The organism is Nocardia sp. GTS18, from assembly GCF_013839555.1.
GTDB classification, from domain to species: Bacteria; Actinomycetota; Actinomycetes; order Mycobacteriales; family Mycobacteriaceae; genus Nocardia; species Nocardia rosealba.
Map to the genome: position 1 here is coordinate 395744 of NZ_JACBIU010000001.1, position 55765 is coordinate 451508.

Below are 55765 nucleotides of genomic sequence, written 5' to 3' on the forward strand. Positions count from 1 at the left end.
CGGCGTGAACGGCGGCACCTGGTACTCGGTCGACGCGCCTTTCGGCGGCTACAAGCAATCCGGCATCGGACGCGAGATGGGCGTCGCCGGTTTCGAGGAATACCTCGAAACCAAACTCGTGGCCTACCCGGCCTGAAGGAGAACAGACATGACACGTTTCACCGACCGGACCGCGATCGTCACCGGCGCGGCACAGGGAATCGGCGCGGCCTACGCCAAGGCGCTCGCCGCCGAGGGCGCCCGCGTGGTGGTGGCCGACATCAATGCCGAGGCGGGTGAATCGGTCACCAAGGAGATCACCGCGGCAGGCGGTGTCGCCGCGTTCCGCGAGGTCGACGTCGCCGACCCGGATTCCGCGGCCGCGCTCGCCGCGTTCACCGTCGAGAAGTTCGGCGGCATCGACCATCTGGTGAACAACGCGGCCATCTACGGGACCATGAAGCTGAACCTGCTGCTCACGGTGCCGTGGGACTACTACAAGCACTTCATGAGCGTGAACTTCGACGGCGCGCTGAACGTGACCCGCGCGGTCTGGCCGACGATGCGCGCCAGTGGTGGGTCCATCGTGAACCAGTCCTCCACTGCAGCATGGACCTATTCGAGCTTCTACGGACTGGCCAAGGTCGGCGTGAACGGCCTCACCCAGCAGCTGGCCCACGAGCTCGGCAGTTCCGGCATCCGGATCAACGCCATCGCCCCCGGCCCCATCGACACCGAGGCGACCAAGACGATCACGCCGTCGGTCATCGTCGACGACATGGTGAAGCGGTTGCCGCTCAAGCGGATGGGCACACCGCAGGATCTCGTCGGCGCCTGCCTGTATCTGCTCTCCGACGACGCCGCCTGGGTGACCGGGCAGATCTTCAATGTCGACGGCGGTCAGGTGATCCGCTCATGACCACCGAGAACGCGCCACGCCTCGGCTACATCGGGCTGGGCAACATGGGTGCGCCCATGGCGCGCAGGCTCGTCGACTGGCCGGGCGGGTTGGTGGTGTGCGACGCGCGGGCCGATGCCACCGAGAAGTTCGCCGCCGCGGGCGTGGCGGTGGCCGCGACACCGGCCGAGGTCGCGGCCCGCGCGGCGGTGATCTCGGTGACCGTCCTCGACGATGCCCAGGTCCGCGACGTACTGACGGGTCCGCAGGGAATTCTGTCGACTGCCGCCGCGGGCACGGTGGTCGCCGTGCATTCGACCATCGCCGACAGCACGGCAACAGAATTGGCCGAGGAATGCGCGCGCCACGAGGTGGAGCTGGTCGACGCACCCGTCAGCGGCGGTGCGCCCGGCGCGAAACAGGGGCGCCTCGCGGTGATGGTCGGCGGCAGTGCGACCGCGTTCGAGGCGGTGCGAGCCCCGTTCACCCGCTTCGCTGATCTCGTGGTCCACGCGGGCCCGGTGGGTGCGGGTACCCGGATGAAGCTCGCCCGCAATCTGGTGCATTTCGTCGCCTTCGCCGCCGCCGCCGAGGCCTCGCGCCTGGCCGAGTCGGCCGGGCTCGACATCCGCCGCCTCGGTGAGGTGGTGCGCCATTCCGACGCCGTCACCGGCGGACCCGGTGCCATCCTGTGGCGCGAGAGCACCGCTCGCCTCGTCGACGGTGATCCGTGGCTGCCGATCATGTCGCACGTGCGCGACCTCGGCGAGAAGGATCTGGCGCTGGCCCTCGACCTCGGCGCCCGGCTCGGCGTCGAATTACCGCTCGCCCGAATGGGTTTCGAGCATCTCGCCGAAGGCCTCGGCCTTCGGGTCCCCACATCCGACAGGAGCAGCACATGACCGACGACGCCCGCGCCCGCGGCCTGGCCCGCATGAAAGAGGTCTACGGCTGGCAACCGCCGGAGATCGACGGCGCGTTCTTCGCCACCACCGTCGATCACCTCTTCGCCGAGATCTGGTCGCGCCCCGGCCTCACCGACCGCGACCGCCGCCTGCTGCTGCTCGGCGCGCTCACCGCCCAGGGCCGCATGGAAACCGCCGAAATCCAGATCCACGCCGCCCTGCACAACAAGGAGCTCACCGAGGAACAGCTCCGCGAAATCGCCCTGTTCCTGTGCCACTATGTCGGCTGGCCCAACGGGACCCGGCTCGATACCGCGATCAGCACCGTTTCCGAACGGGCGCGCGGGGGCGGCGAACCGCGCATGCGCAGGCCCAAATAGGTATCCCATGTACCTGCGACTAATATGGAATTGTGTCCGAAAACCATTCTGATCCCGCGATTCTCGAGGCCACGCGCAGGCGCCTGACCGAGAAACAGGCCGATACGGTCGACCGGCTCACCCGCGCCGCCGTCGACGTCATCACCGAGCAGGGTTATTCCGGACTCACCGTGCGCCAGGTGGCCGCCGCCGCGGGTGTCGGAACCGCGACCGCCTACACCTATTTCTCGTCGAAGGAACACCTCGTCGCCGAGGTGTTCTGGCGTCGCCTGCTGCAGACGCCGCAGCTCGAACACGACGACGACAAGTCGGCGGCCGAGCGGGTCGTCGAGACGCTGCGGCAGGTGTCGCTGATGGTCGGCGGGGAGAACGAGCTGGCGGGTGCGGTGACCAGCGCCCTGCTCGGCCAGGATCCCGACGTATCGCATCTGCGGGTGCGGATCGGCCTGGAGATCCGGCAGCGGATCGCGCGGGCGCTGGGCCCCGACCACGATCCGGATGTGCTCGAGGCGTTCGAATTGCTCTACGCGGGCGCGCTGGTGCGTGCCGGGATGGGATACGGGACCTACGACGAAATGGCGGACCGGATCGAGAAATCGGTCTATCTGATCCTGGAATAGTCTGCGCGACAACAGAAGCCGTCATCCGGATAGCCGGGTGGCGGCTTTTTCGCGCATTGCGCCACGCCCGAGAACTGTAGTACCGTCTGGACACGTGTCTATATGACCCAGAGATTGAGAGGTCTTCGATGACGCTTCTGAAACCGCGACGGGTCTCCGGCGGCGAACACGAGCACGGTCACCTCGAGGAAATGCGTTCCGATCCGATCGCCCTCATGCGCCGGGTGCGCGAGGAATGTGGCGACGTGGGCGTTTTCGAGTTGGCCGGGCGCGACGTGGTGTTGCTCTCGGGCGCCGAGGCCAATGAATTCTTCTTCCGCGCCGGCGACGAGGACCTCGACCAGGAGGCCGCCTACCCCTTCATGAAGCCGATCTTCGGTGAGGGCGTCGTCTTCGACGCCAGCCCGGAGCGACGCAAAGAGATGCTGCACAATCAGGCGTTGCGCGCCGATTACATGCGCGGCCACGCGGCGACGATTTCGCACGAGGTGGACCGGATGATCGCGGACTGGGGCGAATCCGGCGAAATAGATCTGCTCGACTTCTTCGCCGAGCTCACCATCTACACATCATCGGCCTGCCTGATCGGCACCAAATTCCGCAACGAACTCGACAGCCGTTTCGCGGAGCTCTATCACGATCTCGAGCGCGGCACCGACGCGCTGGCCTACGTCGACCCGTATATGCCGATCGAGAGTTTCCGTAAACGCGACGAATCGCGGCGCGAACTCGTCGAATTGGTCGGCGAGATCATGGACCGTCGCATCGCCGCACCTCCCCAGGGTAAAGAGGAACGCGATCTGCTCGACGTGCTGGTTTCGGTGCGCGACGAACAGGGGGCACCGCGCTTCTCGGCGTCGGTGGTCACCGGCATCTTCATCTCGATGATGTTCGCCGGTCACCACACCACCTCGGGGACCTCGGCGTGGACGATGATCGAGCTGCTGCGCCACCCCGACACTCTCGCCGATGTGGTCGGCGAACTCGACAGCCTCTTCGCCGGCGACACCGAGGTGAGTTTCCGTGCGCTGCGCCAGATTCCGCGACTGGAGGCGGCGTTGAAGGAGACGCTGCGGCTACATCCGCCGCTCATCATCCTGATGCGGGTGGCAAGGGACGAGTTCGAGGTGTGTGGGCACCGCATCGCGCCGGGCGACCTGGTGGCGGCCACCCCCGCGGTATCCAACCGGCTGCCCGAATGCTTCCCCGACCCCGATACCTTCGATCCCGGCCGCTATATCGACCCCGAACAGGCCGATATCGTCAACCGCTGGACCTGGATCCCGTTCGGCGCGGGCAGGCACCGCTGCGTCGGCGCCGCGTTCGCGCTCATGCAGATGAAGGCGATCTTCTCGATCCTGTTGCGCGACTGGGAGTTCGAGATGGCGCAGCCGTCGGAGAGTTATCGCAACGATCACTCCAAGATGGTCGTGCAGCTGCAGCAGCCGTGTCGGGTGCGTTACCGCAGGCGACGCTGAGGACACACGAACGCCGCCCCGAAGTTCGGGGCGGCGTTCGGCGTCGTGGGTCAGCGCAACGGGGATTCGGGCTGGACCTCGCTGACGATCACGTGGGCACCCCGCGGTGTGCTCACCACGGCGGTGACGGCGTCGGCCAGGTCCGAGGCACGCAGCATGTAGGGGTGGCGCGCGAAACCCCAGCGCGACCAGTCCTTCAGCAGCGGCTCGATGTCCTCGACCGTCGCATCGGTGCCCATCTCGGTGGCCGTGGGACCGGGCCGGACCAGCGACACTCGAACCCCGGTGCCCTCCAGCTCCATGCGCATCTGGGTGGCCAGCGTTTCGATGCCCGCTTTGGCGGCGCTGTAGGCCCCGGTGCGCGGCCGTGGGGTCACCGAGCAGTCCGAGCCGATGAGCACCACGTCACCGCGCCGCCGTTCGATCATGCCGGGCACGAGCAGGCGGAGCAGGCGCTGTGGGCCCGCGAGATGCACGTCGAGCTGGCGGACGAAGTCGGCCGAGGACAGCTCGTGCACGCACCCGAATTTCACCACCCCGGCGGCCGAAACCAGGATCTCGATATCACCGAGTTCGCGCTGCGCGGCGGCCACGAACTCCTCGACCGAGTCGTCGTCGGTGACATCGAGCCGGTGGGCGAACGCGGTGCCGCCCTTCTCCCGGATGGCCGCCGCGACGGCCTCGCACTCGGCCTCGCGCCGTGCGCCGAGCGCGACCGGATGACCCAGTTCGGCAAGGGCTTTCGCGGTGGCGGCGCCGATGCCGGACGAGCCGCCGGTGACCACGGCGGGTCGCACCGGTGGGTGGGGTTCGAATCGTGGCATGGCCACACCTTCCTTCCGTCCAGACAATACCTGGACACCTGTCTGGACATTACTACGAATCAGTCGTGCCGACCGGCGATCCGCCTCACTCGTAGGCGACCTGCCAGTGCTTGATCCCGTTGACGAAGCTCGACCGCAATCTGGTCGGCTCGGCCACCTGCCGCAGCCGGGGCATGGCGTCGGCGATGGCTCCGAAGATCAGTTCCAGTTGCAGCCGTGCCAGATTCGCGCCCACGCAGTAGTGCGGGCCGGTCCCACCGAACCCCAGGTGCGGGTTGGGGTCTCGCAGGATGTCGAAGGTGAACGGGTTGCCGAAGGCCGATTCGTCGAAATTGGCCGAGCTGTAGAACATCGCCACCCGCTGTCCGGCGCCGATCGGCTGACCGCTCAGTTCGGTGTCCTCGGTGGCGGTGCGCTGGAACGCGATCACCGGGGTGGCCCAGCGGACGATCTCGTCGGCGGCGGTGCGTGGGCGCTGCGCGCGGAAGAGTTCCCACTGCTCGGGATGGTCTACGAAGGCCTTCATGCCGTGGGTGGTGGCATTGCGGGTGGTCTCGTTGCCCGCGACGGTCAGCAGGATCATGAAGAACCCGAATTCGTCGGGTGTCAGTGAGCCGCCGTCGATATCGGCGGTGACCAGTTTCGACACCAGGTCGTCGGCGGGGTCGAGGCGTCGCGATTCGGCCAGCTGCCAGGCGTAGCCGAGCAGATCCGCGGTGGCGCCGATGGGGTCACCGTATTCGGGGTCGTCGAAGTTGAGCATCTGGTTGGACCAGTCGAACAGGCGCAGCCGATCCGGTTGCGGGATGCCGAACAGTTCGGCGATGGCCTGCAGCGGCAGCTCGCGCGCGACCTGGTGGACGAAGTCGCCGCCGCCGGTCGCGCGGGCGGCGTGCACGATGGCCTCGGCGCGTTCGGCCAGCGCGGCGCGCAGCGCCTCGACCGCGCGTGGGGTGAACCCGCGCGAGATGATGCGGCGCACGGCCGAGTGCTTGGGTGGATCCATGTTGAGCAGCATGGATTTCGTCGCCTCGAAGGTGTCGGCGGTGACGGTGCCGGGGAAGCGGATCACCGAACCCTTGGTGCTCGCGGAGAACAGGGTGGGGTTGCGAGAGATCGTCCGCACGTCCTCGTGACGGCTCACGACCCAGAATCCGCCGTCGTCGTGGGGCACGCACATGTCGTCGGACTGCGCGTTCCACCACACCGGGGCGGCCTTGCGCAACATCGCGAATTCCTCGACGGGCGTGCGCTGTGCCCAGAGTCCCGGGTCGGAGAAGTCGAGGCCGGCGGGCAGGGTGAGTGGGGGCATCGGAATCTCCTCACATCCGCGTCGCGACGCCGCGCGCCCACCGGTAGTCGGCCTTGCCGGTGGGTGAGCGCAGGATTTCGCGACAGCGCAGGATGGCTTTGGGCAGTTTGTAGCGGGCGATGTGCTTGGCGCATTCGTCGAGCAGTTCGGCATCGGTGACGGTCTCGTCGTCCACCTGGACGAGGGCGACGACCTCGCTACCCCACCGCTGCGACGGTCTGCCGACCACGACCACGTCGAGCACGCTCGCGTGGGCGGCCACGGCGCGCTCGACCTCTTCGACGAAGATCTTCTCGCCGCCGGAATTGATCGTCAGGTTGTCGCGGCCGAGCAGTTCGATCCGGCCCTCACCCAGCACCTTCGCGCGATCACCCGCGATCGACCAGCGCACACCGTCGACGACCGGGAAGGTGCGCCGGGTCTTCTCCTCGTCACCCAGATAGCCAAGCGGGATGCGGCCCTTACGTGCCAGCCAGCCCGAGGCGCCCGGTTCGTCGAGCAGCCGGGTGAGGTCCTCGTCGATCACGGCGGTGTCGGTATCGGCGGGGACGAAGCTGCCCGCTGTGGTTCGGGCGTCGGCGTCGTAGACCTGGGTCATCTGGATGCCGGACTCCGAGGAGCCCACCGAGTCGACGACGAGTACGGGTTTGCCGAAGGCCGCGATCAATCGCTGTCGCACGGCCGGGGTGAGCGGGGCGCCTGCGTTGTGCACGGCCGCCAGCGACGGCAGATCGTAGTGGCGCCGCTCGAGTTCGGCGACGATCGGTCGCGCCATGGCGTCACCGACCAGTGGAAGGGCGATCACGTTCTCCCGGGCCACGGCCTCGAGTACCGAGGTAGCGTCGAAGCGGTCGACCACGGTGGGCAGCACGAGGGTTCCGCCGTTGGTGACGCATTGGAACAGCAGCCACTGGGCGGCGCCGTGCATGAACGGCGCGGCGACGACCAAGCGGTAGGCGCCCCCGGTGACCGTGGCCGAATCGGCCAGTTCCGCATAGGAACTCAGTTGCACGCCGGTGCCGAAGCGGGTGCCTCCCATGGCGGCGAGGTAGATGTCGTCCTGACGCCACAGCACACCCTTGGGCATCCCGGTGGTGCCGCCGGTGTAGAGCAGGTACAGATCGTCGCCGTCGGGTTCCGGCAGCTCGCCCTCGGCGGTGGCGACGGCGGTCTCGTAGTCGATCGAGCCCGGCAACAAGTCGTTGCCGCTGCTGTCGGCGACCTGGATCAGGAGTGGCGGGTCGGTCAGCGTGGGCAGTACCGCGGCCACGCGTGGGGCGAATTCGGCGTGGTACACCAGCACCCGCGCCCGGGCGTCGTGGAGCAGGTACAGCAATTCCTCTTCGACGTAGCGGTAGTTGATATTGAACGGCACCGCGCGCGCTCGGTAGGCACCGATCAAGATCTCCGGGTACTCGGTGCCGTTGCGCAAATAGACGCCCAAATGGTCCTGCCCGGACAAATGCCGGGCGGTCCGCTCGACCTCGGCGCCGATCCCCCGCGCGGCCAGGAATCGAGCGAATCCCGTTACCCGGCGGTCGGTTTCGGCATAGGAGATCCGGCGGTCACCGTGCACGAGGAATTCGCGCTCCGGAATGGCCGCGGCCACGGTCGCGAATACGTTCGACAAACTGAAACCAACCATGCAGTGCCTCGCAACTCGATGCCGGTTCGCTATTTCTGAATTTCTGTCCGGACAGGTGTCCATGATACGGAGAATCCCGCTCGTTCGGGGTGATTCGCGATTACGACCTTCCGCCGAAGGTGGGTGTAGTACCGTCCAGACTGGTGTCCAGGCAATTGAACGGGCATTCGAACACCAAGGGGGTGTGCATTGTTCGGGCGGACCACATCGCGAGCCGGGCACGGCCATTCCACCGACGCCGAGCCACCCGCGCAGCCACGCACAGCGGGCGCGGTGCTGCGCCGCAACTTCGCCGACACGGTGCTGTCGGCGCTGGCCACCTTCGGCCGCGCCCTGCGCATGGGCACCTCGGCCGTTCGGATCGGTGCGAACGATGCCGTGCGCCTGCGGTTTCCGGTGCACGAGGCCTTGGAACAGGCCTGGTTCCTGGTGAAGGTGACCGCGATTCCGGCCGTGCTGATGGCCGTGCCGTTCGGGGTGATCCTGTCCACCCAGGTCGGCAATATCGTCTCCCAACTCGGCGCCGACTCGATGATCGGCGCCGCGGGCGGGTTGGGGGTGATCAAACAGGGCGCGCCGATGGCCGCGGGCATTCTGCTCGGTGGGGCGGGCGCCGCCGCGATCGCCGCCGACCTCGGTGCGCGCACCGTGCGCGAGGAGGTCGACGCCATGCGCGTGATGGGCGTGGATCCGGTACAGCGCCTGGTCGTTCCGCGCATCGCCGCCATGATGCTGATCGCACCGCTGCTCGACGTGCTCATCATCGTCGTCGGGATCGCCGCCGGATACGGCGTAGCGGTCACGGCCCTCGACGTGACGCCGGGCAGTTATTGGGACTCCTTCGGCGCGTTCACCACCTCGCTCGATGTGTGGGTGTCGCTGGTGAAGTCGCTGATGTTCGGGTTTCTCGTGGTGGTGATCGCCTGTCAGCGCGGGCTGGAGGCGCGGGGTGGACCACGCGGGGTGGCCGACGGTGTCAACGCGGCGGTGGTGATGTCGGTCGCGGCGATCACTGTGCTCAATACCGTTGTCACCCAGGTGGTCACGGTCTTCGTTCCACTGCGGGCCGCCTGATGACCGCGAGCCCGTATCTGCCGTTCGGAGTGCGCTGGATCGGCCGGCTGCGCCGCCGCATCGGCCCGGTACGCCCCGTGGAGTCGCTCGGGTTCGTGATCGGGTTCTGCTGGCAGGTGCTGTCGTCGGTGCCGTACACCCTCGCGCACTACCGGCGCCAGACACTCACCGCGATCACCGATATGACCTGGGGGCGTGGTTCGGTGATCGTCGGCGGCGGGGTGGTGCCGCTGATGTTGCTGATGGGCGCGGCGATGGGTGCCTCCATCGGCATCGAGGCCCATCACGCCCTCGACGCGCTGGCACTCGGTCAGCTCAGCGGGCTCATCTCCGCGTTCGGGGTGACGCGGGAGCTGGCACCGATCGCGGCCGGGGTGGGTTTCGCCGCGCAGGCGGGCTGCCGGATGACGGCGGAGATCGGGTCGATGCGGATCTCGGAGGAGATCGACGCGCTCGAATCGATGGGGATCCGGTCGGTGCCGTTCGTGGTGACCACCCGGGTGTTGGCCGGGATCATCGCGGTGGCACCGGCTTTCGTGGTGGCCCTGATCCTGAGCTATCTGTCGTGCCAGCTGATCGTGACATCGATCCACGATGTGCCGACCGGCACCTACGACCACTACTTCGACCAGTTCGTCCTCGGCTGGGATGTGTTCGCCGCGACCGTGAAGGTGGTGGTGTTCGCCGTCGCGGTGGTCCTGATCCATTGCTACCAGGGTTATTTCGCGGTCGGCGGGCCCGAAGGTGTCGGTATCGGTTCGGGGCGGGCCATCCGCGCCAGCCTGGTGGCGATCATCGCGCTCGACATGGTGGCCACCGTCGTCCTGTGGGGCTGGCGCTCCCCGATCACGTTCACGGGGTGACGCGGATGCCTCCGTACACACTTCCCGGGACCGAGGTGGGGCCGTTGCGTGCCCGCGTCCTCGGTATCTGCGCGATCCTGGTCGCGCTGGCGAGCACGCTGGCCTGGCAGGTGTGGCCGGAATCTCTTGCCGCCGAGCAGATCCGGGTGACGTTGCGGACCGAGCGGGTCGGTGCGGGCATCGCCCCCGGCACCGATGTCCGTCTCGACGGGGTGCGGGTCGGCACGGTCGAGGCCATCACGCCGGCCGGGCGGGGGCGCGAACACCTCACCCTGGTGCTCGACCGGCCGCAGTTGTTCGGGCTCACCGACACCGCCGATGTCGAGTTCGCGCCCGGCAATCTGTTCGGCATCAGCGCGCTGAATCTCGTCGCGCGGCCCGGTGGCACCGAGCTCGGGAACGGTTCCTCGGTCGACCTCGACGACGGACGCGTCCGCGACGCCACACTGGCGGCGCTGCTGCGCTCGACCGGCGGACTCGTCGAGCAGGTACTCACCCCGAAACTGGCCGAGCTGCTGCACACCATCGCGGGCGACCTGCGTGCGTTCACCCCGCTGCTGGAGGCACTCGGCGCCACTCTGCGCGCCTACGCCGACACCCGCGAACTGCCGCCGTCGGAACTGGCGAGTTCCTTCGGTTCGGTGCTGGCAGGTATGCCGCCGATGCTGACCGGCGCCGTCGACGTGCTCGAAGCCGCCTACACCAACGAGTACCTGCGCTCACCGGCGAACATCGCACGATTCGGGCAGTTCTGGGGCGATATGCAATACCAGCTCCTACCCGCCGTCACCGCGCTGATGACCACCGCGCGAACACATTTCGGCGACATGATGCCGATGGCCACGCTGCTGCTCGACGAGGTGACCGCAACCATGGGTCCACCGGGACGATCGGCGGATCAGCTCACCACGCTGCTCGAACGCCTCGGCGCCGCGTTCCGGGACACGCCCGACGGCCCCGTGCTCCGGGTTTCGGTCGAACTCGACACCGTGCCCGGTCTGGCCGGGCCGCTGGCCGCCCTGCTGCCGAACGGAGGCCGCTGATGAGAACTCGCGGGCTCGCCGTGCGGGTGGCGATCGCACTGACGCTCACCGCCGTCGCGCTGGCCGGGATCTTCCGGTTGATCGAGCGACCGGTGCGCGGCGACACCGAGTCCTTCACCGCGCTGTTCACCGATGCCAACGGATTGCGCACGGGCGACGATGTGCGGTTGCACGGGGTCACGGTCGGCAAGGTGTCGGGGATCGAGCTCGACGGCGCCCTGGCTCGCGTCCGGTTCACCGTGCTGCGTGCGCACCCGGTCGACACCGCCGCCACGATCGCCGTCCGGTACCAGAACCTCACCGGCTTCCGCTATCTCGAGATCGTCGCGCCGCAGCGGCCGAGCACTCCGCGCGCGCCCGAGCAGGTGTTCGGGACCGCCGAAACCGTTCCCTCGTTCGACATCACCACGCTGTTCAAGGGTTTGCAGCCCGTGCTCGCGCAGCTGTCCACCGAGGAGATCAACCGGTTCACCACCAGTCTGCTCGCCGTGATCCAAGGTGACGGCGCCGGTCTGGGTCCCGCGCTCGACGCGGTCGACACCCTCAGCCGCTACGCCTCCGACCGGCAGGTCGTGCTGTCGACGCTGGTGCGCAATCTGGCCGTGATCGCGGAGCGCCTGGGCGGTAAGTCGGCGCAGGCGGTGCGGATGCTGACCAACCTCACGGGCTTGTTCACCGCCATCGCCGAGAAGCTGCCGGGTCTGGTCGATTTCTCCGTCGCCATTCCCCCGGTGCTGCAACCGATCCGGTCGATGCTGACCGCGGCGGGCATCACCGGTGACGAGGGCAGCGATCTGGACCTGGTGTTGCGCAATGCTTTTCCCGACCCACAGGTGGCGGCCGAGGTCTTCGCCGGGCTGCCGGGGCTGCTCCGGACCATGGCGGCCACCGTGCCCGCGAACGGGCGGGTAGGCACGTGCACCCATGGGGTCGCGGAGGCGCCGGAGCCGTTGCGCGTGCTGTTCGACGGGCAGGGGGTGACGCTGTGCCGCACCCGATGACACGACTGCGGGCCTTGTTCGGCCGGCCCACCGACAAGAGGGCCGGTGACCTGCGCTGGGGGCTGGCCGGGGTGTGCGGTGCCGTGCTGCTCATGATCGTGCTGGGAGTGGTCGCGGTGGTGGGGACGGATGCCGAGCGGGTGTACCACGCCGAACTGGCCGACGCGGGTGCGCTGCGCGAAGGCGACGAAGTACGGATCGCGGGGATCGGTGTCGGCCGGGTACGGACCCTGGACCTGCTGGCGGATCGGGTGCGGATGACGTTCACCGTGCGCGAGGACGTCGCCGTCGGCGATCAGACGATCCTGGAGATCCGCATGCTGACGGTGGTCGGCGGCTACTACGTCGCCCTGCGACCGGCGGGCACCGCTCCCCTCGGTTCGGCCGTGATCCCTCGGGAGCGAGTGATCCTGCCCTACAACCTCACCGAGGTCTTCCAGGACGCGGTGCGACCCGTGCGCGAGATCGACGGCGCGGTGCTGCGACAGAACCTGGCCGCCCTGTCCACCTCGTTCGACGACAGTCCCGACGCTTTCCGCGCGGCGCTGCGGGCAGCCGGTGACCTCGTGGCAGTGCTGAACACCCAGAACGCCGACATCTCCCGCGCGCTCGCCTTCGCCGACGAGTACCTCACCGCGCTGAACGGGAGTTCACAGGTGCTCGCCCAATTGGTGCGCAACCTGCACACCCTGGAAACGCTGGTGCAGACCAACAAGGCCATCGTGAGCCAGGCTCTGGGCGACCTGTCCGATGTGCTGCGCAAGGCGTCCCCGCTCGGCCGGGCCTGGGACCGCGACCTGCGGGCCCGTGCGCAACCGCTCGCCGACGCCGTCGCGAGTCTGGAAAACCTCGGCACACACCTGGGTTCGCTCTTCGAAGCACTGGTGGCGCTGGAACAGCGATTGACGCCGCTGCTCGCCGGTGGCGACGGCGTGAGCGTCGACCATTCGGCGGTGACGATCGTGCCGGAGCGTATCTGTGTGCCGGTGTTGGGAGGTGGGTGCTGATGGTGACCCGCCTGCTCGGTTCGCGCGGGTTCATGTCCACGGCGGTGGTGCTTGTCGTCGTCCTCGCGGGCGCGGCGGCACTACAGCTGTCACGACCCGCGCCGCCGGTGCACACCTACTGCGCGGACATGCCCGACAGCATCGGGCTCTACCGGGGCAGCTCCGTCACCGTGCTCGGCATCCCGGTCGGTGAGGTCGCCGGCATCGAGCCACACGGCGCCTCGGCGCGTGTGCGGTTCACGGTGCGCGCCGATCGCCGGCTGCCCCTGGATGTGGGCGCGGTGACCGTGAGCGACACCCTGGTCGCCGATCGCCATCTCGCTCTCGTCGGCGACGAACCGGCTACCGGCGGCTGGGAGCCGGGCACGTGCATCACCAGAACACTGACACCGCTGAGTCTTTCGGAAACTTTCGACGCGCTCGCCGGGCTGGCCGACGAACTGAACGCCGCCGACGATCCCGCGCAGCGCACCGCTCTCGGCTCGGGGTTGTCGGCGCTCGATCGGGCGACCGCGGGCACCGGCGACGACATCAACGCGGTCCTGCACCAGCTCGGCCGGGCACTGGCCGCCCCCGATGCCGCGATCGGGCATCTCGGCAGTCTCATCGATGCCCTCACCGAGCTGGTACGACACGCCCGCAACGGGTGGGACACCGTGCGGGCGATGACGATCGAACTGCCGCGGACGTTCAACGACATCGTCACCATCGCTTTTCCGCCGATCATCGACATCGTCACCTACCTGATCCAGGTCCTGCCCCAGCTCAACGACGTGATGATGATGATCGGCACCCCGGCGGTCCGTGCGCTCGACAAGATCGCCGACCTGCCCGCACTGCTGACGGCGGGATTCGGCTCGGTTGCCGAGGTCATCGAGCTCACCCCCGCCCTCGCCGCCGGCTTCGCCGCGAGTATCGATCCGGACAGTGGACGGCCGACCGTCGGGTATGCGCCGCCGAGGTTGGCTGTCCCCCAAGCAGATTCTCCACACCTATGCGCCGCGATCCAGGTCGTGACCGGTCAGCCTTGTGCTCTCGGGCCGGACGGTACGGTCACCGTGCCCACGATCGCGGCCCTGCTCGCGGGGGTGAGCGCGCGATGACGACGATGAACAGCCTTGCCCGGCATCGGGAAGTAGTCCGCTCCACGCTGCCCACATGCCGGGTGCGATACCTGCTTTCGATCAGGGGGCGCGGCCGACTCCGCCACCTGTTCCTGATTGTCGTAGTGGCCTGCACCCTGCTCGGATGCGCGTCGACTCTGCCGGGCACCGGCGAACCCACCTATCGGCTGCGCATCGAATTCGCCAGTGTCCTCAACCTGCCGCAGGGCGCGAAGGTGATCGCCGACGGTGTCCGGGTGGGCAAGCTCTCGTCGGTCGCCCTCAGCGAAAACGGCCATGCCACAGCGGAAGTCGAGATAGACGACACGGTTCGGCTGCCGGTGGGCACCACGGCCGAGCTGCGCCAGAACACCCCACTGGGCGACGTGCACATCGCGCTCACCGAACCGCGCGAATCCACCACCGGCACGCTGGGACCTGGCGCGACGATCCCGCTGGCCGACACCGCCCGCGCCCCGGCCATCGAGGATATTCTCGCCACGCTGTCGGTGTTCATCGGCACCGGCGCGGTCACCGATCTGCAGGACATCGTCACCACGATGAACGGGGTGCTGCCCGCCGATCCGCGCGACACCGCCCGCCTCTCCGAAACCCTCGGGACAGACCTGTCGGACCTGGCCGACCACCTCGACTCGGTCGACGCGGTCCTCGACGGTCTCGGTGCCACCCTCGACGACGGCGTCCTCGACAACGCCCCGGTGCTGGCCGAGCTGCTCACGCCCTACGGCGTCACCCAGACCACCGATGCGATCAACGCCCAGATCGGCGTCATCTTCGTCCTCACCGCGCTCGGCCCGGTCGCGCCGAGCGCCGCCTGGCTCGGGCCGCTGCTCGGTTCGCTCGACGCCACGACCGCCGCGGTGGTGCCGATGCTGTTCGGCAGCAGGCCACTCGACACTTCGTCACCGTCGAACCTGAAGACGCTGGTCGACCTGATCCACACCAAGGTGCTGCCCTTCGCCCAGCGCGGGCCGAAGGTCGACGTGGTCGACATCGGGGTCACGGGGGCGATGGGTACCGACGAGCAGACCGCGCGCATCGTCGATCTGCTGCGGATGATCGGAGCCGTCCGATGAATACCCGTGCCGCACTGTCGCTGTCGGCCATCGCGGCCGTGCTGGTCCTCGGCGTCGCGTACATGACGTTCGGGGTACTGAACATCGACCCGCGCCGCGACTACCTCGCCGTCGAGCTGGAACTGAGCACCTCGGGTGGGCTCGGTCCCGGCGCGCCGGTGCTGCTGAACGGGATCGCGGTGGGCCGGGCCGAGTCGGTGCGCAAGCAGGCGAGCGGGGTGCTCGTGGCCTTGCGGATCGACGAGCGGTACCCGATTCCCGTGTCGAGCCGGATCCGCGTGGAACAGCTCTCGGCACTCGGCGAGCCCTACATCGGTTTCGACCCCATCGACGACGCCGGGCCGTATCTCACCGACGGACAACACATTCCGGCGCACCGGGTGCCCGCGCCGATGACCATCACCACCCTGTCCACCCGGCTGATCGACCTGCTCGATCAGATCCGCCCCGAGGTGATGGCAGGCCTGGTCGACACCTTCGACCGCGCCCTCGCCGACACCGAGGCGACCATGCAGACCCTGCGCCGCTCCACCACGTTGCTGGCGGCGACGCTGCTCAGCCGCACCGATCGGCTGCGTCAGCTGTTCGCCGACCTGCAATTCCTCGGCGCCGATATCGACTGGATGGGGCCGTCACTCAGCACAGCGGGCCCGCTGTTCGGCGAGTTCGGCGTCACCCTCAGTGCCATCGTGCAGTCCGGGTCGGCGCTGGTCGACAGCCGCCCGGTCGCCGACTACTTCTCCGGCAGCGGGGTGCTGGTGTTCGTACGCGAACTCGAGGCCCTGCTCGCGAAGATCGGGCCGAGCGCCGCGGCCTTGGGCCCGATGCTGCAACCGGTGGTGCGCGACGCGGTGGCCACCGCACCCGATCTCGACCTCGGCGCCCTGCTCGACCAGGCCCTGCACGGCCTCGGCGACGACACGGTGCATCTGCGCATCGGCATCAAATAGGCACGAAAGGACCGGCACCCCATGACCGTTGACCTCGAGACCCGCCAGAACACCCCGGCCACCGGCGAACCCCGGCCACGTACCGTGTCGATCCGGCTGTCGAGCGTGCTCACCGGGTGCGCCGTCGCAGTTCTCGCGGTCGCGACCGCCACCTTCGGGATGCTGTATCTGTCCGCGCGCACCACCATCGCCGACCACGACCGGCGCGCCGCCGAGGATCGCCGGGTCGAACAGGTCGCCCTCGACTACGCGCTCGGGGCATCGACCATCGACTACCGCGACGCCAAGGCGTGGCTGGCCCGGCTCAAAACCGGGACCACACCGCAGCTTTCGGGCAAGTTCGACGCGACAGCACCGCAACTCGAGCAGATCCTGCTGCCGCTGCAGTGGACCTCGACGGCGACACCCTTGTCGGCAGGCGTCGTGTCCGAATCCGGCGGAGTGTACAAGGTCAACGCCTATCTCACCGTCAACTCCACCAGCGTGCAGAATCCCACCGGCACCCTCACCACCGTGGCCTATTCGCTCACGGTCGACCGCAATGCGGACTGGCGGATCGCCGATGTCGGTGGGCTGCAGAACGCCCTGCCGCTCAAGTGACCTATCTCGCCCGCACCGACATCGGCAGCGTAGCGAAGCCGCGCACGCTCACCGAGTGCACCCGTTCGGCGGCGGCGGTGTCGATCTCGTAGCCGCGGATGGAGGCGGCGATCTGCCCGAGGCCGATATTGGCCTCCATCCGCGCCAGGTGCGCGCCGAGGCAGAAGTGCACGCCGAGACCGAAGCTCAGCAGGGTCTGGGAGCTGTCGCGGCCGATACGGTACTCGGCGGCGTCGTCGAAGACGTCCTCGTCGCGGTTGGCGGAGCCGAGCAGCAACAGCACCCGCTCCCCCGCCGCGATGGTGTGTTCACCGAATTCGACATCCGCGAGGACACGGCGCACCAGGATCTGGGTCGAATTGTCGTAGCGCAGCGTCTCTTCGGTCCAGTCCGGCACGAGCGACGGGTCGGCCAGTGGTTTGGCGACCTCGTCGGGGAAGCGTGAACCCCAGTACATGGCGTTGCCGAGCAGTTTGGTCGTCGTCTCGTTGCCCGCGACGACCATCAGGATCAGGAAGCCGATGATCTCGGCGTCGGACAGGCGGGTGGTGCCCGCGTCGCCGTCGGTGATCTCGGCGTCCATCAGTACCGACACCAGGTCTTCACCGGGGTTCTTGCGGCGCCCTTCGAGCAGGTCGCGGTAGTAACCGGTGAGTTCGAGATAGGCCATGATCGCGCCCTGCGGCACGTCGAGCACGCCTTCCTCCCGGTGCAGCAGCAGATCCGACTGGGTGCGCAGGTGGGCGCGGTCCGATTCGGGGACGCCGAGCATCTCCGAGACCACGTCCATCGGCAGCAGCCCGGCGAAGTCGCGGATGTAGTCGAACTCGCCCAGTTGCAGGCACCGATCCCAGTGGCTGCGGGTGAGTTCGGCGATCCGTTCGCTCAGGTCCGCGAGCCTGCGCGGGGTGAAACCCTTGGACACCAGTTTGCGGATGCGCGCGTGCTTGGGGTCGTCCATCGCCAGGAACGACATGGACCGGTGCGCTTCGGGACCGTAGGCGGTGGGGTCGAGCGAGACACCCCAGCTGTTGGACAGGCGTGCGCTGTCGCGCAGCGCCGCCCGCACATCGCGGTGCCGCGACAGCGCCCAGAAGTCCATCGACGCGTTGCGGTACACCGGTGCCTCCGCCCGCAGCCGGGCGTAGGTGGGGTACGGGTCCTCGTGGAAGGCGTAGTCGTACGGGTCGAACGGGATCGAGGTCTCCATGTCAACGGTCACTGCGCACTCCAGTTGAATCTACGACGGTCAACGGCAACGGGATTCCACGATCGGCGAAGGTGAAGGCGGCACCGGTGCTGATCCTGGTCAGCGCCACCTCCACCGCCTCGACGGCCGGCTCCTCGGCACGCACGACATCGACGACGAGTTCGGTGTCGGTCACCTTCGAGGTGTGGCAGGTGTAGTGCGGGTCCACCCCGCGCACCAGCGCGTCGAGTGGCGCGAGATGGTCGGGGTCGAGCAGGGCGGGCCACACACCGTCGGTGATCGCACCGCACCCGCGCTCGAGCACGAGACGCACTCCGGCACCGGACTTTTCGACTCTCGCGCCGACGTACTGCCGTGGATTGAGCGCCGGATGCAGGTCGAGCACGCGCGCCAGCGACTCTGGGTCACCACCCAGGCCCAAGGCCGATCTGATCCGCTCCGCGGCCACCCCCGCCACACCGGCGAACTGCTTGCGCCCGATCTCCGCCGCACGCTGCGCGTCGACCCGTTCGCGAATCGCGACGAGGAAACCGGCGACCAGCAGGTGCTGCTGCAGCGCGACCTCCTCGGCGATGCGGATCAGCGCCGACCGCGAGAAGTCGGCGAACCGCAGATCGCTCAGCAACGGGCCACGGTAGTCGGCGGTGCCGTCGTCGGCGGGGTCGATCGGCGACAACGCCACCGTCGCCGCGACGGACCCGGCCACCTGCCCCGCATTGCGCGGAATCGGCGGCGGTTCGTTGGCCGGATCGATACTCACCCGCCACGCGCACACCGGCTTGCGGTCGGCGGGCGCACGCGGCGGGCGGTGGATCGGGCGGACCTGGGCGTGCGGATTGGTGGCCAGGGCGGTCGCGTCGAAGGTCGGGTCCTCGATGTCGTGACACATGGCCCGCACGAACTGGTCGCCGAGCGGTTCCACATCGGCCAGCGCGCCACAGTGGTCGAGCCAGAACTCGCCGTGATCGTGATCGTCGACGCGGAAGCGGAAGTCGAGAAACTGTGGCGGGGCGCCGATATCGAGTTGCAGGCCTTTGAAGATCGTCTCGACGCTGTCACCTGCGAAGCCGAGCGCGGCCTGCATCCGCCGGGTGTACACGGGACTGGCGACCTGCCACTCGTCGATGGCGACCTCGGTCATGCCCTCGCGACCGAACGCGCCGATCGTGTGCGGCATACCCGACCGGTCGATCAGGTGACCGCACAGCAGCAGTTCCGGGACGAGCGTGGCCAGTTGCGCGCGCGACAGCCCGGCGTAGGACCGTCGCGAATCCGGTGTCACCACAGCGGAACCGGCGCTTTCCCGATCGGGTACCACCCCGGCAGCGGCTGCTCGGTCGTCGCCTTCTTGATGCGGGTGAGCATGCCGGGAGTCATCGCCTTGTTCGTCATCATCTCCATGAACAGGGCGCCGACGTTGCCGTAGTCGAAGAAGTCGCGCTGCCAGGACCATTGGAAGTCGCCGCCGTAACGGAACCAGCTGCCACCGATGCCCTGCACCTGATAGTTGCTGCCGTCCGGGCGGGTCGCGCTCGAGGTCTGCTTCCAGAAGCCGACCACGTCACCGGTCTTCTCGTCGATCACCACGTGCTGGTAGGGATAGGTCCAGCCGTCCAGGCCGTCCATCTCCTGGCCGACCGCGATCTCGCGGATCTCCTCGCGACCCACCGCCATGAACTCGTGGTTCGGTCCGTAGTTCCAGCCGTAGGTGGCGTCCTCGGTGTACATGTCGGCCAGCGGCCGCCAGTCGCCTTCGGCCTCACAGCGCTTGTTCGCGTCCAGCCAGCGCTGGACCATCTCTTCCAGTTCGCCGCGCGAAAAACCGGTCATGTCATTCTCCTTCGTCGTCGGCCGTGCTGTCGTCCACGATCGACAGCGCCCGCGTGGGGCAGTAGGTCACCGCGTCGGCGACGGCCGCGTGCTGCGCGCTCGACGGCCGTTCGACGAGGATTTCGACCTTCCCGCGTTTGGGCACCGTGAACACCTCCGGCGCTTCCTCCTGGCACGCGGCGTGCCCCTGACACAGATCCAGATCAACGACGATGCGTCTGCTCATCTCGTCGCCCGCCTTCCCCTGTCGCCCAGGTGTTCTCAGCTTCGAGACACCGAGCTGGACACCTGTCTGGACAGTATCATCGACGCGCGCGGACAGCAATGGTCCATCGGTGTGCGTGAAGGGGTGCGGAAGGTGGAGTTACGACTCGTCGGCCGCGGTGCCGGGCGAGTAGGGCGAACCGAAACCGGAGTTCCAGGCGAAATCACCGCTGTCGGCGGTGGTCACCCGGAGCGCGGCGGCGGCCAGCGGCGTGTTGTCTCCGGTGAGCCGGGTGATGGCGCGCTCGAGGGCGGGCACGATGTCGGTGATGTCGAGATCGCCGTGCGCGAAGCGGGCGAGCAAGGCGAAGACCATGTTCGACAGGACGAGCGCGAGATCGGCGGCGTAGTCCTTGTCGAGGGTGGCGAACATCGGGGCGACCACGGGCAGGATGGCGGCGAAGCCCTGGTTGTCGAGGCGCTGGCCGCCGGGACCCGACCTGGCGTGATGGTAGGCGGCCAGCATCCGTGGATGACGCTCCCACGGTTCGAATACGTAGCGGATCACCCGGATGAGCACTTCGGCGAGCGACTCCCCCGGGCGCGGCGGCTCGAGTTCGGTGTAGGTGTTGGTGGCCATCCATTGCGCGACGGCGGCGAGGACGAGCTCGTCGCGAGTGGCGTAGAGCTTGTAGACGGTGCTCAGCGACGCGTGGGCGAGCCGGGCGACGGTGCGCAACTGCACCGCCTCATACCCTTCGGTCTCGAGCAGCGTGAGGGTCACCTCGGTGATCCTGCGCGCCGGATCGCCTTCGCCCCTTCGTGCCACCCGGACAGGGTAGTGCACGGAGCTCAGATGCGAGTCCCGATGTCTTCGGCGACCACGGTGTCCATGGCCCGTTCGGCCACGGCGGCGATGGTCATGGACGGATTACACGCGGCGGCGCTGCCCGGCAGCAATGCGCCGTCGAGTACGTACAGCCCCGGCTGGCCGTGTACGCGGCCGTTCAGGTCGCACACCGCACCCATATTGGCCCCGCCGAGCGGATGCCAGGTGGAGGGGAACAGGGTGTTGGTGTCGAGCAGTGTGGCGCCCGGGCCCGCGATGCGCGCGACCGTCGGTCCGATGTGGTTGTCCTGAATGGTCCGGTCGCCGTCGGCGGGCCAGCGCAGTACGGCCTCGTCGCGTGCGGCATCGTAGGTGAAGGCGCCACGGCTGTCGCTCACGCCGTAGCCGACGAGCATCGTGCTGCCCGCGTCGAAGGACACGGGCGGGATGGACGCCTGGATCACCGTGTGCGCGGTGTGCGGGTCGCCCCAGTTCTTGCTGCCGTAGACCACCGGACCACCCTGTGCCGCACCGAAATTCGCGGCCGGATCGCGCCAGACGTAGATGCGGTCGGCGTTGGTTCCCCAGCCTCGGCCGAGGTCGTCGGGCAGGTCCGGGATCAGTCCCTTGGCGCCGGCACGGACCAGCAGACGGGTGGTGTTGAGGCTGCCCGCGGCCATGATGAGCGCGCCGGTGGAAAGGATCTTGTGCTCGACGACGGCGCCCGTGGTGTCGAGCCGTCGCACGTGCACGATCCAGCGGCCGTCGGCCGCGCGCTCGACGTCGGTGACCTCGTGCAGCGTTTCCACCCGGCAGTTGCCGGTGGCCTCGGCGGCGGCGATATAGGTGACGTCGACGGAATGCTTGCCGCCGTTGTTGACTCCCATCGCGCCGTCGCCGTTGGTGTAAGAGGCCTTCATCTCCCCGCGCAGTTCGGCGAGGGCGAAGTTCCAGTCGATGGGCATCGGGATCTTCGACAGCGGCAGCCCGGCCTGGCGCACCCGTTCGGCGAAAATCCGCGCGACACGGTAGTTCTCGGTGTTCACCAACTCGTCGGGTGCCTCGGCGAGGCCGAGTATCGCCGCCACCCTCGGGTAGTGGACCCGGTTCATCCGCGCCCAATCCAGTTCCGGCGGGAAGTGCGCCTCGAACACGTCCTGGGCGGGCTGCAGCGACATGCCCTGATAGACCAGCGAACCGCCGCCGACACCGGCGGCGCACAGGGCGGTCATGTTCTCACCGGCCACCGCCTCGACCAACCCGGCATAGGGCTCGACGAGCAGCGGACGCCCGAACAGGTTCGGGCTCGACCGGCACCACAGCATCCGCTTGTCCGGCGCGGACGCGCGCGGGAAGGTTTCGGCGTTCGGGCCGGTCGGCCAGCGCAGCCCGCGTTCGAGCACGGTGACCGGCACGCCCGCCTGCGCCAGCCGCAGAGCGCTGACACCGCCACCGAATCCGGAGCCGATGACGACGACCCGATGGTCCTCACGGGTCAGGGGAATGGTGCCGGTGCGCACCGGGATCGGCGCGGCGAGGCCCGGGCGGGCGCCGAGCAGCATGCCGCCCAGCGCCGCCCCGGCCGCGAGCATGCTGCGGCGAGAGAACGTATTCACGGGGATTTCCTCGCAAGAAGTCAGTCGAAGGTGCAGCCGGTGACCGGCTTGTCCGCGAGGCGATCGAGCAGATAGGTGATCGCGTTGTCGGGACCGAATCCGTCGATCATCTCGGGGCCGAAATGGTTCGGGATGGTGGTCCCGGGCAGGATCGGCGGCAGCTCGTTGGTGCGGAAGGTGACCGTTGCGCCCTTGGCGCACCAGGTCTCGGCGAGCGCGCGCGCCTGGCCGTAGGGGACGGTGTCGTCGTTGAGCCCGCTGGTGATGAGCACCGGCGTGGCCGGGGTCATCGACCCGACCCGCAGTTCTTCCAGAGCCGCTGCGGCTTCGGGCATTTCGGCCAGGTGCTCGGTCAGCGTGCGACCGTCCTTGGTCAGCGTTGTGGTCTTCAGGAACGGGTGGCGGGTGATGAGGTCGGCGATGCACGAGTCGCTCAGGGTGGCGAGCATGTCGCGGCCCGATGGGCTGATGACCCGGTCGACGGCCTGGTTCAGCTCAGGGTAGCGGGCGACCATGCCGTTCACGGCGAAGCCGATGGCACCACTGATCAGGGCGCCGTCGATCTTGGCGAGGATCGCGGACAGGTCGGCGACGGGGCCACCCGCCCAGGTGCCCTTCACCGTGAGTTCCGGTGCGTAGTCCGGCGCCATCTCCGCGGCCGCCGCGGTCGAACCGCCGCCCTGCGAGTAGCCCCACAGCACCACCGGTGTCTCCGGGCCGACCCCCGCCAGGCGATGTGCCGCGCGTGCGCCGTCGAGCACCGCGTGGGCGCTCTCGATGCGATTGGCGTAGGTGTGGATGCCCGGTGTGCCGAGGCCGATGTAGTCGGTGACGAGCACGCGCGCGCCGAGCTGGCTCCACACCGCCGAGGACGGCAGTTCCTGGTTCGCCGACAAGCCGAGCGCCGGGTCGGTGTGCACGCTCAGGCCCGTGGAGAACGCCTGCGACATGGCGCACCGGTCGGCCTGGCCCGAGGTGCCCGGTGCGATGACGACGGTCGGGCGCGGGCCGGCTCCCAGCCACGGCCCGGCCGGTTCGATGTAGGTACCCGACACCGCGACGGGCGACCCGTCCTGCAGGCGTGAGGTGTACATGACGTGCTCGGCGGCACCGGGCCAGCCCTTCTCGGTGGGCGGGGTGGCGAGCAGGGTCATCGGAGCGGTCTTGACGATGGCGCCGGGTTCCTGCGGGATCTGCGCGGGCGGGGTGTAGAACGAGCCGACCGGCTCGGCCGACGAGGCCTCGGTCTGGGCGACCACGACGGTGGCCGCCATCGCACAGGCAACTGCTACTCCCAGGACGACGCGGCCTGTCTTCGGCCGTCGTCGCCCGATACCCTGCTGATCCATCGAGAACCTTTCCTTCCACCGCCCGGCGACGTCGCCGGAGTGATTCACACCGCAGGTGAAACGAACCATGAGTCCCGTCACACTTGCGCCGCCGGGAAGAGTAACACTGTTACTACCGGAGCGGAAGGTAGGGTTACCGACGAGTTCAGAAGCGGGCGATCACCAGCGCGACGCAGCCGATGAGCGGCGGGACCAACTGGATCAGGGCCGGGCGCGCCTTGCTCGGCGAGGACGCGAGCAACACGACACCCGCCGCGACCATCGAACCGGCTCCCGCGAGCACGAGCGCGAGCCCGATACCCTTGTCACCGAAGGCGGTGAACCCCATTCCGATGGCCGCGACGACAGCCAGGAAGAGGTTGTAGAAGCCCTGGTTGAAGGCCATCTCCTTGGTGGACTCGGCCTCAGCGGCCGACATCCCGAAGGTCCGCCGGGTGCTCGCCGCCGTCCACTGCAGCGACTCCATGACGAAGATGTACGCGTGCAGCAGCACCGCCACCCCGGTGAAGATCAAACCGATCGCGGTCATCGTCGCACCTCTCGCCGCCGTCCGGACCTACCGGGCTTCCGTGGTGATTATTCACCGGCAGCATCCGCGGATCCCGCGCCGACTCGCGGCGGGGCACGAGAAACAGACCATACAATCAGGCAGCGCTATGTATGGTTGGTGCGTGACCACACCGCCGCGACCTCGTCAGCTCGATCATCCGGTACTGCCCAAGATCTTCCGGATCGTCGGCCGCGCACAGGTGGCGATCTACCGGCGCACCGGCGGACGCATCGGCGGCACTTGGCGCATCGGCGCGGGTTTCCGCAAGCCGGTGCCCACCCTGCTGCTCGAGCATCGCGGCCGTAAGTCGGGCAAGCAGTTCACTGTTCCGCTGCTCTACCTCGTCGACGGCGCCGACATCGTGGTCGTCGCCTCCCAGGGCGGGTTGGCGAATCATCCGCAGTGGTACCGGAATCTGTGCGCACACCCGGACACGCACGTGCAGATCGGACGTGAGCGCCGGGCCGTGCGGGCGGTGGTCGCCGATGACGAGCAGCGGGCTCGGCTGTGGCCGGCGCTGGTCGACCTGTACGCCGATTTCGACACCTATCAGGCGTGGACCGAACGCCGGATACCGGTGGTGATCCTGACGCCTCGGCCTGCCTGAGAACTACCTTCCCAGTACGACCGACATCGCCTGGGCCCCTGCGGTTATCGCCTCGACATAGACCATTCGCTCGGCGCGGCCGACGGCCGGGCGCAGCGGGCCGAGCTGCAGTTCGTAGGGTGCGGCGCCACCGGCGAACACCGGGGCCGACAAGTAGCTCACGGGCAGCGGATCGTCGCCGGTGAATTCGGTGTCGCGATACGGGCGGGCGGTGAGACGGGCGAGCTGGCGCAGGACGCGGGCGCGCAGGTCGGGTTGCAGGAGTTCCGCGCCGACGGCGCCGAGCAGGTCGGCGAGCACGTCGACCACGCCCGCGTCGTCGGAGTCGGGACGAAAGACCGCGCACCCGTTGGCCCGCACGAACCTCAGTAGTGCCGCGGCCTCGCCAGGAGCGGTCTTCGACCACGCGGCACGCTCGGCCTCTGCGCGCCACGGCATCACGGCCGCGCCCGCCGGGTAGGCCAGCGGAATCGATTGACCCACAGCGAGCCCCGGAACCACACGGGCGTCCGGTGCGTACTCCTTGGCGACGACGGTCAGGGTGGTGCGTTCGATTCTGCTCAGGGTCACCCCGCAGCCCGCCGCGACCGCGAGCGCCCGCAGTTCGGCCCGCACGGCCGCCTCGGGCAGTTCGGATTGCGCCGGGGACAGCGCCGCCAAGGCCGGTCCGGGGCGGAAGCGGCGTTCCCCGTCCCGGCGCACCCAGCCGGCCGCGGCGAGTTCGGTGAGTACGGCGGTGACCGTGGCGCGCGCCAGCGACAGCGCCGTCGCGATCTCCGAGGCCGTGAGCGGCTTGCCCACACTCGCGAGCAACTCCATCACCTCGATGACCCGCCGAGTCGGCGGCGATGCCGACTGCGCCATGACAACCCCTTGTCCGCGGGGTCACCCCGCCCTACACTGCTTCGACTATTCGCCACACATTAGTCGAATATTCGACGCCTGAGGGGCTTTCATGATTCTCGATCACTTCCGGCTCGACGACCGGGTCGCCGTCGTCACCGGAGCAGGACGCGGACTCGGGGCCGCGATCGCCGTCGGATTCGCGGAGGCGGGCGCCGATGTGGTGATCGCGGCGCGGACCGAGTCGGATCTGCGTGCGGTCGCCGAACAGGTGGCGGCCACCGGCCGGCGGGCAGAGATCGTCGTCGCCGACCTCGCCGACCCGGCGGCAGCGGCCGCGCTCGCCGAGGTGGCCGTCGAGCGGTTCGGGCGCCTCGATATCGCCGTCAACAATGTGGGCGGGGCCCTGCCGAAACCGTTGCTCGACACCACTCCCGAGGACCTGGCCGAGGCCTTCACCTTCAATGTCGGCACCGCGCACGCCCTGGTGCGGGCCGCGGTGCCGAGGATGCTCGCCACGGCCGAGGGCGGCTCGATCATCAACATCACCTCGACCATGGGCCGGTTGCCGGGGCGCGCGTTCGCCGCGTACGCGACGGCCAAGGCCGCGCTGGCGCACTACACACGCACCGCCGCGGCCGATCTGAGCCCGCGGGTGCGGGTCAACGCCATCGCACCCGGATCCATCCTCACCTCGGCGCTGGCGATCGTCGCGGGCAACGAGCAGATGCGCGGCCAGATGGAACAGGCGACGCCGCTGCGGCGCCTCGGAGAGCCCACCGATATCGCAGCGGCAGCGGTGTATCTCGCCTCCCCTGCCGGGTCGTTTCTCACCGGCAAGGTGCTCGAGGTCGACGGCGGGCTCATCGCACCCAACCTGACGATTCCGCTTCCCGATCTGTGAGGACCACATCATGACTGTTCGCGTAATCCACTGGGGTACAGGCAATGTCGGGCGGCACGCGTTGACGGGCGTGCTCGCCGACCCGCGGTTCGAGCTGATCGGGGTCCATGTTTCCGGACCTGACAAGGTCGGCCTCGACGCGGCCGAACTGGCAGGACTCGCCACCCCGTCCGGCGTGCGGGCCACCACCGGCATCGAGGAGGTACTGGCTCGCCGTCCCGACTGTGTCGTCTACACCGCGATGACCGACAACCGGCTACCCGAGGCGCTCGAAGACCTGCGCAGGCTGCTCGCCGCGGGCATCAATGTGGTGGCGAGCGCGCCGGTGTTCCTGCAGTACCCGTGGGGTGTGCTCCCGGCAGAACTGCTCGATCCCATCGAACAGGCCGCGGCACAAGGTGCTTCGTCGCTGTTCGTGAACGGGATCGATCCCGGGTTCGCCAATGATCTGCTCCCCCTCGCCCTGCTCGGCACCTGCCGGTACGTCGAGCAGGTGCGCTGCCTCGAGATCGTCGACTACTCGACCTACGACAATCCGGCGGTCATGTTCGACATCATGGGGTTCGGCAAGCCGATGACCGAGACGCCGCTGCTGTTGCAGCCGGGGGTGCTCTCCTTGGCGTGGGGCAGCGTCGTGCGGCAGCTCGCGGCCGGGCTCGGCATCGAACTCGACGCCGTCACCCAGGAGTACCAGCGGTTGCCCGCCCCGGAGACCTTCGACATCGACTCCGGCACCATCGAGGCGGGTACGGCGGCGGCGCTGCGGTTCGAAGTGCGCGGCATGGTGGGTGATCGCGCTGTCACGGTGCTCGAGCACGTCACCCGGTTGCGCGCCGATCTCGCGCCCGACTGGCCGCAGCCCGCCCGGACCGGTGGTTCCTATCGGGTGGAGGTCACCGGCGAGCCGAACTACACCCTCGATCTGGCCATGTTCAGCGACCACGGCGACCACAACCACGCCAGCCTCGTCGGCACCGCGATGCGCCTGGTCAACGCCATCCCCGCCGTCGTCGCCGCAGCGCCGGGCCTCCGCACCACGCTCGACCTACCGCTGGTGACGGGCACCGGGCTGGCGGATGCGCGAAGGATCCCGCCCGGCGCTGGGGAGTAACGGCCGCGTCAGCTGTCGCGGTTCTCCCCCAGTTCCTCGACGATCGGGTTCGGCGGTACCTCGCGATCGCGCTCCGCCACACCGGGGTGGGCGTGATCGCGGCTCTGTGCCATTCGCTGCGCCTCGGATCGTCCGTCGTCGAGGGTCACCGACTGCAGGACCTCGGTCATGTTCGCGTAGGCCACCGGCGGGATGGCGCGCAGGGCGCGCACCGTGTCCTGGTCGGCTTTCGCGTCGGTCGCGCACCGCACCAGGTCGTCCTTGTTCGCCGGGAAATCCACCTCCGACAACGCTCGCTCGACCCGCTGCACATCGGTAGTCACCATCACGGAACCTTTCCGGGCGCCGAAGCGACCTTCGTCAGTTTCCTCGAACGGCTGCCGAAATACCCGGGCGGACCGGCCTCAAACAGGGCGGTCCTCAGGCGGCGGGGATGACTTCCGGGCGGGCCGGCTCCACGGTGACGGACTTGCGGTCCGCGCGCCTGCCGGTGACGAGGAACAGCACCACCAGCGCCACCGCCAACCACACATAGGTATCGCCGATGAGGTGCTGATCCCAGGTCCACGACGTTTCCCGGTGTTCGCCGTCGGGCAGGAAACTGTGCGGCGCGATGACGAAGACGGCGGCGACCACGACGGCCGTGGCATACCAGCCGCGCGTGCTCGCGGCGGGCAGGGTGCGGGCGTGGCAGACGATGGCGAGCAGCGCGGGGGCGATCCACACCCAGTGGTGCGACCACGAGATCGGCGACAGCAGCAGGGTGAAGACGGCGTTGAGGGCGAGTGCGATCGCGGGAGCGTCCGCGGCCTTGCGCATGGCGACCACGACGAGGGCGAGCAGCAGGGCGCCGAAGAACAACCACAGGGCGTCGAACGGCAGGCCCGTGACGTGCAGGCGGGCCAGTACCGCCTGAATCGACTGGTTCGTGTGGAAGGCCGAACCGCTCAGCCCCGAGACGTTGCCGAGGCCGCCGAACCAGTAGCGCACGGACTCCGTCGGCAGGATCGCGAACGAGGCGAGGGTGGCGATCGCGCCGGTCGCTGCCGCGGTGGCGGCGGCCTTGTAGTCCTTGCGGACGAGGAAGAACAGCACGAACGCGGCGGGCGTGAGCTTGACGGCGGCGGCCAGGCCGATGAGCATGCCGCGCGGGTAGCGGGTCTTGGGCAGCAGGCAGTCGGTGGCGACCAGGACCATCAGCAGCAGGTTCACCTGCCCGAAGTCGATGGTGGCGCGCACCGGTTCGAGCAGCAGCGCGACCGGCAGCGCGCAGGCGGTGATCAGCAGGGCGACCTGCTTGCGATCGGGGTTGTAGCGGCGGGCGACCAGATACAGGGTCCAGGCCAGCGCGGCGACCGACACCGCGACGTAGAGGGTTTTGGCCGCACCCCACGGCAGCAACGCGAACGGCGCGAGCGCGATCGCGGCGAACGGCGGATAGATGAACGGCAGGCCGATACCGACACTGGTCTTGGGGAGCTGGCCGTACATGTCGGCGCCGTCGCGCATGGCCTCGATCCCGAGGCGATACACCTGCAGGTCGATGAAGGCGCCGGAGTACGGTTCGAACGGCCACAGCGGGGTGCGCATGCACACCACCGCGACGACACCGAGCAACACCGGCACCAGCCACCAGGCTCGATTGATCGGGCGTGGGGTCGGTTGCGCGGGGTGGGTGGTGTCACTACTCATCCGCGGCGACTATACCGACCGAGGGCCCGAGTCGGGGCACCGACCTTCGGCGACAGTGACGCGCACTACACCCCGGTCAGCCTTGGTTGTAGCGGACGAGCAGGCGGGCCAGGGTGCGCACATCCTCGTCGGGCCAGTCCGCGAACCGGGCGGTGAAGGCGGCTCGGCGGGTGCGTTCGGCCTTGCGTGCGACGGCGCGACCCTCGGGGGTGGCGCGCAGGATGTGGTTGCGCCGATTGGCGGGGTCGATTTCGCGTTCGAGGTAACCGAGCTGCTCGAGCGCCCCGACCTGCCTGCTGACGGTCGACTTGTCGAGCAGAAACTGTGCGGCCACGTCGGCGGCCTGGCAGCCGTCACGTTCGAGGACGAGGTCGAGGATGCTGTAGGCGACCAGGCTCAATTCCGGGTGCAGTTCGGCGGCGCGGCCACGGGCGCGGCGGGAGAAGGCGGTCAGCTCCCGCTGGATGACATCGACGGCGTCGTCCCTTGCCTCTGACTCACTCATGGTTGTACGATACAACAATTATAGTTGCATTTACCAACCTTCTTGGAGACTTCCCTCGATGACCGTCACCCAGCTGCGGCACCTCGCCGGCCACCTGCTCACTCCCCTGCTGATGTGCCTCGGCATGGCCCTGGCCTATCTCGGAGCCTTCCATCAGCCCACGCCGAACCATCTGGCGCTGGCCGTCGTCGGTGATCCCCCGCAGGCGATGGTGCTCGCCCAGACGATGCAGGACCGGGGCGGTGAGGGCGTCGACGTCATCACCGTGCCCACCCGAGAGGCCGCGACGAACCTGCTGCACGAGCGCGACCTCGTCGGCGCCTATGTGCCCGATGCCGCGCGCCCCGAACTGCTCGTGGCCACCGCCGGTTCGGACACCAGCGCGATGGCCGCCGAGGTGGCGTTTCGTTCGGTTGCCGACCATCAGGGCGTGCCGCTGGTCGTCACCGACGTGACGAGCAAGGCCGAGGGCGATCCGACCGGGCAGGGCCTGTTCTTCCTGCTGGTGGCGTTGAGTGTCGGCTCCTACGGCAGTGTCGCGGTGATCGGCGCCGCGGGCGCGATGCTGCGGATGCGGGTGCGCGCGGCGATCGGCGTGGTGACGGCGATGGTGGTGAGCCTGATCGGTGTCGTCGTAGCGGGCCCGGTGTTCGGGGTGATCGACAGCGACTTCGCGAGCGTGTTCGGCATCGCCTGGCTCTATTCCGCGGGCATCATCCTGATCGGTGTCGGCCTGCACACCTTCCTGAAGCGCTGGACCACGCTCGCCCTGATCACCCTTTTCGTGATGCTCAACTTCACCACCTCCGGCGGTGTCTACCGGCCGGAACTGCAGAACGGATTCTTCGGCGCGCTGCATTCGTTCTGGAACGGTGCCGATTTCGTCGAAGGTCTGCGCAGCCTGCTGTACTTCGACGGTGCCGCCGGTTTCAGCGCACGCCTCGGCGGGTTGTTCGTGTGGCTGGCGGTCGGCGTGCTGCTCGTCGCCGTCGCGGGCAAGTACGAGGCGCGGCATGCGCCTGAACCCGTCACCGAGCGTGCGGTCGAGGAGGAGATCGGCGAATCGGCCGCCGTCTGAACCGTGGTGACTGCGCCACAACCGAGCGAGCGCGGGCCGAGATCGGTTCGGTGAACTGGGGAGCGGAGCGCCGGATCGGCGGGCCGCGGGCGGATTACGACGAGGTGAGATGACCGATTCCGTGTCATGAATCCGGCCGCGTTCGGGGTGGGACGCGGGTACGGTGTAGCGCGCGACCGATGCAGGGGGTACTACGTCGGAAAGGGTGGGCTGCACCGATGAATCGTCCTGGCGCACAACGCCCCGGTGACGTGCCGCTCGAGCACCGCTACACCGGGGCCGATCCCATCGACTGGTGCGGTGCCGACGTGTACCCGATGTACACCGAGGCACTACCGACCGGCACGACCGCGCTACGGCTGCGCGCGCTGTCGGTGATGCCACCCGCCGACGTGTCCGGTCTCGGTCTGGGGCTCACCGTCACCGACGGCCACGTGCATCTGGGCGGGCGGACCCTCGGCGGGGTGGACATCTGGTCCGACGCGCTCGCGGCGGGCATCGACATCACCGTCACCGCCGAGGCGCCGGAGGCCTTGTTCACCCTCACGCCCGTCTGGGTGGCCGGTGCGGGCCCGCAGCAGTCGTGGACCGGTAACTACGGCATGGTCGTCGATCTGCTGCCCGACGGCGCGTCGACGCTGTGGTGCAGCACCGGCCCGGGTACCCCCGACTTCAACGAACTCGTCGTCGAACTCACCCGGGCCGACACGGATCCCGCACCGACCGATCAGTTGCCACGAATGGGCGCCCAGCCACTCGTCCAGGCCGAGCCGCCCCTGTACGCCCGGCCGACCGCGCGCGTGCAGCCGGCCGTCTCCGCCGAACCGACCCGGCAGCCATACGCGGAGCAGAATGTCGGACGCGCGCTGCACGACCTGGGCTCGGCCATGTTCGCACGGGGAGAACACGACTCGGCTCGTGTGCTCTGGGCACAAGCCGCCGAGGCCGGAAACAGCGCCGCCGCCTACGACCTGGGCCTGCTCGCCCTGCACGTCGGCGATATCGGCGCCGCCCGCACCTGGTGGCAGGCCGCGGCCCACGAGGATCCCCGGGCCGCGGCCTGCCTGGCCGAGCTGCCTCAGCGCACCTGATCCACCAGGTGACGCTCGGCGGATAACGACCGCACGGGCGTGAAATCACGTGCGGCGATGTGCTCCGGCCTGCGCTGCGGCGCCGCGAACGGCTCGACCAGGGCGTTCTCCACACTGTTGAACACCAGGAAGATGTTCGACCTGGCATACGGCGTGATGTTGTTCGACGACCCGTGCATCAGGTTGGAATCGAACAGCAGCGCCGAGCCGGCCTTGCCGGTGAACTGGGTGATGCCGTAGCGCGCGGCGAGGAAGGTGATGTCGTCGTTGGTCGGGATCCCGATGCGCTGCTCGCGCAACGACTCCCGGTAATGACCCTCCGGCGTCTCACCCAGACACGGCACGAACGTGCGATGCGAACCCGGCATCACCATCAGCGACCCGTTGAACGGGTAGTTGTCGGTCAACGCGATCGACAGACTCACCGCGCGCGGGGTCGGCATACCGTCCTCGGCGTGCCAGGTCTCGAAATCGGAGTGCCAGCCGAACCCGCTGCCACCGAAACCCGGCATGTAGTTCACCCGGCTCTGATGCAGATACACCGGCGAACCGAGGATCTGCTCGGCGAGCCCGACGATGCGCGACTCGGCGAGCAGCTCCGCGATCGGCTTGCTGAGCCGGTGCACCTGGAACACCGAACGAACCTGTCCGGCAACGGGTTCCACGATCACTCGCTCGTCGCCGTAGAGCACCGGGTCGGCCGCCAGATGCCCTATCTCGGCCCCGAAAGCCGCCACCTCGTCCGCGCTGAGCAGATCCGGGATCGTCGCGAAACCGTTCGCGTCGAACTCGGCCAGCTCGGGTGTACGCACCTGCCCCCACACCGTCGGATCGGTGCGCTCGATGTGGGGGGCGGGCTCGGACAACCGCGTGGGGTAGCGGTCGGACCGATCAGACACTGGCATCCTCCTCGATAATCAGCGGATACACCCCGTTCTCGTCGTGTACCTCGCGGCCGGTGACCGGCGGATTGAACACACACAACATCCGCAGCGTGGTGCGGGCGGTGACCTGATGACGTTCGTGGCCGTCGAGCAGGTACATCGAACCGGGACCGAGCGGATACACGGTCTGGTCCTCGAGGTCGAGCAGTTCACCCTCGCCCTCGACCAGCCACACCGCCTCCACATGGTTCTGGTAGTGGAACTTGTGCACGGTCCCGGCCTCGATCGTGGTCTCGTGGAACGAGAACCCGACCTTGTCGCCCGCGAGCACGATACGTTTGCTTCGCCACCCGGGACCGGCCACATCGCGGTCGGTTCCGGTGATCTCGGCGGTGGTGCGCACGATCATGCGGCACCACCACAGACGGTATCGATGCTGTCCGACAGCACCGAAAGACCACGGTCGAGCTCGTCGCTGCGCAGCGTCAACGGCGGCAGCAGTTTCACGACCTCGTCCATCGAACCCGAGGTCTCCACCAGCAGACCCTGCTCGAACGCGGTGCGGCAGACCTTACCCGCCTGCGACGGGTCGTCGAAGACGATGCCGTGCACCATGCCGCGACCGCGCGTGGTGATGCCCTCGTGCCGCTCGGCCACGGCCGAGAGCGTGCGGCCGATGTACTCGCCGTTGGCGGCGGTGAGCCGGGCCAGCTTGTCGTCGGACCAGTACTCGCGCAGCGCGGCGGTCGCGGTGACGAAGGCGGGGTTGTTGCCGCGGAAGGTGCCGTTGTGCTCACCGGGAGCCCACTGGTCGTGCTCGGGCTTGAGCAGCACCAGCGCCATCGGCAGGCCGTAGCCACCGATCGACTTGGACAGGGTGACGATGTCGGGGGTGATGCCCGCGATCTCGAAGGAGAAGAACGGGCCGGTGCGGCCGCAACCCATCTGCACGTCGTCGACGATGAGCAGGATGTCGCGCGCGGCGCACAGGCCGGCCAGGTGGCGCAGCCACTCGGCGCGGGCCAGGTTCACACCGCCCTCACCCTGCACGGTCTCCACGATCACCGCGGCGGGGCGGTCGAAACCCGAGGAGCTGTCGTCGAGCACCCGCTGCATCCAGCCGAAGTCCTCGATGGTGTTGTCGAAGTAGCCGTCGTAGGGCATCGGGGTGGCGTGCTCGAGCGGCACACCGGCACCCGCCCGCTTGGCCGCGTTGCCGGTGACCGACAGCGCGCCCAGCGTCATGCCGTGGAAGGCGTTGGTGAAGCTCAGGATCGTCTTGCGGCCGGTGACCTTGCGGGCCAGCTTGAGCGCCGCCTCGACCGCGTTGGCGCCCGTGGGCCCGGGGAACTGCACCTTGTAATCGAGCCCGCGCGGGGTGAGCAGGGTTTCGCGAATGGTCTCGAGCAGTTCACGCTTGGCCACGGTCGACATGTCGAGACCGTGGGTGATGCCGTTGCTCCCGATGTATTCCAGTAGCGCCTTCTTGAGCACCGGGTTGTTGTGGCCGTAGTTCAGCGCGCCTGCGCCTGCGAAGAAGTCGAGGTAGTCGCGGCCCTGCTCATCGCGGATCCAGGCACCTTCGGCGGTGGTGAACACGGCGGGCCAGTCGCGGCAGTAGCCACGCACGTTCGATTCCATCGCTTCGAAAATGCTGGTGTCGGTGGTCGTGATCATGATCATGCCTCCTGGCGCTGAGCGGGCGAAATAATGTAGAGGTGCTCGGCTTCGTGGGAATCCGGAAAATGATGTGCTTCGAATAGTTCCTCGGTACGCAATTGCGCGCCGCGTTCGCGGGCCACCGCGGAGAACAACGCCTGGGAAGCGGAATTATCGGGAGAGATCGTCGTTTCCAGGGTGTTGATCCCGGCGGGTGCCACGGAATCGAGCAGGGCGTGCAGGAGTTTCGCGGCCAGACCCCGGCCGCGGAATTCGGCGTCGACGGCGATCTGCCAGACGAAAAGCGTGTCCGGCGCATCGGGACGAACATACCCGATCACGAATCCCACTGCCTGCCCGCCACATTCGACGACCATGGAGGTCGCCTCGAAATCACGACACCACAGCAGATAGGCGTAGCTCGTATTCACGTCGAGTACGCGGGAATCGCGCGCGATGCGCCACAATTGGGCACCGTCACCCAATCTCGGATGTCTGAGAATAATTTCCGAACCTCGAGCCGCCGCGGTATCGGTCGGCTCCATGGACATAGTCGGACTCGGCATACATTCCACCTTGACTAAGAGACTTTACGGTCTTTGTGTCGAGCTCTTTGCGGTTGTATGACGAATCGTTTACTGCGGCTGGATATCCAGCCGGTAGCCCAGCCCGCGCACGGTCACCACGATGCGCGGATCCGAGGCGTCGCGCTCGATCTTGGTGCGCAACCGGCGCACGTGGACGTCGACGATGCGTTCGTCACCGAAAAAGCCTTGATCCCAGACTCTTTCGAGCAACACCGCGCGGCTGAGCACGCGGCCGGGGGTCTCGGCGAGTTCGCACAGCAACCGGAACTCGGTGACCGTGAGGTGCAGTTCCTCGCTGCCACGGCGCACCGCGCCCGCGTCGGCCGCGAGGACGAGGGGACGCACCGGGTCGTCGTCGAGGACGACTTCGGGGGTGGCGTCGCGTTCGGCGGCGATCCTGGCGCGGCGGCGCAGGGCGCGCATCCGGGCGGTGATCTCCTTGATCTCGAACGGTTTGCTGACGAAGTCGTCGGCACCGGCTTCCAGGGCGGCGACCACGTCGTGGGTGTCGTACCTGGTGCTGATCACGATGATCGGCACGTCGTGGTCGCGGCGGATCTCGCGGATGCAGTCGAAGCCGTCGGTGGCCCCGCGCATCAGGTCGACGATCATCAGGTCGGGCGGGCCGTCGTTGCGGAGCCGGTCGAGGGCGTCCTCGGGGACGCCTGCCTCGGCCACGGCGTAGCCCTCGTCTTCCATCGCGCGGCGCAGATCGCCCCGCATCTGCACATCGTCGTCGACGATCATCAAGTTGGCGGTCATCCTCGCACCTCGCTGCCGCCCGGCGCGACCGTGACCGCCGATGCGGCTGTGTTCTGCCAATGCTCGCTCATGTGCACTTCCTTTGCTGACACGCTCGTGCGTGCGGCCGGTACACCTGGGGAATTCGCGTCCCCAGACCGACACGACATCCCGCTTTCGAGCTTGTTACCAATCCGTTACTTACCCAGAGCGCTCGTCGCGTAAACCCGCCGTAACAATTCGTGCCCGATTTGTACGGTTCTGAAGGTCGGTCGGGATGCTGCGCGCGGTGGCATAGTCGACGGGGTGATGCCCACTTTCGACGACATCGAGGCCGCCGCCGCGCGGATCGAGGGCCGGGTTCGCCCGGTGACGGTTGCACCCGCTGGACCTGGGGATTCCCCGCTCTGGTTCGCGCTGGAGTTCTTGCAGTTCACCGGGACTTTCAAGGCGCGTGGCGCGCAGAACTTCCTGCGCGCCGCCGGGGAGTTGCCCGCCGCCGGTGTGACGATCGCCTCAGGCGGCAATGCGGGACTGGCGTGCGCGTGGTCGGCGCGCGAAGCGGGCGTGCCCGCGACCGTGTTTCTGCCCGAATCGGCGCCGCCGGTCAAAATCCGTCGACTTCGTGACTTGGGCGCCGATGTACGACTGATCGGTCCCGAGTACAAGCAGGCGCTGGCCGCGTGTCAGGAGTTCGCGGCGGACACCGGGGCGCTGTTCTCGCACGCCTACGATCACCCGCTCATCGCGGCGGGCGCGGGCACGCTGATGCGCGAGATCCAGCAGCGCGTGCCCGATCTCGACACGGTGGTCGTCGCGGTGGGCGGCGGCGGACTGTTCACCGGAACCGCTGTCGCCGCACAGCATTTCGGCATCCGCACCGTCGCGGTGGAACCGGTGGGCTGCCGCTCGCTCAACGCCGCGCTAGAGGCGGGCCGTCCGGTGCAGGTGAGCGTCGACTCGATCGCCGCCGATTCGCTGGGCGCACCGAACGTGTCGGAGATGGCGCTGGCCGCCGCCAAGCACCCGGACGTGGTGTCGGTACTCGTCGAGGACGAGACGATCCGCGCTGCGCGCCGACAGCTCTGGGACGAGCACCGGATCGCCGTGGAGAACGGTGCCGCGACCGCGCTGGCGGCGCTGCGCGACACCGGTTCCGGTGCGGCCTACCGGCCCGCCGAGGGCGAGCGGGTCTGCGTCATCCTGTGCGGGGCCAACACCGACCCGTCGGACCTGGTGTGAGGGGTGCTCAGCGCACCAGTTCGTTCTTGGTGGCGTAGTTGGTCATCGCGGCATTGAGGCCGCGCATGGCCAGCGTGTAGCCATACGGGACGTAGCGCTGGCCCCAGTGGGCGAGGTGGATGTCGCGGGAGGTGTAGACCCAGTAGCGGTTGCGTTCCACACCGCGGATCACCGCGTCGGCGGCCTGTTCCGGCGTGACGGCATGGCGCAGGAACAGGCCGATGGCCTTGCGCAGCGCGGCGTTGTCGCGGTCGACGCCCGCGATGTCGACGCTGTCGACCATCGGGGTGGCCATCGCCCCGGGAAGCACGAGGCTGACGCCGATCTTGTGCCTGCGTAGGTCGAACCGCAGCACCTCCGACACACCGCGCAGCCCGAACTTCGTCGCGCTGTAGGGCGCGTGCCACGGCAACCCGAACAGGCCGGCCGCCGAGGACACGTTCACCAGGTGACCGCCACGCCGCGCGGCGATCATCGGTGGCAGGAACTCCTCGATGACGTGGATGGGGCCCATGAGGTTGATGTCGATGGTGCGCCGCCACTGCTGATGGGTGAGTTTGTCGACGGTGCCCCAGGTGGCGATGCCCGCCACGTTCATCACGATGTCGACGTGCCCGACGGCCTCGAAGGTGTGTGCGGCCAGCCCGACGACGGCCGAATGGTCGCTCACGTCGGCGGGATGGGCCAGGTGCACGGTGGCACCGGCGGCGCGCAGTTCCTCGGCGGTGGCGGCCAGTGTGTCGGCGGTGATGTCGGTGAGCACCAGCGACGCGCCCTTGGCGGCGGCCGCGAAGGCGGTGGCCCGGCCGAGACCGCTGGCGGCGCCGGTGATCAAACAGGTCTTCCCGTCGAACTTCGTCATGGCCCCGACCCTACGGTTCGCTCGATGTTCCCGTCTACGACAGGGTATCGATGGTTATGGTCGTCCAGCCGCCGACGTGCAGGCGGCTACCCGCCCGCAACGGCACCGGAACCTGTGGCGACAGCGGTGTCTCGGTGCCGTCGAGGCTGGTCCCGTTGGTCGAGCCGAGGTCGGTGACGGTGAGCGAGCCGTCGGTCCCGACGCGCAACAGGGCGTGCGCACGCGACACACCCGGGTCGGCCGGGGCGATGCCGAGGTCGATCTCGGGCACGATGCCTTGCGACGCCGAACGTTTGCCGATCAGGAACTCGCTGCCGCGCAACTCGATCCGGCGTTCGGGGTAGAAACCAGGGAACGCCACCCGGTCGGCGTCGGGACCTTTGCGGGCCTGCACCCGGTCGTAGAACTCGCGGTCGGCGAAAACCCTGGCCACCCACACGGTTGCGCGTTCACCGGCGACGTCGGGTGCACCGACGGGCGGCGCGTCGGTGTGCGATGGCGATGGCGGTGGCGCGGGCAGGGCCGAGTCGTATCCGCAGTTCTCGCAGAAGCGTCCGCTGGTCGGCACCGAACACGCGGGGCACAGGCGCAGATCGGCCGGATCGGCTGCCGGGACACCGGTGAGTGCCGACCCGCACACATCGCAGTAGTCGGTGGCCTGCGTCTGGTGACCGTCCGCGCACACCGCCATGTCAGGAACCCTCCGACCGCAATCGGGTGGTCTTGGTCGAGCGGATGTCGAGCGCGAGTTCGTCGGCGGCCGCGACCTGACCGCGCAGCTTCACCGTCCCGTCCTTCTCGTCGACCTCGACGACGGTGCGAAGCAGTTTGGCGGTGGACTCGTGTCCCGAGGCGGCGGCCAGTTCCACCGCGCGGCGCAATTTCGCGGTGGCCGTGGACAAGTCGCCCTCGCGGCGCGCGGCAAGGCCTTCCTGGACGGCCTGGGCGAGTTCGACCTGGCCGGTGTAGTGGGCGACGCGGGTGCTGATCCTGGTCGACAGGGTGGAGTCGGTGGTCCACACCGCGCGGACCAGTCCCTGACCGAGCACGTCATCACCCGCGAGCACGCTGAGACGGGCCGCCAGCTTCTCCCGCCCGGGCGCGGCCGGTTCCAGTTCGATCTGCAGGTGGTATTCGCGTTCCTCGGCCGCCCACGACGACAGCGGGTAGTCCCCCACCTGCGCACCGGAATCGGTGCGGCGCCCGGTGAGGTCCTCCAGCACCGGTGCGACCTGCTTGACCATGCGCACCCGCGCACCCGCCGGAGTCCACACGCGCAGGGTGAGTTCCGGGATCACCCGGGCCGCCGACGAGCGCATCATGGCGGCGAAATCGGCCGCCAGGTCCTTGGGATCGGCGACGATATCGGCGCCGCCGGACAGCTTCGAGGAGATCTTGTGCAGATCGGCCGCCGCCCAGTCGGCACCGACACCACGGCAGTCGCAGACGAAAAGCCCTTCGGCGCGGTCGAGTTCGGTGGCCAGCTGCTCGGGGGTCTCGTGTTCGTTCTTACCGTCGGTGAGCAGGATGGCGTGCGCCTGAGCACCCGGATGCCCGGCGGCGACCTGGCGGGCGAGGGCGAGCCAGGACCCCATGGCGGTGCCGCCGTCGGGCCGCAACCGATCGAGGGCACGCTTGGCGGCGGTGCGGTGGGTGTGGTCGGCGGGCGCCGACAGCGCGCCGGCGGGGTAGATCATCCGCGCGGACTCGGTGCCCTCGATGATGGCGAAGGCGGTGCCGTCGGGGATCTCGTCGAGCGCGGCGCGCGTCGCGGTGCGCGCGTTCTCGAACTTGCGCTTGTGCCCCATCGACCCGGAGCAGTCGATGATGAGGATCTCGAGCCGGGGCGGCGGGGTGGCGACGGCGGCCAGTTCGGGGCCGGTGGTGACGGTGAGCACCGCGTCGACCACGCTCGCGCCCTCGGCGAGGAATTCGTTCTGGTCGACGGCGACCGAAATGCCTGCGCTATCAGGGGAACTCATGACACTCCTGGATCGGGTACAGCGGCACGCGCGGGCACGGGGGCGAGCGCGACCGTGATGTTGTCGCTGCCGCCGCTGTCGAGCGCGAAGTCGGCCAGGGCGCGGGCCGCGGCCTGCGGGGTGGTCTCGACGGTGAACCCGGCGAGCGCGACCGGATCGGGCAGGTAGTTCCAGAGCCCGTCGGTGCACAACAGCAGGGTGCCGGGTTCGGTGACGAGCATGCTCTGCAGGCAGTTCGCCGACCACGGTGCCTCGCCGCCGTCGGCGCCGAGCCAGCGCAGCAGGGTGTGCGCGCGTGGGTCGCGCATGGCGGCTTCCTCGTCCATGGCGCCCGCGTCGACGAGGGCCTGGGCCCACGAGTCGTCGACGCTGAGCCTGCGCGAGGCCGTCGGATCGCCTGCGGCGAGCCAGAACGCCCGGCTGTCACCGACATTGGCGACGGTGATCTCGGTGCCCTCAGGGGTGTCGCGCAGGATCGCCGAGACGTAGGTGCACGAGGGCGCGTACTCGGGGGTGCGTGACATGCCGCGCACCGCGGCGACGGCGGTGGCCAGTCCGGCCATCACGGCATCGGGGGCGGGGCGGCCGTCGGCGAGCGCGGCCAGCACCGCGTCGACGCCCGTGCGGGCGGCAGTGCCGGAGGCGGCCTGGGGGTCCTGGGAGGTCGAGACGCCGTCGCTGACGACGATCACCCGCACGCCGTCACCGTCGCGCACGGCGGCGGCGACCGCGTCCTCGTTGCGGGAGTGGCTGATTCCGCGATCGGTGAGGATGTACACCGGGCCGAGGTCTTCCTCGAAACGGTCCGGAACCGGTTTCGGGGTGCGGCACACCACGCACAGCCCGGCCTCGTAGCGTCGTTCCCCACAGGTGGGGCACTGCGGCACCGTGACCGGATCGTGCACCGGCAGGGCCGCCTTGCGCACCCCGAGTTCGCGACCGCAGCTCTCGCAATACCGGTATCCCGCCCGCGCCGCACCCGCGCAGTCCGGGCAACCCGCGGCGGTCACAGCGTGGTCCTGGGGCGCACGTTGTTGGCCTGATCCACCAGCACGAAGCGGGTCCACATGTCGTCGGCTTCGCGCGCCAATGTCCGCAAGCATCGTTCCAACCCCGTCCGCACTCCCACTTCGGTGAATTCCACATCCAACAGCTTGCCTGGTGCACTCGGCCGCTGTCCCGACCGGATCCAGTTCAGTGCCGCCTCGAGCACGTGCATGCGCACCCGCGCAGTGCGGGCACGCGAGTCGAGGCGCAGGTGCTCGACCCGCTCCCCCGCCTCGCGCAACGCGGCTTCGTCCAGTTCGGCCGGGCCGCGCTCGGCCAGCAGCGTCTCCACGGCGCGCACGCGGGCCTCGGTGTACATCGACGAGGTGCGTTCGACCTGGTCGAGCACCCGCACCGCACCGGCGCGGTCGCCGTCGGCGCGGCGCAACCGGGCGGCGCCGAAGGCCGCGGACAGATAGGTGTGGTCGGTGCACCAGACCAGGTCGTAGAGGGCGAGCGCCTCGCGGGGCCGGTCGCCGTGCTCGAGCGCGACGGCCAGGGCGAGTTTGGGCGCGGGTTCGCCGGGCAGCGCCGCGTAGACGGCCTCGAAATCCGCTGCGGCGCTCCCGTAGTCGCCCTTCAGCAGGGCGGCCTGGGCGCGGTACCACACCGTGCGCCAGTCGAAATCCAGGTCCAGGCCGGCGAGCCGGGCGAGGGCGGCGTCGGCGTCGCCTGCCTCGAGTTCGGCGCGCACGAGGCGCAGCGGGATCTCCACCGATTCCCCGGCGCCGGTCACCACCGCGCGCAGGCCCGCGGTGAGTGCCTGCTCGAGTTCGGCGGGGGTCGCGGCGTCGGTGGTGGCCAGCAGCGCGGCACCGCTGTCGCCCGGGTCGACGAGCGGCGCGGGCAGGGCGGCGACGACCGCGGCGGGTTCCGGTGTGGCGCCCTCGATTCCGAAGACAGCGCGGGCCGGGCCGAAGACGGCCGACATACCGGGGCGCGGTACACCGTCCTCGGCGGCGAGGACCTCGCGCAGCACACCGGTGAGCTGGTCGGCCATCTCACTCGTCGAGGCGAACCGGGCCAGCGGATCGGGGTCGGTGGCACGCAGCAGGAACCGGTACAGCGAATCGTGGCGGGCCAGCAGCGGTTCGGTGTCGGGCGTGGGCAGTGGTCCGAGGCGGCCGTCCACCGAGGGCACCCGCATCATCAGCACCGCGAGGGTGCGGCCGGCTGTGTAGATCTCGGTGGCCACGGTCGGGCCCGTTTCGGCGATCTCGGGTGCCTGGTAGCCGAGGGTGCCGTAGATCGGGGACGTGGTGTCGTCCATGGCGATCACGGCGCCGAGGTCGATGAGTTCGAGGCGTTCCTCGGTCTGCATCACGTTGTCGGGTTTGAAATCGCAGTAGGCCCAGCCGCGCGCGTGCAGATAGCCCAGGGCGGGCAGCATTTCCAGCACATAGGCGATGGCCCTGGCCGGTGGCAGGTAGGCGTTGTGCGCGGCGCGGTAGTCGCGCAGGATCTGCTTGAGGGAGGTGCCGCCCACGTAGGCCATCACGATGTAGCCCACCGGTTCGCCGTCGGCGTCGGCGTGTTCGGTGAAGTTGTGGATCTTGACGATATTGGGGTGGTCCACCTCGGCGAGGAAGCGCCGTTCGGCCAGGGCGGCGGCCTGCGCGTCGCTGTCGCCGGTGTCGATGAGGCCCTTGAGCACCACCCAGCGGTCGTTGACGCGGATGTCGGTGGCCAGGTAGATCCAGCCGAGGCCGCCGTGCGCCAGGGCGCCTTCGACCTTGTACTGCCCGCCGACCAGGTCGCCGGGTTGCAGGCGCGGCACGAACGAGTAGCGGGTACCGCAGTGCGGGCAGAAACCGCTGGTGCGGCCCGGGATTCCGTCGTTGGTCCGGCCGACCGGTTTGTCGCATCGGCCGCAGTAGCGGTCGGATTCGGGGACCTTGGGGTCGGTGAGCACCGCCGACGCGGGATCCACGCGCGGTACCGGCGGCACCTCGACCAGTCCGGCGCCGAGCCGGCCGCGCGCTGCCGATCGGGCCGAGCCCGAGCGGGTGCGTACCGAACGGCTCGAGGTGCGGTTGGCGCTGATGGTCGCCGCCGACGGGCTGTGCACGGGGGCGCTGAGCGGGGCGGGCGCGGTGCCGCAGGTATCGCAGTAGCCGTCGACGATCGTTCCGCCGCAGCCGGTTTCGGCACAGAGTCCGGGCGCGGTGACCTTCGGAGCGGCACCGGTCGAGGTGCCGATCGCCGGGGCAGGTGTTCGCCGGACGGCCGTGGTGTGGCCCGAACGCCGGGGCGAGGTCGGTGCGGCGCCGTGGACGGCGGCCGCCACGGGCGCGGTGCCGCAGACGGCGCAGTAGCCGTCCTCGATCACACCGCCGCAACCCGGTTCACTACAGATCATGCTGTCCGCCCCGCTTTCTCCCCGATGATCGAACGATAGTCGGCGACTGCCCGGGTGACGGCGGCCAGATCGCACGGTGTGCGTGTGAGCAGGCCGGCGGCGATGCGGTCGGCGGCGAGCACATCGCGCTCTTCGGCCACACCCAGGCGCGAGGCCTTGGCACGGTAGGCGGCGAGCCTGCCCTGCAGCTCGGCCCGCCGATCGAGCAAACCCTGCGCCAATTCCGCTCGGCGCGCGGTCTTGTCGGCCGCGTCGTCGGCACGGAGGCGCAGGGCGAGCAGGTGTTCGACGGTCGAGCGGGTCGGTTCCTCGCCGAGGGTCGACAGCTCGGCGAGCAAGGTCGCGACCGGCGCGCCGCCGGGCGGCAGCGCTCCGGTGTTGACCTTGCGTTCGGCGCGGGCGGCGGTGTCGTCGGCGCGACGCTGCGCATCGGCCAGGTCGATGAGCCGGGTCCGAAGTGCCGCAACGGCAGCAGGGAGATCGGTTGCCACCGAGAGGAATTCGGCATTGCGGACGGTTTCGGTCTCGATCAGCTCGGTGAGCGAGGCCAGTGCCGAGGTGATCTCACCGGGTGCGAAGCCGAGCGGGTCGGTGCCCGCGCGGCGCAGCAAGTCGGCCAGGGGTTCGGTGGCCGCGGCCAAGGCGCCGTTGGCCCGCTCCACCCGCTGCTGCAAGGGCGCGAGGGCGCCGAGTACCCGCCGGTCGACGGCCTCGACCTCCTCGGCGAACGGTGCGACGAACGCGAAGGCCGCGCGCATGCGGTCGAGGCAGTCGGTGATCCCGACCGTCACCACGGTTTCGCTCGGCCCGGTGAGCCCGCGCTGTGCCAACGGCACCGGAACACGGGCGATTTCGTGCGGACGCCCCCGCAGCAGGTCGGTGAGCCGGGCGCGGGCGCGGTCATCGATCCGGCCGCGGCCACGCACCGTCTCGGCCTCGGTGAGGATGGCGCGCACGCGGGCGAGGTCGTCGAAGAGCTCGCCGAGCGCCTTCTCCACCGGCGCCCATCGGCGCGCGGTCTCCCCCTCCGGTGGGTAGCGGCGCACCAGGGCGATGCCGGGGTGCCGGTCCAGTTCGAGCAGGGTGCTGCTCACCGTCGCCAATTCCGCGGTGCGCCCGGCCAGTTCACGATCGATCTCGGCGGTGCCGAGTATCGGCGAACTCATCCGGCGTACCTCGGCGCGGGTGCGCCGGGCGACGGGCCGAGCGCCGACAGATGCTGGGCGTAGATCCGTTCCCAGGTGCCGTCGTCGCTGATCCGTTCGAGCACGCCGTTGACGAAACGCACCAGCTCGTCGCTGCCCTTGGGCACACCGACCGCGTAGGCCCCCGAACCGATGGGCGCACCGACGAGTTCGAGGTTGCGGTCCTGGGCGACCAGACCGGACAGGATCGGTTCGTCGCCGCTGATCGCGTCGACGGTGCCCTGCTGCAGCGCGACGAGGCAATCGGTCCAGTTGGTCACGCCGAGCACGGTCGGCGGGGTCGGCAGGGTGAACAGCGGCGCGGCCGCGGTGGTGCCCTTGGTGACACACACCCGTTTGCCCGCCAGGTCGGCGCCGGAGGCGATACCGGCGCCGCGCGGCGCCGCGAAGCGTTGGGCCGCACGGTAGTACACACTCGAGAAGTCGACGTCGCGGCGCCGTTCACAGGTGGCGGAGAAGGTGCGAACGATCATGTCGACCTTGCGCTCCTGCAGCAGCTGGATGCGGTCGGCGGCGGTCACCGAACGCAACTCGATGCGATCGGGGTCGCCGAACAGATCGCGGGCGATCTCGCGGGCCAGGTCGATGTCGAAGCCCTCCAGCCGCCCGGTGGACGGATTGCGGAACCCGAACATGTAGGTGTTCTGGTCGACACCCACCCGCAACCTGCCGTTGGCGACGATCGCGGCCATCGCCGATCCGGCGGGCATCGCCGCCGGTCGCGGCTGTGCACGCGGCGCCAAGGTGGCCTCGGTATCGCAGGATCCGGTGCCCTCGGCGGTCGGTGCCGAGGTGATCGCCTCGGCGCCCGGCAGCGGTGGCGCGACGGCGGTGGCCTCGATCGACGACGGCGCGGGCGCGTCACCACAGCCCGCGAGCAGGACGGCCGTCACGGCGAGAACCAGCGCGAACCGGGAACGACGAATGCTCACAGGAACTCCTTCAACCGTGGCCACAGGCCCGTGACCACCGCACCGGCCGCGGCGAGCAACAGCAGCAGGGTGCCGAAGGGGCTCAGCGTCAAGGCCGTTCGCGCGTCGTCGACGCCGTCGCGCAGATCGGTGCGTGCCTGGGCGAGGGCGTCGCGCAGTTCGCTGTCGAGGCGGGTGAAGCTCGTGGCCGAGCTCTCGGGGCCGGTGCCGATGGCCTGGGTGACCGCGCCCGTGAAGTCGGCCTTCTCGTAGGCGGTGCGCTGGGCGTTGTGTCCGGCGTTCCAATTCGTCAGCGCGCGTGCGGCATCGGAGTCGGCGGCACCGGCGGCGGCCAGGCGCTGTTCCAGGTCGGCGGTGTGGGTGCGGAAGGATGCCTCGGGTGCGGTGATGTCGCCTCGGGTGATGAGCGCGAGGGTCTCGTCGGTGCGGGCCTGCTGAGCGAGGATGCGCGCACCCGCCAGGTTCTCCACCCGCGCGCCCGCACCGGAGTCGCCGGTGTCGAGCAGCTGGGCGGCGGTGAGCGTCGAACCGACGGTCCACAGCAGGGCGAGCGCGGCCGCCGCGGCCGCCAGGGCCACACCGGGGTTCACCAGGCGGTTGGTGCGGCGCAGCAGGATCACCGAGGCCACCGCGCAGGCGAGCAACACCAGCAGCAGCAACAGGATCGACGTCAGCGGCAGGGCACCGATGCGCTGCTGATCGTCGCGGACGGCGGCGAAGCGTGCCTCGTTGAGCTGCTCGGCGTGCGGCAGCAGGGAGGTCTGCATGAGATCGGAGGCCTGGCGCAGATAGGCCGAGCCGACCGGGAAACCCTGGCGGTTGTTGGCGCGCGCGGTCTCCACCAGCCCGGTGTAGGTGGGCAGATCGGCGGCGATGCGAGCCACGATCGCCCTGGTCTTGGCGTCGGTGGCGCCTGCCGTCGCCTCGGCGAGGGCGGCGGCGGCCTCGGCGAGCGCCTGCTCGTAGGTGTCGCGCACCTGCGGTGATTCGATGCCACCGGACAGGAACGCGGTGGCGGCACCCGCGTCGGCGGCCGAGAGCGACACGTAGAGGCTCTGCGCGGCGAAGGCCAGTGGTTCGGTGCGATCGAGCACCTGCTCGGAACGGACGATCTTGGCGTCGAGCTGTTGTCCCGCAGTCGATCCCGCGATCAGACAGGCCAGGGTGGTGAGGACGAGGACAACCCCGATCACCCCCGGTGTCGTCGCGGCGAACCGCCGCAACCACGTCCCCGCGTCACGGATGGTCGCCGGTAGGCGAGATCCCACACCGTCCTCCTCACTTCTCCCCGGGCGGTGTCTTCGATCGCGATCCTACGGGAGCGGCCGATAATTCGCCCGCGCGCGGGAAAGGCGCTCGCGCAACCCGATTCACCAGGCAAAAGCGACGGGCCCGCCGCACCTTCCGGTGCGACGGGCCCGTGTGGTCGGCCGGTCAGGCGCTGGCGACCTGCTCGTCGGGTCGTGCGGCCGAGCGGGTCTTGCCGAACCGCAGCACACCGTCCTCGATGGGCGCCTTGTGCATGAGCGTGCGGTCACGGTAGTAGTTGTTCACCAGCTTCCAGGCACCACGCTTGCCCTGGCGCGGCATCTCACCGTTGCCGCGCTGGATGTAGCCCGAGGTGAGGGCGCCACCCATCAGCGACTCGTCGGCGTAGTCCTCCGGATCGGCGTGCACCTCGAAGGTGCTGTAGCCCCGGTCGCGCATGATGTTGAGCACCCGGCACAGGTAGGCGGCGGCCAGGTCGGCCTTCAGCGTCCAGGAGGCGTTGGTGTAGCCGATGATCATCAGGAAGTTCGGGATGTCGGAGTACAGCACGCTCTTGTAGGCGACCGTCTCGTTCATCTTCACCGGGTTGCCGTCGATCGACATCGTCGCGCCGCCCATGATCTGGACGTTGAGGCCGGTGGCGGTGACGATGATGTCGGCCTCGAGCTCCTGGCCCGATTCGGTGCGGATGCCCTTCTCGGTGAAGGTGGCGATGCGGTCGGTGACGATGTCGGCCTTACCGCTCTTGAGCACCTTGAACAGGTCGCCGTTGGGGACCACGCACAGCCGCTGGTCCCACGGGTTGTAGGACGGGGTGAAGTGCCGCAGGTCGACCTTGTTGCCGAGTTGCAGGCGCACCTGGGCCAGCATCAGCTTCTTGGCCAGCTCGGGGTTGGTCCGCGAGAGCTGGAAGCTGGCGCGCTGCAGGGCGATATTGCGGGCGCGGCCGATCTTGTAGGCGATCATGTCGGGCACGCGGGTCTTCTTGAATCCGATGGCGACCGGGTCGTCCGACGGCAGCGCCTGGATCCAGGTGGGCGAACGCTGCAGCATGGTGACGTGGGCGGCCTTGTCGGCCATCGACGGGATCAGCGTGATGGCGGTGGCGCCGGATCCGATGACCACGACCTTCTTGCCGGTGTAGTCGAGGTCCTCGGGCCAGTGCTGCGGGTGCACGATCCGGCCCTTGAAGTCGTCTTGACCGGGGAACTCGGGCTGGTAGCCCTTGTCGTAGTTGTAGTAGCCGCTGGCGCCGACGACGAAGTTCGCGGTCCAGGTCTCGGTCTCACCGGTGGCCTCGATCAGGGCGGTGACGGTCCACTGCGCGGCGTCGCGGTCGAAGTCCAGGTGCACGACCTTGCGGCCGAAGGTGATGTGATCGGTGACGCCGTATTCCTTGGCGGTGTCCTCGACGTACTGACGGATGCTCGCGCCGTCGGCCAGCACCTTGGTGCCGATCCAGGGGCGGAAACCGAAGCCGAAGGTGAGCATGTCGGAGTCGGAGCGGATGCCGGGGTACTTGAACAGGTCCCAGGTGCCACCGATGTTCTCGCGGCGCTCGAGGATCGCGTAGCTGCGTCCGGTCTGCTCGCGAATGAGGTGACAGGCCGTGCCGATTCCGGACAGGCCAGCGCCGATGATCAGTACGTCGACATGCCGCGTCATTGAGGAAACTCGTTTCGTAGGGTCGTCGCCGCCCGGGCACCGTCGCCCGAGCCTGCCATGAGGTTACGTGTTTCGCATGGTTACGTCTAGTTCCGTGCGGCGGGTGGGAGTTGTGCGCACGGTGAGCACAATGCGTGACCTCATCGGATGCGCCGGTCAGCATCGTTGCCATGAGTAAGCAACCACTGTCGTTCCACTGGTTCCTGCCCACCTACGGCGATTCGCGGGGGTTGGTCGCGGGCGGGCACGGCAGTTTCATGTCCGGTGACCGGCCGGCCACCCTGCGCTATCTCAATCAGCTCACCGCCGCCGCCGAGGACAACGGCTTCACCGGCGTACTGACCCCCACCGGGGCTTGGTGCGAGGACGCCTGGCTCACCACCGCGATGCTGGTGCAGACCAGCGAGACGCTCAAATTCCTGGTCGCGCTGCGGCCCGGCCTGGTCAGCCCGACCCTGGCCGCGCAGATGGCCGCGACCTTCCAGCGCCACTCCGGCGGCCGGTTGCTGCTCAACGTGGTCACCGGCGGCGAACCGAAGGAGCAGCAGGCCTACGGCGATTTCCTCGACAAGGAACAGCGGTACGCGCGCACCGGGGAATTCCTGCACATCGTGCGTGAACTGTGGCATTCGACCGAGCCGGTCACGTTCACCGGCGAGCATCTACGGGTGACCGAGGCGCTGCTCAGCGCGCGACCCGATCCGGTCCCGCCGGTGTTCTTCGGTGGGTCGTCCGGCCCGGCGGGTCCGGTCGCGGCACGCTATGCCGATACCTATCTGACCTGGGGTGAACCACTGGACGCGGTGGCGAAGAAGCTGGACTGGATTCGTGGTCTCGCCGCGCTCGAAGGCCGGTCGGTCGACTTCGGGTTGCGCGTGCACGTCATCACCCGCGACACCGCCGCCGAGGCGTGGGCCGAGGCCGACCGGCTGCTCTCGGGCATCGCGCCCGGCGAGATCGAACGGGTGCAGGCGAGCCTGGCCCGCAGCGAGTCCGAGGGGCAGCGGCGCATGGCGCGCTTGCACAACGGGCGCACCGACAACCTCGAGATCGCCCCGAACCTGTGGGCCGGCGTCGGCCTGGTGCGCGGCGGGGCGGGCACGGCGCTGGTCGGCTCCCACGCGGAGGTGGCCGAGCGGCTGCTCGAGTACGCCGCGCTCGGCATCGACCACTTCATCCTCTCCGGATATCCGCATCTCGAGGAGGCGTACTGGTTCGGCGAGGGGGTGCTGCCGATTCTGGAACGAAAAGGGTTGTGGCAGCACCCTTCCCGGGTTGCCGCGCCACCAGCCGTCACCCCGTTCACCGCGGCGGCCCACTGACGTTTCAGCCGATCGTCGCCGTGGCCTCGCCGAACCAGCGGGTGAGGCTCGCCGTGAGGTCGTGCCCGCCGTCATCGACCCAGGCGACGTGTCCGTCCGGGCGGAGCAGCACGGCGGGCAGGTCGACGGACTCGTCGATCAGGTGATCGACGCGGTCGGCCCAGCCCGTCACCGACCGCCCGCCGGACGAGTCGAGCAGGAGGCCACGGCCCGCGTGCAGGTGGTCGTAGAGGCGGCCGTCGGCCAGTTCCCTGTCGGGTAGCCGCCTGCCGAGCAGGTCGTGGCCGTCGCCCAGGTCGTAACGGATGCCGGTGGCGATGATCTTCTCGATCAGGTGCCGGGTGACCCCCTCGAAGTCCATCAGTTCGGACAGCACCCGGCGAACCGCCTGGGCGCCGGGATCGAGCGAGATCAGCGCCATCTGGGCGCGGGTGTTGTCCAGGACGTCGGCGGCCACCGGGCGGCGCTCGGCGGCGTAGCTGTCGAGCAGTCCTGGTGGTGCCCAGCCGGCGACCTCGGCGGCGAGTTTCCACCCGAGATTCATCGCGTCCTGGATGCCCAAGTTCAGGCCCTGGCCGCCGAGCGGCGGATGGATGTGCGCGGCATCGCCTGCGAGCAGCACACGGCCGCGGCGGTACTCGTCGGCCAGGCGGGTGGAGTCGCCGAACCGCGAAATCCAGCGCGGGGCGTGCGCACCGAGATCGGTGCCCGCGGTCGCGATGAGCTGCTGCCGCAGTTCGTCGAAGGTGGGTGCGACGGTGCGGTCCCGCGCTACACCGGCGGCGGGCACGACCACGCGATAGAAGCCGTCGCCGATCGGCCCGGCGCCGAACCGCAGCTGTGTCCGGCGCACCTCGGTGTTCACGGCGGTGACCGTTTCCGGCGGCGCGGTCAATCGCATCTCGCCGAGTAGGGTGTCGGCCCGGCTCGGTTCACCCGGAAAGCCGATGTCGAGCAGCGAGCGCACCGTGCTGCGGCCACCGTCGCAGCCGACCAGGTAGCGCGCGACGAGACTGGAGCCGTCGGCCAGTTGGGCGCTCACCGCGTGCTCGTCCTGGGTGAGGCCGACCAATTCGGTGCCCCGCCGGATCTCGGCGCCCAGCGCCACGGCGTGTTCGGTGAGCAGGCGTTCGGTGACGGGCTGTGGGAGCCCGAGCACGAACGGGTAGGTGGTGTCCAGGCCGGCGGGCTGAGGTTTGGCGATGCCGGCGAAGTAGCCGCCGAGCGGGTGGCGCGAGCCGAGCGCGAGGAACCGGTCGACCAGCCCACGCTGGGCGAGGACTTCCAGGCTGCGGGCGTGCAGGCCGAGGGCGCGCACGACCGGGGTCGGCGCCGGATCCCGGTCGAGGACGACCACCCCGGCACCCTGCAACCGCAGCTCACCGGCCAGCATCATTCCCGTCGGCCCCGCACCGACGACAATCACGTCGATCATCAATCCACCTCTGTTTCCGCTGGTCATACGCTCAGGCAGGCGATTGTGCAGGACGACCGGGGGCTTGTGGCAAGACCCGGGGTGCGCTATATGTTGAGAGTGGCAGGGAGTGGTTCGACCTCCTTGCCATTGTTTTGTCCGAACTCTTTCCGTGGCCGCCGAGGCTTTTCGGTCCGCCCGCCGGAATCCCACCTCGACTTGTCCCGCGATGTGCGCTGAACCGAGACCGGTCGAGCACCCCGATCACGCGGTGTAGGCACGACCACGGCCGGAATATTGCACTCGGTGCACGGCTGCACCCGATGCGAGTAACCGAGGATTCCGCGTGCGCAGCGCGGGCGAATTCGCCCCGACCTGCACGACCACGACGCCCGCCGTACTCGAAATTATCCGGCTGTCACTGCTCGCCCGCACGCCGTGCACCGCGCACACCCACTCCCCCAAGCGATTTCGGCACCGAGTGCAGCGGCGGTTCCACGTGAATCAGGGCTCTACCGGCGGTTTCGCACCGATGCCTGATCGGTCGTCCAGCCCGGCGGCGATACGCTCGGCGACGTGACCATCACCGTCGGCTTCGACCTGGACATGACGCTCATCGACTCGCGGCCGGGCGTGGCCGTGGCGATCGACACGCTCGCGCAGGAGTTCGACCTGCCGATGATCGGCGCGCGTTTCGCCGAGCACCTCGGCCCGCCGCTGGCCACCCTGCTCGGTGACGCGGGCGCACCCGACGACCTCGTCCCGCATCTGGTCACCCGGTACCGCGAGCTGTATCCGGATGTCATCGCGAGCATCCCGGCTCTGCCCGGCGCGGGTGACGCGCTCGAAGCGGTACGGGCGGGCGGCGGGCGCGCCCTCGTCGTCACCGGCAAGTACGAACCGCACGCCCGTCTGCATGTGGAACATCTGGGGTGGGACGTGGACCGGGTGGCCGGTGATCTGTGGTCCACCGGGAAAGCGGCGGTGCTCCGCGAGGAATCGGCGTCGATCTTCGTCGGCGATCACGCCGGTGACATGCGCGGAGCGAAAGCGGCCGGTGCGTTCGCGGTCGGTGTGACCACCGGCCCCTACGATGCCCACGGACTGCGCGCGGCCGGCGCCGATGTCGTGCTCGACGGTCTCACCGGTTTCGCCGACTGGCTGGCCGGCCATACCGCCGCCTGATCCGCGAAAACGCCTGTGCGATGAACCTTTCGGAACCCTGCGGGTCGCGCGGGCGTTGACCGATCATGTCGACGGACCCCTACTGGAACCACAACACGCACTACCACCCCTGGCTGCTCGAACAGGTGCCCGTGCACGCCCGCACCGCCCTCGATATCGGTTGCGGCGACGGCCTGCTCGCCCGCAAACTCGCCACCCGCTGTGATGCGGTGCTCGGCATCGACATCGACCCCGAGGTCATCGCGAACGCACCGTCGACACCCCACGTGCATCTGGACAAGGCCGACTTCCGCGACCTCGACGACACCTTCGACATGGTGACCGCCGTCGCCACCCTGCACCACGTCCCCGTCCGCGAAGGCATGGCGGCGCTGCGCGACCTCGTTGCTCCCGGCGGCACGCTCGCGGTGGTCGGGCTCTGGAAGATGCACCCGCTCACCGACATCGGCTACCTCCCACTGCTACCGGTCGTCTGGGCCACCGACCGTCGCCACCGTCGCGAAGCAGGCGGACCGAACGCGACGATCCGCGATCCGGAGGAAACGCTCGGCGAGATCCGGCGAGCCGCCGAGGAATTCCTGCCGGGCGCGCGGATTCGCCGCCGCCTGCTGTGGCGGTACACGCTGCTGTGGCAACGACCTCGCTGACCCGCCGATCCCGATCACCGCACCTGGCCCGGTAGCCCGCTGTGATCTGAATCGCAGTTGCTCAACTCACCGCGGGCGTCGGCGCGAACCCGGTGATACAGTCCGGCCAGTTTTCGACGGGGAGGGATTCTCATCAGCACAACGCCGACAGTTCTGTGGCGCACCGGTTTCGGGGTGCCACGGTGACGCGGACAAGATGGATCGTGGTCGGCATCCTGGCCTCCGTGGTCGCGGTGATCGTCGCGGTGGTCACGGTCGTCGCGGTGACCGGGCCGAAGGATCCGCGCGAGTTCGTCGCCGAGAAGTACCAGCGTGCCCGCCAGCTCGACCAGGCCAACGACGGCCTCGCCTTCACCACGGCCGCCGCGCCCGCCGCGGTCGCGGCCGCCATTGCCAAGGCCACCGAGCCGCGCGACCGGCGCAACACCGGCGACAACCACTATCTGCGGTTCGACAAGGACCTCGTCGCGGTGTCGCCGCACGCGGGCGGTTCGCTCGTGCTGGTCGACAGCTGGGCCAACGGCACCCGCCGCCACCACTCGCACACCAGCAGTTACGGCTGGACCAGCGGTTCCGCGGCGGGTGACTACCGCGGTGGCGGCAGCGACAGCGGCGGCAAGTAGTTCATTCGGGGCATCTCGCCTCACAAGCACAGGAGGACACTCATGCTCGCCGAACTGGGGGCGGACGCGGGCGCCGCGCTCGCCTATTCCGCGGTGGGAATCGTGTTGATGGCCGTCGGATTCGGGCTCGTCGACCTGCTCACCCCCGGTGATCTGCGCGCTCAGATCTGGATCGAACGCAACCGCAACGCCGCGACCCTGCTCGCCTCGAACCTGTTCGGCACCGGCATCATCGTCGCCACCGCTATCTGGACCTCCGACGGGGAGATCGTGAAGGCACTGCTGGCGAGCGCGGTGTACGGCGTGATCGGGCTGGCCGCGATGGCGTTGGCGTTCGTGCTGCTCGACGCGCTCACGCCCGGTGATTTCCGGACCGTTGTCGCCGATCCCGAACCGCACCCGGCGGTCTGGGTGACGGCATCGGCTCATGTCGCCGTCGCGCTGGTGGTGGCCGCGGGCCTCACCTGATGCCCACCCACCGCCTGGCGCGGGCGGCGCTGCTGGCGACGGTATTCGTCTGCGCCGCCTGCGGTCTGGTGTACGAGTTGTCGCTGGTGACCCTCGGCAGCTATCTGATCGGTGACACCGCCGCGCAGGCCTCGATCACCCTGAGCGTGATGGTGTGCGCGATGGGTGTCGGTGCGCTGGTCGCGAAACCGTTGCGCCCGTACGCCGCCGCCGCGTTCGTCGCGGTGGAGCTGGCACTCGCGGTGATCGGCGGGTTGTCGGTGGCGGCGCTCTACGCCAGCTATGCCTGGCTCAACGTGTACACCGCCGCGCTCGTCGTGGCGGCGGCGGTGATCGGGATGCTCGTCGGCGCCGAGATCCCGCTGCTGATGGAGCTGTTGCAGCAGGTGCGCAAACAGGAGGCCAGCAGCGCGGTGGCCGATCTGTTCGCCGCGGACTATGTCGGCGCGCTGCTGGGTGGTCTGGCGTTCCCGTTCCTGCTGCTGCCGGTGTTCGGGCAGATCCGCGGCAGCCTCGTGGTGGGTGTGGTGAACGCGATCGCCGGTCTGGCGTTGGCGTTCTTCTTCTTTCGCGACCGGATGACCCGCGCCACCCGGCACACCCTGATCGCCATGACCGCCGTCGTCGCCTGCGGCCTGTCGAGCGCCTACCTGTACGCCGACCGTTTCGAGGCCACCGCGCAGCAGGCGCTGTTCGCGCATCCGATCGTGTGGCAGACCCGCACGCCCTATCAGCAGATCGTGCTCACCGAGTCGTTCTCGCCGTTCGCCACCACCGACACCCGGCTGTTCCTCAACGGCGGCCTGCAGTTCTCCTCCGTCGACGAGTACCGCTACCACGAGGCGCTGGTGCATCCGGTGCTCGCCGGGTCACGTCGCTCGGTGCTGGTGCTCGGCGGTGGCGACGGGCTCGCGCTGCGTGAGATCCTGCGCTACCCCGATGTGGAGCGGGTGACGCTGGTCGAGCTCGATCCGGCGATGGTGGAGCTGGCCCGCACCGACGACCGGCTCACCGAACTGAACCGGCACGCCTTCGACGATCCGCGTGTGCGGGTGGTCAACGCCGACGCCTTCAACTGGTTGCGCGGTGCACCAGGGCTTTTCGACGCGGTGATCGTCGACCTGCCCGACCCCGACCAGACCTCGGTCGCCAAGCTGTACTCGCAGGAGTTCTACGCGATGACCGCGAACGTCCTGGCTCCCGGCGCCCGCCTGGTGGTGCAGTCCGGTTCCCCGTTCTTCGCGCCCCGCTCCTTCTGGACCATCGATGCCACCCTGCACGCCGCCGGCCTGCACACCACCCCGTTCCACGTGGACGTCCCGAGCTTCGGCGACTGGGGGTTCGTCCTCGCGGCGATGAACGAGCCCCCGATCCCCACCCTGCGCTCCCCCACTCCCCTCCGCTCCCTGGACGAGACAACCCTCACCGCCGCCACCGTCTTCCCCCCGGACCGCCGCCCGAAGGACCCCGGGGT

57 protein-coding genes (2 of these 57 cut by a window edge) are annotated in these 55765 nt (G+C 69.0%); 27 read left to right on the plus strand and 30 right to left on the minus strand.

Annotated features, from left to right (window positions below; genetic code table 11):
- From HYG95_RS01930 to HYG95_RS01955, 6 genes are all read left to right on the plus strand, one after another.
- On the plus strand, positions 1-136 hold the end of the coding sequence (locus HYG95_RS01930) for an aldehyde dehydrogenase (protein ID WP_370465648.1). Its footprint begins 1337 nt before the window's first position; the window shows 136 of its 1473 coding nt (coding positions 1338-1473); its start codon lies beyond the left edge, outside the window; the stop codon is at positions 134-136.
- Positions 137-148: 12 nt separating this feature from the next.
- The gene (locus tag HYG95_RS01935) at positions 149-898 is read left to right on the plus strand and encodes an SDR family oxidoreductase (RefSeq protein ID WP_181696275.1); all 750 of its coding nucleotides are present in this window, start codon (positions 149-151) and stop codon (positions 896-898) included.
- Positions 895-1779, plus strand: a complete 885-nt coding sequence (locus HYG95_RS01940) for an NAD(P)-dependent oxidoreductase (protein ID WP_181696276.1) — start codon at positions 895-897, stop codon at positions 1777-1779. Before HYG95_RS01935 ends, HYG95_RS01940 begins: the two co-directional genes overlap by 4 nt.
- Positions 1776-2162 carry a carboxymuconolactone decarboxylase family protein gene (locus tag HYG95_RS01945; protein WP_067635398.1) on the plus strand — a complete coding sequence of 129 codons (387 nt, stop codon included), beginning with the start codon at positions 1776-1778 and terminating at the stop codon, positions 2160-2162. The genes HYG95_RS01940 and HYG95_RS01945 overlap by 4 nt, the downstream gene beginning before the upstream one ends.
- Before the next feature lie 32 nt (positions 2163-2194).
- Positions 2195-2782 (plus strand): TetR family transcriptional regulator, encoded by a 588-nt coding sequence (locus HYG95_RS01950; RefSeq protein WP_181696277.1) that lies wholly within the window; start codon positions 2195-2197, stop codon positions 2780-2782.
- Positions 2783-2910: 128 nt separating this feature from the next.
- Entirely contained in the window at positions 2911-4260 is a 1350-nt protein-coding gene (locus HYG95_RS01955) for a cytochrome P450 (protein ID WP_181696278.1), read from the plus strand.
- Between the two features lie 50 nt (positions 4261-4310).
- Here the strand turns inward: HYG95_RS01955 and HYG95_RS01960 are convergent, their stop codons facing one another.
- From HYG95_RS01960 to HYG95_RS01970, 3 genes are all read right to left on the minus strand, one after another.
- Positions 4311-5084 carry an SDR family oxidoreductase gene (locus HYG95_RS01960; RefSeq protein ID WP_181696279.1) on the minus strand — a complete coding sequence of 258 codons (774 nt, stop codon included), beginning with the start codon at positions 5082-5084 and terminating at the stop codon, positions 4311-4313.
- Positions 5085-5169: 85 nt separating this feature from the next.
- Complete coding sequence (locus HYG95_RS01965) at positions 5170-6396, minus strand: cytochrome P450 (RefSeq protein WP_181696280.1); 1227 nt, start codon at positions 6394-6396, stop codon at positions 5170-5172.
- 10 nt (positions 6397-6406) lie between these two features.
- Complete coding sequence (locus HYG95_RS01970; protein WP_181696281.1) at positions 6407-8041, minus strand: acyl-CoA synthetase; 1635 nt, start codon at positions 8039-8041, stop codon at positions 6407-6409.
- Between the two features lie 339 nt (positions 8042-8380).
- Between HYG95_RS01970 and HYG95_RS01975 the strand changes: the two genes are divergently transcribed.
- Genes HYG95_RS01975 through HYG95_RS02015 form a run of 9 tightly spaced genes read left to right on the plus strand, consistent with a single transcriptional unit; the run spans position 8381 to position 16779 of the window.
- Positions 8381-9115 (plus strand): ABC transporter permease, encoded by a 735-nt coding sequence (locus HYG95_RS01975; RefSeq protein ID WP_312032647.1) that lies wholly within the window; start codon positions 8381-8383, stop codon positions 9113-9115.
- Positions 9115-9978, plus strand: a complete 864-nt coding sequence (locus HYG95_RS01980) for an ABC transporter permease (RefSeq protein ID WP_181696282.1) — start codon at positions 9115-9117, stop codon at positions 9976-9978. Before HYG95_RS01975 ends, HYG95_RS01980 begins: the two co-directional genes overlap by 1 nt.
- Before the next feature lie 5 nt (positions 9979-9983).
- A complete protein-coding gene (locus tag HYG95_RS01985) occupies positions 9984-11021 on the plus strand; it encodes an MlaD family protein (protein ID WP_181696283.1) in 1038 nt (345 codons plus the stop codon).
- The gene (locus HYG95_RS01990; protein ID WP_181696284.1) at positions 11021-12022 is read left to right on the plus strand and encodes an MlaD family protein; all 1002 of its coding nucleotides are present in this window, start codon (positions 11021-11023) and stop codon (positions 12020-12022) included. The genes HYG95_RS01985 and HYG95_RS01990 overlap by 1 nt, the downstream gene beginning before the upstream one ends.
- A complete protein-coding gene (locus tag HYG95_RS01995) occupies positions 12019-13029 on the plus strand; it encodes an MlaD family protein (RefSeq protein ID WP_181696285.1) in 1011 nt (336 codons plus the stop codon). Before HYG95_RS01990 ends, HYG95_RS01995 begins: the two co-directional genes overlap by 4 nt.
- Positions 13029-14132, plus strand: a complete 1104-nt coding sequence (locus tag HYG95_RS02000) for an MlaD family protein (protein ID WP_220138922.1) — start codon at positions 13029-13031, stop codon at positions 14130-14132. The genes HYG95_RS01995 and HYG95_RS02000 overlap by 1 nt, the downstream gene beginning before the upstream one ends.
- Positions 14129-15229: an MlaD family protein gene (locus tag HYG95_RS02005; protein ID WP_255494926.1), complete on the plus strand. Its 1101-nt coding sequence runs from the start codon at positions 14129-14131 to the stop codon at positions 15227-15229. The genes HYG95_RS02000 and HYG95_RS02005 overlap by 4 nt, the downstream gene beginning before the upstream one ends.
- Positions 15226-16179: an MlaD family protein gene (locus HYG95_RS02010; RefSeq protein ID WP_181696287.1), complete on the plus strand. Its 954-nt coding sequence runs from the start codon at positions 15226-15228 to the stop codon at positions 16177-16179. The genes HYG95_RS02005 and HYG95_RS02010 overlap by 4 nt, the downstream gene beginning before the upstream one ends.
- A 21-nt stretch (positions 16180-16200) precedes the next feature.
- Positions 16201-16779, plus strand: a complete 579-nt coding sequence (locus tag HYG95_RS02015) for a hypothetical protein (protein WP_255494927.1) — start codon at positions 16201-16203, stop codon at positions 16777-16779.
- A gap of 1 nt (position 16780) precedes the next feature.
- On the opposite strand, the gene HYG95_RS02020 is transcribed toward HYG95_RS02015, so the two are convergent.
- The 8 genes from HYG95_RS02020 to HYG95_RS02055 form a co-directional block, all read right to left on the minus strand.
- Positions 16781-17989 carry a cytochrome P450 gene (locus HYG95_RS02020; protein WP_181696480.1) on the minus strand — a complete coding sequence of 403 codons (1209 nt, stop codon included), beginning with the start codon at positions 17987-17989 and terminating at the stop codon, positions 16781-16783.
- 1 nt (position 17990) lies between these two features.
- Complete coding sequence (locus HYG95_RS02025; RefSeq protein ID WP_181696288.1) at positions 17991-19274, minus strand: hypothetical protein; 1284 nt, start codon at positions 19272-19274, stop codon at positions 17991-17993.
- Positions 19268-19819 carry a nuclear transport factor 2 family protein gene (locus HYG95_RS02030; protein ID WP_181696289.1) on the minus strand — a complete coding sequence of 184 codons (552 nt, stop codon included), beginning with the start codon at positions 19817-19819 and terminating at the stop codon, positions 19268-19270. Before HYG95_RS02030 ends, HYG95_RS02025 begins: the two co-directional genes overlap by 7 nt.
- A 1-nt stretch (position 19820) precedes the next feature.
- Positions 19821-20045, minus strand: a complete 225-nt coding sequence (locus tag HYG95_RS02035; RefSeq protein WP_181696290.1) for a ferredoxin — start codon at positions 20043-20045, stop codon at positions 19821-19823.
- Between the two features lie 138 nt (positions 20046-20183).
- A complete protein-coding gene (locus HYG95_RS02040; RefSeq protein ID WP_181696291.1) occupies positions 20184-20852 on the minus strand; it encodes a TetR family transcriptional regulator in 669 nt (222 codons plus the stop codon).
- 23 nt (positions 20853-20875) lie between these two features.
- Positions 20876-22414: a GMC oxidoreductase gene (locus tag HYG95_RS02045; RefSeq protein WP_255494956.1), complete on the minus strand. Its 1539-nt coding sequence runs from the start codon at positions 22412-22414 to the stop codon at positions 20876-20878.
- Between the two features lie 74 nt (positions 22415-22488).
- Complete coding sequence (locus tag HYG95_RS02050; protein ID WP_255494928.1) at positions 22489-23742, minus strand: lipase family protein; 1254 nt, start codon at positions 23740-23742, stop codon at positions 22489-22491.
- A 220-nt stretch (positions 23743-23962) separates the two neighbouring features.
- Positions 23963-24346, minus strand: coding sequence for a DUF1304 domain-containing protein (locus HYG95_RS02055; RefSeq protein WP_181696294.1), 384 nt, complete (start codon positions 24344-24346; stop codon positions 23963-23965).
- 142 nt (positions 24347-24488) lie between these two features.
- Here HYG95_RS02055 and HYG95_RS02060 point away from each other — a divergent pair, with 142 nt between their 5' ends.
- Entirely contained in the window at positions 24489-24974 is a 486-nt protein-coding gene (locus tag HYG95_RS02060; protein WP_225280254.1) for a nitroreductase family deazaflavin-dependent oxidoreductase, read from the plus strand.
- 3 nt (positions 24975-24977) lie between these two features.
- Here the strand turns inward: HYG95_RS02060 and HYG95_RS02065 are convergent, their stop codons facing one another.
- On the minus strand, positions 24978-25838 hold the full coding sequence (locus tag HYG95_RS02065; protein ID WP_181696296.1) for a helix-turn-helix domain-containing protein: 861 nt from the start codon (positions 25836-25838) through the stop codon (positions 24978-24980).
- Positions 25839-25929: 91 nt separating this feature from the next.
- On the opposite strand from HYG95_RS02065, the gene HYG95_RS02070 reads away from it, so the two are divergent.
- Together HYG95_RS02070 and HYG95_RS02075 are read left to right on the plus strand one after the other, a co-directional pair.
- A complete protein-coding gene (locus HYG95_RS02070; protein ID WP_181696297.1) occupies positions 25930-26721 on the plus strand; it encodes an SDR family oxidoreductase in 792 nt (263 codons plus the stop codon).
- A gap of 10 nt (positions 26722-26731) precedes the next feature.
- On the plus strand, positions 26732-27832 hold the full coding sequence (locus HYG95_RS02075; protein ID WP_220138923.1) for a diacylglycerol kinase: 1101 nt from the start codon (positions 26732-26734) through the stop codon (positions 27830-27832).
- Positions 27833-27840: 8 nt separating this feature from the next.
- Here the strand turns inward: HYG95_RS02075 and HYG95_RS02080 are convergent, their stop codons facing one another.
- The 3 genes from HYG95_RS02080 to HYG95_RS02090 all read right to left on the minus strand — a co-directional run bounded on the left by HYG95_RS02080 (position 27841) and on the right by HYG95_RS02090 (position 30029).
- Positions 27841-28158, minus strand: coding sequence for a DUF2795 domain-containing protein (locus tag HYG95_RS02080; RefSeq protein ID WP_220138924.1), 318 nt, complete (start codon positions 28156-28158; stop codon positions 27841-27843).
- A 94-nt stretch (positions 28159-28252) separates the two neighbouring features.
- Entirely contained in the window at positions 28253-29524 is a 1272-nt protein-coding gene (locus HYG95_RS02085) for a glycosyltransferase 87 family protein (protein ID WP_181696298.1), read from the minus strand.
- 76 nt (positions 29525-29600) lie between these two features.
- Complete coding sequence (locus HYG95_RS02090) at positions 29601-30029, minus strand: MarR family winged helix-turn-helix transcriptional regulator (RefSeq protein ID WP_181696299.1); 429 nt, start codon at positions 30027-30029, stop codon at positions 29601-29603.
- 58 nt (positions 30030-30087) lie between these two features.
- Here HYG95_RS02090 and HYG95_RS02095 point away from each other — a divergent pair, with 58 nt between their 5' ends.
- Positions 30088-31107, plus strand: coding sequence for a hypothetical protein (locus tag HYG95_RS02095; RefSeq protein WP_181696300.1), 1020 nt, complete (start codon positions 30088-30090; stop codon positions 31105-31107).
- Between the two features lie 218 nt (positions 31108-31325).
- Positions 31326-32198 (plus strand): type IV pilus biogenesis/stability protein PilW, encoded by an 873-nt coding sequence (locus HYG95_RS02100; protein ID WP_181696301.1) that lies wholly within the window; start codon positions 31326-31328, stop codon positions 32196-32198.
- On the opposite strand, the gene thpD is transcribed toward HYG95_RS02100, so the two are convergent.
- From thpD to HYG95_RS02125, 5 genes are all read right to left on the minus strand, one after another.
- Positions 32186-33103 carry an ectoine hydroxylase gene (gene thpD / locus HYG95_RS02105; protein WP_181696302.1) on the minus strand — a complete coding sequence of 306 codons (918 nt, stop codon included), beginning with the start codon at positions 33101-33103 and terminating at the stop codon, positions 32186-32188. The genes HYG95_RS02100 and thpD overlap by 13 nt on opposite strands.
- The gene (locus HYG95_RS02110; protein ID WP_181696303.1) at positions 33090-33491 is read right to left on the minus strand and encodes an ectoine synthase; all 402 of its coding nucleotides are present in this window, start codon (positions 33489-33491) and stop codon (positions 33090-33092) included. The genes thpD and HYG95_RS02110 overlap by 14 nt, the downstream gene beginning before the upstream one ends.
- The gene (ectB, locus tag HYG95_RS02115; protein WP_181696483.1) at positions 33488-34756 is read right to left on the minus strand and encodes a diaminobutyrate--2-oxoglutarate transaminase; all 1269 of its coding nucleotides are present in this window, start codon (positions 34754-34756) and stop codon (positions 33488-33490) included. The genes HYG95_RS02110 and ectB overlap by 4 nt, the downstream gene beginning before the upstream one ends.
- Before the next feature lie 5 nt (positions 34757-34761).
- Positions 34762-35286, minus strand: coding sequence for a diaminobutyrate acetyltransferase (ectA, locus tag HYG95_RS02120; RefSeq protein ID WP_255494958.1), 525 nt, complete (start codon positions 35284-35286; stop codon positions 34762-34764).
- A gap of 90 nt (positions 35287-35376) precedes the next feature.
- Complete coding sequence (locus HYG95_RS02125; protein ID WP_067635442.1) at positions 35377-36090, minus strand: response regulator transcription factor; 714 nt, start codon at positions 36088-36090, stop codon at positions 35377-35379.
- A 288-nt stretch (positions 36091-36378) separates the two neighbouring features.
- On the opposite strand from HYG95_RS02125, the gene HYG95_RS02130 reads away from it, so the two are divergent.
- Positions 36379-37311, plus strand: coding sequence for a threonine/serine dehydratase (locus tag HYG95_RS02130; protein ID WP_181696484.1), 933 nt, complete (start codon positions 36379-36381; stop codon positions 37309-37311).
- A 7-nt stretch (positions 37312-37318) separates the two neighbouring features.
- Here HYG95_RS02130 and HYG95_RS02135 read toward each other — a convergent pair whose 3' ends face one another.
- The 9 genes from HYG95_RS02135 to HYG95_RS02175 all read right to left on the minus strand — a co-directional run bounded on the left by HYG95_RS02135 (position 37319) and on the right by HYG95_RS02175 (position 48632).
- Complete coding sequence (locus tag HYG95_RS02135; RefSeq protein ID WP_181696305.1) at positions 37319-38173, minus strand: SDR family oxidoreductase; 855 nt, start codon at positions 38171-38173, stop codon at positions 37319-37321.
- Between the two features lie 34 nt (positions 38174-38207).
- Positions 38208-38864 (minus strand): FHA domain-containing protein, encoded by a 657-nt coding sequence (locus tag HYG95_RS02140; protein WP_181696306.1) that lies wholly within the window; start codon positions 38862-38864, stop codon positions 38208-38210.
- 1 nt (position 38865) lies between these two features.
- A complete protein-coding gene (locus tag HYG95_RS02145) occupies positions 38866-40155 on the minus strand; it encodes a VWA domain-containing protein (protein WP_181696307.1) in 1290 nt (429 codons plus the stop codon).
- On the minus strand, positions 40152-41165 hold the full coding sequence (locus HYG95_RS02150; protein ID WP_225280264.1) for a PP2C family serine/threonine-protein phosphatase: 1014 nt from the start codon (positions 41163-41165) through the stop codon (positions 40152-40154). Before HYG95_RS02150 ends, HYG95_RS02145 begins: the two co-directional genes overlap by 4 nt.
- The gene (locus tag HYG95_RS02155) at positions 41162-43561 is read right to left on the minus strand and encodes a serine/threonine-protein kinase (protein WP_220138927.1); all 2400 of its coding nucleotides are present in this window, start codon (positions 43559-43561) and stop codon (positions 41162-41164) included. The genes HYG95_RS02150 and HYG95_RS02155 overlap by 4 nt, the downstream gene beginning before the upstream one ends.
- The gene (locus tag HYG95_RS02160) at positions 43558-44727 is read right to left on the minus strand and encodes a hypothetical protein (protein WP_181696308.1); all 1170 of its coding nucleotides are present in this window, start codon (positions 44725-44727) and stop codon (positions 43558-43560) included. Before HYG95_RS02160 ends, HYG95_RS02155 begins: the two co-directional genes overlap by 4 nt.
- Positions 44724-45698 carry a glutamate ABC transporter substrate-binding protein gene (locus HYG95_RS02165; RefSeq protein ID WP_181696309.1) on the minus strand — a complete coding sequence of 325 codons (975 nt, stop codon included), beginning with the start codon at positions 45696-45698 and terminating at the stop codon, positions 44724-44726. Before HYG95_RS02165 ends, HYG95_RS02160 begins: the two co-directional genes overlap by 4 nt.
- Positions 45695-46966, minus strand: a complete 1272-nt coding sequence (locus tag HYG95_RS02170) for a hypothetical protein (RefSeq protein WP_225280267.1) — start codon at positions 46964-46966, stop codon at positions 45695-45697. The genes HYG95_RS02165 and HYG95_RS02170 overlap by 4 nt, the downstream gene beginning before the upstream one ends.
- 166 nt (positions 46967-47132) lie before the next feature.
- Positions 47133-48632, minus strand: coding sequence for an NAD(P)/FAD-dependent oxidoreductase (locus tag HYG95_RS02175; protein ID WP_181696310.1), 1500 nt, complete (start codon positions 48630-48632; stop codon positions 47133-47135).
- 170 nt (positions 48633-48802) lie between these two features.
- On the opposite strand from HYG95_RS02175, the gene HYG95_RS02180 reads away from it, so the two are divergent.
- On the plus strand, positions 48803-49954 hold the full coding sequence (locus HYG95_RS02180; RefSeq protein WP_181696311.1) for an LLM class flavin-dependent oxidoreductase: 1152 nt from the start codon (positions 48803-48805) through the stop codon (positions 49952-49954).
- Between the two features lie 4 nt (positions 49955-49958).
- Here HYG95_RS02180 and rox read toward each other — a convergent pair whose 3' ends face one another.
- Positions 49959-51389, minus strand: a complete 1431-nt coding sequence (rox, locus tag HYG95_RS02185) for a rifampin monooxygenase (protein WP_181696312.1) — start codon at positions 51387-51389, stop codon at positions 49959-49961.
- A gap of 555 nt (positions 51390-51944) precedes the next feature.
- Between rox and HYG95_RS02190 the strand changes: the two genes are divergently transcribed.
- The 5 genes from HYG95_RS02190 to HYG95_RS02210 form a co-directional block, all read left to right on the plus strand.
- Positions 51945-52553, plus strand: coding sequence for an HAD hydrolase-like protein (locus HYG95_RS02190; protein WP_181696313.1), 609 nt, complete (start codon positions 51945-51947; stop codon positions 52551-52553).
- A gap of 65 nt (positions 52554-52618) precedes the next feature.
- Positions 52619-53200: a trans-aconitate 2-methyltransferase gene (locus HYG95_RS02195; RefSeq protein WP_181696314.1), complete on the plus strand. Its 582-nt coding sequence runs from the start codon at positions 52619-52621 to the stop codon at positions 53198-53200.
- 182 nt (positions 53201-53382) lie between these two features.
- Positions 53383-53823 (plus strand): DUF4247 domain-containing protein, encoded by a 441-nt coding sequence (locus HYG95_RS02200; protein WP_181696315.1) that lies wholly within the window; start codon positions 53383-53385, stop codon positions 53821-53823.
- A gap of 42 nt (positions 53824-53865) precedes the next feature.
- Positions 53866-54291 (plus strand): DUF350 domain-containing protein, encoded by a 426-nt coding sequence (locus HYG95_RS02205; protein ID WP_067492240.1) that lies wholly within the window; start codon positions 53866-53868, stop codon positions 54289-54291.
- Positions 54291-55765, plus strand: partial view of a polyamine aminopropyltransferase gene (locus HYG95_RS02210; protein WP_181696316.1) — the 5' portion only. It continues 55 nt past the right edge of the window; 1475 of the gene's 1530 nt are visible here — the first part of the coding sequence; it begins with the start codon at positions 54291-54293; its stop codon lies off the right edge, out of view. Before HYG95_RS02205 ends, HYG95_RS02210 begins: the two co-directional genes overlap by 1 nt.

Coding starts and splice junctions, on each gene's coding strand:
- HYG95_RS01935 (WP_181696275.1), top strand. CDS start 149: ATGACACGTTTCACCGACCGGACCGCGATCGTCACCGGCGCGGCACAG.
- HYG95_RS01940 (WP_181696276.1), top strand. CDS start 895: ATGACCACCGAGAACGCGCCACGCCTCGGCTACATCGGGCTGGGCAAC.
- HYG95_RS01945 (WP_067635398.1), top strand. CDS start 1,776: ATGACCGACGACGCCCGCGCCCGCGGCCTGGCCCGCATGAAAGAGGTC.
- HYG95_RS01955 (WP_181696278.1), top strand. CDS start 2,911: ATGACGCTTCTGAAACCGCGACGGGTCTCCGGCGGCGAACACGAGCAC.
- HYG95_RS01960 (WP_181696279.1), bottom strand. CDS start 5,084: ATGCCACGATTCGAACCCCACCCACCGGTGCGACCCGCCGTGGTCACC.
- HYG95_RS01965 (WP_181696280.1), bottom strand. CDS start 6,396: ATGCCCCCACTCACCCTGCCCGCCGGCCTCGACTTCTCCGACCCGGGA.
- HYG95_RS01970 (WP_181696281.1), bottom strand. CDS start 8,041: ATGGTTGGTTTCAGTTTGTCGAACGTATTCGCGACCGTGGCCGCGGCC.
- HYG95_RS01975 (WP_312032647.1), top strand. CDS start 8,381: ATGGGCACCTCGGCCGTTCGGATCGGTGCGAACGATGCCGTGCGCCTG.
- HYG95_RS01980 (WP_181696282.1), top strand. CDS start 9,115: ATGACCGCGAGCCCGTATCTGCCGTTCGGAGTGCGCTGGATCGGCCGG.
- HYG95_RS01985 (WP_181696283.1), top strand. CDS start 9,984: ATGCCTCCGTACACACTTCCCGGGACCGAGGTGGGGCCGTTGCGTGCC.
- HYG95_RS01990 (WP_181696284.1), top strand. CDS start 11,021: ATGAGAACTCGCGGGCTCGCCGTGCGGGTGGCGATCGCACTGACGCTC.
- HYG95_RS01995 (WP_181696285.1), top strand. CDS start 12,019: ATGACACGACTGCGGGCCTTGTTCGGCCGGCCCACCGACAAGAGGGCC.
- HYG95_RS02000 (WP_220138922.1), top strand. CDS start 13,029: ATGGTGACCCGCCTGCTCGGTTCGCGCGGGTTCATGTCCACGGCGGTG.
- HYG95_RS02005 (WP_255494926.1), top strand. CDS start 14,129: ATGACGACGATGAACAGCCTTGCCCGGCATCGGGAAGTAGTCCGCTCC.
- HYG95_RS02010 (WP_181696287.1), top strand. CDS start 15,226: ATGAATACCCGTGCCGCACTGTCGCTGTCGGCCATCGCGGCCGTGCTG.
- HYG95_RS02015 (WP_255494927.1), top strand. CDS start 16,201: ATGACCGTTGACCTCGAGACCCGCCAGAACACCCCGGCCACCGGCGAA.
- HYG95_RS02020 (WP_181696480.1), bottom strand. CDS start 17,989: ATGGAGACCTCGATCCCGTTCGACCCGTACGACTACGCCTTCCACGAG.
- HYG95_RS02030 (WP_181696289.1), bottom strand. CDS start 19,819: ATGACCGGTTTTTCGCGCGGCGAACTGGAAGAGATGGTCCAGCGCTGG.
- HYG95_RS02035 (WP_181696290.1), bottom strand. CDS start 20,045: ATGAGCAGACGCATCGTCGTTGATCTGGATCTGTGTCAGGGGCACGCC.
- HYG95_RS02045 (WP_255494956.1), bottom strand. CDS start 22,414: ATGCTGCTCGGCGCCCGCCCGGGCCTCGCCGCGCCGATCCCGGTGCGC.
- HYG95_RS02050 (WP_255494928.1), bottom strand. CDS start 23,742: ATGGCGGCCACCGTCGTGGTCGCCCAGACCGAGGCCTCGTCGGCCGAG.
- HYG95_RS02055 (WP_181696294.1), bottom strand. CDS start 24,346: ATGACCGCGATCGGTTTGATCTTCACCGGGGTGGCGGTGCTGCTGCAC.
- HYG95_RS02065 (WP_181696296.1), bottom strand. CDS start 25,838: ATGGCGCAGTCGGCATCGCCGCCGACTCGGCGGGTCATCGAGGTGATG.
- HYG95_RS02070 (WP_181696297.1), top strand. CDS start 25,930: ATGATTCTCGATCACTTCCGGCTCGACGACCGGGTCGCCGTCGTCACC.
- HYG95_RS02075 (WP_220138923.1), top strand. CDS start 26,732: ATGACTGTTCGCGTAATCCACTGGGGTACAGGCAATGTCGGGCGGCAC.
- HYG95_RS02080 (WP_220138924.1), bottom strand. CDS start 28,158: ATGGTGACTACCGATGTGCAGCGGGTCGAGCGAGCGTTGTCGGAGGTG.
- HYG95_RS02085 (WP_181696298.1), bottom strand. CDS start 29,524: ATGAGTAGTGACACCACCCACCCCGCGCAACCGACCCCACGCCCGATC.
- HYG95_RS02090 (WP_181696299.1), bottom strand. CDS start 30,029: ATGAGTGAGTCAGAGGCAAGGGACGACGCCGTCGATGTCATCCAGCGG.
- HYG95_RS02095 (WP_181696300.1), top strand. CDS start 30,088: ATGACCGTCACCCAGCTGCGGCACCTCGCCGGCCACCTGCTCACTCCC.
- HYG95_RS02100 (WP_181696301.1), top strand. CDS start 31,326: ATGAATCGTCCTGGCGCACAACGCCCCGGTGACGTGCCGCTCGAGCAC.
- thpD (WP_181696302.1), bottom strand. CDS start 33,103: ATGCCAGTGTCTGATCGGTCCGACCGCTACCCCACGCGGTTGTCCGAG.
- HYG95_RS02110 (WP_181696303.1), bottom strand. CDS start 33,491: ATGATCGTGCGCACCACCGCCGAGATCACCGGAACCGACCGCGATGTG.
- ectA (WP_255494958.1), bottom strand. CDS start 35,286: ATGGAGCCGACCGATACCGCGGCGGCTCGAGGTTCGGAAATTATTCTC.
- HYG95_RS02125 (WP_067635442.1), bottom strand. CDS start 36,090: ATGACCGCCAACTTGATGATCGTCGACGACGATGTGCAGATGCGGGGC.
- HYG95_RS02130 (WP_181696484.1), top strand. CDS start 36,379: ATGCCCACTTTCGACGACATCGAGGCCGCCGCCGCGCGGATCGAGGGC.
- HYG95_RS02135 (WP_181696305.1), bottom strand. CDS start 38,173: ATGACGAAGTTCGACGGGAAGACCTGTTTGATCACCGGCGCCGCCAGC.
- HYG95_RS02140 (WP_181696306.1), bottom strand. CDS start 38,864: ATGGCGGTGTGCGCGGACGGTCACCAGACGCAGGCCACCGACTACTGC.
- HYG95_RS02145 (WP_181696307.1), bottom strand. CDS start 40,155: ATGAGTTCCCCTGATAGCGCAGGCATTTCGGTCGCCGTCGACCAGAAC.
- HYG95_RS02155 (WP_220138927.1), bottom strand. CDS start 43,561: ATGATCTGTAGTGAACCGGGTTGCGGCGGTGTGATCGAGGACGGCTAC.
- HYG95_RS02160 (WP_181696308.1), bottom strand. CDS start 44,727: ATGAGTTCGCCGATACTCGGCACCGCCGAGATCGATCGTGAACTGGCC.
- HYG95_RS02175 (WP_181696310.1), bottom strand. CDS start 48,632: ATGACGCGGCATGTCGACGTACTGATCATCGGCGCTGGCCTGTCCGGA.
- HYG95_RS02180 (WP_181696311.1), top strand. CDS start 48,803: ATGAGTAAGCAACCACTGTCGTTCCACTGGTTCCTGCCCACCTACGGC.
- rox (WP_181696312.1), bottom strand. CDS start 51,389: ATGATCGACGTGATTGTCGTCGGTGCGGGGCCGACGGGAATGATGCTG.
- HYG95_RS02195 (WP_181696314.1), top strand. CDS start 52,619: ATGTCGACGGACCCCTACTGGAACCACAACACGCACTACCACCCCTGG.
- HYG95_RS02205 (WP_067492240.1), top strand. CDS start 53,866: ATGCTCGCCGAACTGGGGGCGGACGCGGGCGCCGCGCTCGCCTATTCC.